The sequence below is a fragment of the Microbacterium sp. 4NA327F11 genome (assembly GCF_005503465.1).
GTDB lineage: Bacteria > Actinomycetota > Actinomycetes > Actinomycetales > Microbacteriaceae > Microbacterium > Microbacterium ginsengisoli.
In genome coordinates, this window is sequence record NZ_SCOB01000002.1 from 1 (window position 1) to 55,889 (window position 55,889).

The window sequence follows — 55,889 nt, forward strand, 5'->3', positions numbered from 1 at the left end:
AACTCAACAGTCGCCCCCGGAAAGCTCTCGAATGGGACACCCCGGCCGAGCGCTTCGCTGCTTTACTGGACAGCAAATAACTCAGACCGTTGCGACGATCGCTGGAATCCAAGCGAGCGAAGGCAAGCTCTACTGCTGTGCGATCAAAGACGTGTTCTCCAACCGCATCGTCGGCTACTCGATCTCGGACCGGATGACAGCGAAGCTCGCCGTCGACGCCGTCCGCAACGCCGTCACCCGCCGCGGCGAGGTCGCCGGCTGCATCCTGCACGCCGACAGAGGCAGTCAGTTCCGCAGCCGCGCCATGGCCCGCGAGCTACGCCGACACGACATGGTCGGATCGATGGGCCGCGTCGGCGCCGCTGGAGACAACGCGGCCATGGAGTCGTTCTGGTCGCTGCTTCAAACGAACGTGCTCAACCAGCAACGCTGGGCCACCAGGCAGGAGCTGCGACTCGCGATCGTCGTCTGGATCGAGCGGAAGTACCACCGTCAACGAGCCCAGGACACCCTCGGCGGGTTGACGCCCATCGAATTCGAAGCCAAGCTAACCGAGCCGCTCACACTCGCGGCCTAAACCGAATCTGCCACCGATTCCTGCTTCACGCCCAAGAGCTGTTCATCACCGTCCAGCGTGTGCTCAATGCTCGCAGCAACGCCGGCGACCGAGACCGCGTCCACTTCCACTACCTCCGAGGGCTCCTGTACTGCGGAGAATGCGCCCGCAACGGACACGAGAGCCGACTTGTCTACAGCCAGAACAAGGGCAACGGCGGCACCTACCAGTACTACGTCTGCGCAGGCAAAGCGCGAGGTCACTGCAACTCCAGGACCGTCCGCGTCGACCTTCTCGACCAACGCATCGAGGAAGCAGTCGCCGCGGAACAGCTGCTCGCCGGCTCAGCCGACGACATCCGCGCACGTGTCGACGTCGCACTCGACGAGCTGCTCGCCGCCGACCGCGAAACCAAGAAGGCCCTACGCCAACAAGTCCTCAAGCTCGAAGCTCAGGAAGAACGACTTCTCGATCTGGCAAGCGAAGGAGCCCTCGCGAGCGAGCAACTCAAGAAGCGACTTCAGTCCGTCGCCCTTCAACGACAGGCGGTAAGCGAACGACTCGCTCTGACGTCACAGCGCATCACTGAGGCCGCTAAGCAGGTGCGCCGATACGTCGACCTGCTCGAGCGATCCGAAGACATCTACCGCCGAGCACCCGACGACGTCCGCCGCGAACTCCTCCAAGCCTTCTTCACGAAACTCCTCATCGAAGACCGCGGAGAGGGCACCACAGGCCAAGGCATTCGGACAGCCACCAACGAGATGATCCACGCCACCGAAGCGCTCCTCCAGCACCCGCGAACCGCCCAGCCAAACGAAAAGGTGCCCCGCAAAACTGCGGGGCACCCGTCGGGTTACTCGACTACTTCACACATCTCATTTGGTTTGAATAAGACGTTAGTGGTGGACCTGAGGGGACTCGAACCCCTGACCCCCTGCATGCCATGCAGGTGCGCTACCAGCTGCGCCACAGGCCCATTTCTGGGTGTCACCCCTCGCGGGGCAACTCGATGAGCTTACTACATCGACGGCAAGGACACCGAATCGAGGCGGCTCATTCAGCGGATGCCGCGGGCACCGCTACCGACAGCACCGGACAGTCCTTCCACAGACGTTCGAGGCCGTAGAACATGCGCTCCTCCTCGTGGAAGACGTGCACGACGATGTCTCCGAAGTCGAGCAGGATCCACCGGGATTCCTCGCGGCCCTCGCGCCGCAGGCGCTTGATGCCGGCTTCGAGCAGTCGCTCCTCCACCTCGTCGGCGATCGCCGCCACGTTGCGCTCATTGCGTCCCGTGACGAGCAGGAAGGCATCGACAAGCGGCAGCGGCTCCGACACGTCGAGCGCGACCAGATCTTCTCCGCCCTTGGAGTCGGCGGCGGCAGCGGCGACCTGCAGGGCGTCGATCGTCGACGCAGACGCCGTCACGAGAGGGCCCCGGTCGCGAAGGCGGCAACGAGGGCGACGACGAGCGCCAGCGCCAGCGCACCGGCCGTGATCGAGAGCACGAGCAGAAGACGGTTGCCCTTCTCGGGCGCCGGCGGACGGATGATCTCGCCAGAACCGTTCTTCACCGTGCTGATGGCCGCACTCGCGGAGATCGGTGTCGGCGACGACGCGGCCGGCAGCTCGCCGTCGATGAGCACAGCGTCGACCTCGTGGCCATCGGCCGCGCCTTCAACGTGCCCACGTGAGCCGAATCCCTCGGGCAGCTCAAACGTGCCGGTGATCAGCACCTCACCCGTGCCCGTGATGGGCGCGACGAGTGAGCCCGTCAGGAGAGGGTTCTGATTGACGATGAGGGCATTGGATGTCGACGTCGATCCACTCGACTCCCCGCCGGCGATCAGCAGATCATCGAAAGACGCCGACGGCACGGAAGCGGGCCGCAGCTTGTCGAAGAGCCCCTCGCCGAGCGACGGATTCACCGTCACCTGTGACGCCTCGCGCGGAGGTGCGATGGGCACCTCCTCGACGAGCACGGCCGAGAGGGACTCTTCAGCGACCTCGACGGGCGTCGCCGACGCATCGGCGGCGAACACCGGAGCGGGGGATGCATCGCTCGCCACGGCGGGTGATGCCGGCTCGGGTGAGACCACCGGAATCGACGCCGTGCGGATCCGCTCCTGCTCGCGGGCCTGCCGGCGGGTGAGCGGGGACACACCGAGGTCGACGGAAGCGGCGGGACCGGGCGCCGGGCGCAGGTCGACGGGCTCCGCCGGCCGCGCGAGAGGAACAGCAGCGACAGGGCCGGCAGCGGGTGTGGCGACATCCGGTGTCTCGACCGCCTCTGCGGTCGCCTCGTCGACCACCGGGGTCGAACCGGTGTTGCGCAGGTCGCGCAACTGACGACGCGTCAGCGGCGGCGTGCCGGACTGATCAGGGGAACTCATGCCTTGCTCCGATAGAGGTGATGTTTCGCAATGTACTGGACGACCCCGTCGGGAACGAGGTACCACACCGGTTGTCCGCGTTCTACGCGCGCCCGGCAGTCCGTGGAGGAGATCGCGAGGGCGGGAACCTCGAGCAGACTCACGCCACGGGGCGGCAGGCCGTCGGCGCTGAGCACGTGACCGGGGCGCGACACCGCGACGAAGTGGGCGAGATCCCACAGCCCATCATTGTCCTTCCAACTGAGAATCTGCGCTATGGCGTCAGCTCCCGTGATGAAGAAGAGGTCGGCACCCGGGTAGTGCGACTGGATGTCCCGCAGCGTGTCGACCGTGTAGGTGGGACCGTCGCGATCGATATCGACGCGGCTCACGCGGAACTGCGGGTTCGCGGCCGTCGCGATCACCGTCATCAGATAGCGGTGCTCGCTCTCGGTCACCCGGGACTTCTGCCAGGGCGTGCCGGTGGGAACGAACACGACCTCATCGAGATCGAAGGATGCCGCCACCTCCGACGCGGCGACCAGGTGTCCGTGATGGATCGGGTCGAACGTGCCGCCCATGACGCCGATGCGCGGCGTCCGTGCTGCAGCCGTCATGCAGGGCCTTAGTGGCCGTGACCCGCCTGCTCGAGCTCCTTGGCGTGCGACTTCGCATAGGCCTCCGCCTTGTGCGCGTGACGGTTCGCCGTGTGGCGGTACGAGAGCGTGACAAGCCCGAGGAGAGCGAACACCGAGATGGCGATGATCGGGAACACGATCGTCTCGAGCATCACGTTGCCGTGGCTCTCTTCGGCCGCGGACACGAGGATGGTCGCGAAGGTCATGGGTACTCCGTTCGGGTGGGGGCGCGCGCGCCCGCTCAGTCTATGCCGTCAGGCACGCACCTGCCCGGCGCCCCGGGCGAGCCACTTCGTGCTGGTGAGTTCGGGAAGGCCCATCGGTCCGCGGGCGTGCAGCTTCTGTGTGGAGATGCCCACCTCGGCGCCGAAGCCGAACTCGCCCCCGTCGGTGAACCGGGTCGAGGCATTCACCATCACGACGGCCGAGTCGACCTCCGCGAGGAACCGTTCGGCATTGGCCTCGTCGGCCGTGAGGATCGACTCCGTGTGGTGGGTCGAATAGGTGCGGATGTGCGCGAGCGCGTCGTCGAGGTCGTCGACGACCTTCATGGCCACATCCAGGGTCAGGTATTCCGTCGCCCAGTCCGCCTCGGTCGCGGGCACGACGCCGGGTGCCAGGGCGCCGACGGTCTCGTCGCCGTGGATCGTGACACCCGCCGCAGCGAGGGCGGCCGCGACATCCGGGATCAGACGCTCCGCCGCATCGCGGTGCACGAGGATCGTCTCGACCGAGTTGCAGACGCTCGGGCGCTGCGCCTTCGCGTTGACCGCGATATCTGCCGCCCAATCCGCGCGCGCCGTCTCGTCGAGGAAGATGTGCACGACACCTGCCCCCGTTTCGATGACCGGCACCGTGGACTCTGTCACGACTGTCTCGATGAGCTGCGCACTCCCCCGCGGGACCAGCACGTCGATCAGACCACGAGCGTGCATGAGCTCGCGGGCACCGTCGCGGCCTTCGTCGTCGAGATTCTGGATCGCCTCGGGGTCGACGCCCTCTGCGGCGAGAGCCTCCCGCATGACGCGCACCAGCTCTGCGTTGCTCGCCGCGGCCGCCGTGCCCCCTCGGAGTACCACGGCGTTGCCCGACCGCAGCGCGAGCGCCGCGATATCGACGGTCACATTGGGGCGGGCCTCATAGATCGAGCCGACCACGCCCAGCGGGACGGACACCTTGGTGAGCGTCACCCCACCCGCGATCACGCGCTCATCGAGCACGCGTCCCACCGGATCGGGGAGAGCCGCGGCATCGCGTACGGCACCGGCGAGGGCGCCCACGCGGGCCTCATCGAGGCGCAGACGGTCGAGCAGACCGGGCGCGAGCCCGTCCCGCTCGCCCCGCGCGAGATCGTCGGCGTTGGCCGCGACGATCGCCGCGGCATCCGCCTCGATCGCGTCCGCGATCGCACGCAGTAACGATGCCTTCTTGTCGTCACCGAGCAGGCCGATCTGACGCGATGCGTCGCGAGCCAGAACCATCCGCTCGCGAGCGGTGGTGCGCACCAGGGTCATCCCGCCAGTGTATCCGCGCCGGTGCTCACCGGTCCCGTGAGCGGATGCCGCGGCGCCTGGTCATCTGGCACGAACCATGTGCCGACGTGCTCACCCCCGAGCGCCTCGCCGATGAGATCTGCGCTGGTCACGAGTACGCCCACTCCCGCGGCCGCGGCGAGCGTGGCGGCCGAGACCTTGGTCGCCGCTCCCCCGGTGCCGACGCTGTTGACGACGACCGAGCCGAACTCGTAGCCGGCGAGATCGTCTCCGAACGCGACGGTGTCGATCGGCGTCGCCCCGGGTTCACCGGGCGGGCGGGTGTACAGGCACTCGATGTCGCTCAACAGCACGAGCGCGTCCGCGCCGACGAGCCGCGCGACGAGCGCTGCGAGCCGGTCGTTGTCGCCGAAGCGGATCTCGTGGGTCGCGACCGTGTCGTTCTCGTTCACGATCGGAAGGATGCGCAGGCGCAGCAGGCGCTCCATCGCACGCCGAGCGTTCGACCGATGGGTCGCGTTCTCCAAGTCACCGGCAGTGAGCAGCACCTGCCCTGCGACGATGGCGAACGGGCGAAGGGCCGCCTGGTAGCGATAGATCAGCACGTTCTGTCCGACGGCCGCCGCCGCCTGTTGGGTGGCAAGGTCTGTCGGTCGCTCGTCGAGACGCAGATACGGCATGCCGGTGGCGATGGCCCCCGAGGAGACCAGGACCACCTCGGTGCCCCGCCCGTACGCTTCCGCCAAGGCGGCGACGATCGGCTCGATCTTGTGGGCGTTCTCGCCGCTGATCGAGGAGGATCCGACCTTCACGACCACGCGAGTCGCGCCGCGAAGCTCGGCGCGTGAGGTGACGGTCACTCGTCGTCCTCGTCGAACTCGTACGCGGACTCCGCGCGCGCGGCCGCCTTCGCATCCATCAGCTCGTGATACTGCTCACGGCGCTCGCGCGTCGTGCGACGCGTGCGATCATCCAGGCGCGGGTCTGTGCCTCGCGGCGCGGTCATGAGCTCGGCCGCCGAGGTGAGAGCAGGCTGCCAGTCGAAGACGATGCCGTCCCCCGGACCGATGACGACGGTGGCTCCGGGCGTCGCACCGACGCGGAACAGCTCGTCCTCGACGCCGAGCTTGGCCAGCCGGTCGGCGAGGAAGCCGACGGCCTCGTCATTCTGGAAGTCGGTCTGCTGCACCCACCGCACCGGCTTCTCGCCGAGGATGCGATAGATGTCGCCGTAGGTGCCTCCCTCGACGCGCACGGTGAAATCGGCCACCGCACCCTGCGGGCGGATGATCACGCGGACCGGCGTGGGCGCGGATGCCGCGACCTTCCGCTGCTCGGCGACGATCTCCGCCATCGCGAACGTGAGCTCGCGCAGCCCCTCGCGGCTGACCGTGGAGATCTCGAACACCCGATAGCCGCGCTGCTGGAGGTCACCGCGGACGAACTCGGCGAGTTCCTCCGCCTCGGGCACGTCCACCTTGTTGAGCGCGATGAGCTGCGGTCGCTCCAGGAGCGGCACCTGCCCTTCGGGCACCGGATAGGCACCCAGCTCGGCGAGGATGACATCGAGATCGCTCAGCGGGTCACGCCCCGGCTCGAGCGTGGCGCAGTCGAGCACGTGCACGAGCGCCGCGCAGCGCTCCACGTGGCGAAGGAACTCGAGGCCGAGTCCACGGCCGTCGCTGGCGCCCTCGATGAGCCCCGGGACATCCGCGATCGTGTAGCGGATGTCTCCCGCCTGCACGACGCCCAGATTGGGGTGCAGAGTCGTGAACGGATAGTCGGCGATCTTCGGGCGAGCCGCCGACACCGCCGCGATCAGGCTCGACTTCCCTGCCGAGGGGAAGCCCACGAGTGCCACGTCGGCGACGGTCTTCAGCTCGAGCCGGACATCGCCCTCCCAGCCGGGCGTGCCGAGAAGCGCGAAGCCCGGCGCCTTGCGCTTCGGGTTCGCGAGCGCCGCATTGCCGAGACCGCCGCGGCCACCGGGAGCGACCACGAGCCGCATGCCGGGCTCGATCAGATCGGCGATGAGCTCGCCGTCCTCCGTGGTGACGACGGTGCCCACCGGAACCGGCAGCTCGACGTCGTCGCCCTCGGCGCCCGAACGGTTGTCACCCATCCCGAACCCGCCGTTGCCGGCGGACCGGTGCGGTGAGTGGTGGTAGGACAGCAGGGTCGTGGTCTGCGGGTCAGCGACGAGCACGATGTCACCGCCGTCGCCGCCGTTGCCTCCGTCGGGACCGGCGAGCGGCTTGAACTTCTCACGACGCACCGACACACAGCCGTTGCCGCCCTTGCCGGCGCGCAGATGGAGCGTCACGGTGTCCACGAACGTGACCATGGCGGCATCCTCTCGATATGGGCCGGAAATGAGGCGAGGGGCGAGCCGAAGCCCGCCCCTCGCCGAGTCTTATGCGTCGACCCGGATCACTCCGCGGAAGCGACGATGTTGACGACCTTGCGGCCGCCCTTGGTGCCGAACTCGACGGCACCGGCCGACAGCGCGAACAGCGTGTCGTCGCCGCCACGGCCGACGTTCACGCCGGGGTGGAAGTGCGTGCCGCGCTGGCGGACGATGATCTCGCCGGCGTTGACGACCTGGCCGCCGAAGCGCTTCACGCCGAGGCGCTGCGCGTTCGAGTCACGACCGTTGCGGGTGGAGCTTGCGCCCTTTTTGTGTGCCATCTGAACGTCTCCCCTGGCTGCTTACTTGATGCCGGTGACCTTGACGCGCGTGAGGTCCTGACGGTGGCCCTGGCGCTTCTTGTAGCCGGTCTTGTTCTTGAACTTCTGAATCACGATCTTCGGGCCGCGCTCGTTGCCGAGCACCTCGGCCGTGACCGACACCTTCGCGAGCTTGTCGGCGTCAGTGGTCACGGCGTCGCCGTCGACCAGGAGCACCGCGGCGAGCTCGACCTTCTCGCCGACCTGCGCCTGAAGGCGGTCGAGAACGACGATCGAGCCGACCTGGACCTTCTCCTGGCGGCCGCCGGCGCGCACAACTGCGTAAACCACTTCACACCTATTTCTTCAGGGAGCTGACTGCTCCGTGTTGTCCATCCGTATCGCCCGTGAAGGGCGGGAAAGTCACGGTGCCACCGGACATCGAGTCCGCGCGCCGCTCCCGGGGTGCAGCGCATGACGCACCAAAGGGATACTTTACCGGATGCCGCGCCCTCCGGCAAAGCGAGACGGGGCCGTGTCGCGGCATCCGCTCGTAGACTTCCGGAGTGATCCTGATCGACGACCCCCGCTGGCCCGCACACGGACGCCTCTGGTCGCATCTCGTCAGCGACCACAGCCTCGAGGAGCTGCATACGTTCGCCCGCGCGAACGAGCTTCCGGCCCGCGCCTTCGATCTCGACCACTACGACGTTCCGGCCGAGGCCCACGAGCGTCTCGTCGCCGCCGGCGCGACCGCCGTCGACGGGCACACGCTCGTGCGCCGGCTCATCGCGTCCGGTCTGCGCGTACGCGCGCGCGACCGCGCTTAGCCCTGCGGCTGCTCGCCGACGACCGGCGTCGTCGTGAGCGTCGCCGTCGTCACACGGCGGCGCGCGCGACCCTGACCGGGGGCCTTCGGCTCAGGCAGCGCGTTGAGCACCGAGTCGAGGAGGATGTCCGCTTCGCTCTTCGAGGATCCCCCGTCGGAGCGCTTGCGACGACGCTTGGGACGCTCGGGCTGCTCAGCGCTATCCGCCGACGGCAACTCGATCTCCAGCGGTGCACCCGAATCGGTCAGCACGGGCGCGATGGTCGAGGCCGCGATCTTCGCGAGTGCCGACTTCGCACCCTCGGTGATCACGTGGGTGCCCCCACCCGCCGGAGCCGGCTGCTGCGGAGCAGCCGCGGCGTTCACGCCGTTCTGCCCCTGGCCGCCGCGATTGCGCCGCGTGCCGCCGTTCGTGGCGGGCGCCGCCGTGCGGTGCTTCACAACCGGGTCGTGGTGCACGATGACGCCGCGCCCGGCGCAGATCTCGCACGCCTCGCTGAAGGTCTCGAGCAGGCCGAGCCCCAGCTTCTTGCGGGTCATCTGCACGAGCCCGAGGGACGTGACCTCGGCGACCTGGTGCTTCGTCCGGTCGCGCGAGAGGCACTCGATGAGGCGCCGCAGCACGAGATCGCGGTTCGACTCGAGCACCATGTCGATGAAGTCGACGACGATGATGCCGCCGATGTCGCGCAGTCGCAGCTGACGCACGATCTCCTCGGCCGCCTCGAGATTGTTCTTCGTGACGGTCTCCTCGAGGTTCCCGCCCGAGCCGACGAACTTGCCCGTGTTGACGTCGACGACCGTCATGGCCTCGGTCCGGTCGATGACGAGCGAACCGCCCGAGGGAAGCCACACCTTTCGCTCGAGCGCCTTCTCGATCTGCTCGGTCACGCGGAACGTGTCGAACGGGTCGCGCTCGCCCTCGTAGCGCTCGACGCGCTCGAGAAGGTCGGGCGCCACCGCACGCAGGTAGCTCTCGATGGTCTGCTGGGCCTCGTCGCCCTGGATGAGCATCTTCGTGAAGTCCTCATTGAAGACGTCACGCACGATCTTGACGAGGAGGTCGGGCTCGGAGTGCAGCAGCGCCGGCGCCTGACCCGCCTGCGTCTGGGCGCTGATGTGCTCCCACTGCGAGGTCAGACGCTGCACATCGCGGGTGAGCTGCTCCTCGGTGGCGCCCTCGGCCGCGGTGCGCACGATCACACCCGACGACTCCGGCAACACCTCCTTGAGGATCTTCTTCAGACGGGCGCGCTCGGTGTCGGGGAGCTTGCGCGAGATGCCGTTCATCGCTCCACCCGGCACGTACACCAGGTAGCGACCAGGGAGTGAGATCTGGCTCGTGAGCCGGGCGCCCTTGTGGCCGACCGGGTCCTTCGTGACCTGCACGAGCACACGGTCGCCGCTCTTGAGGGCGAGCTCGATGCGACGCGGCTGGTTGCCGGTCTCGACACCATCCCAGTCGACCTCACCGGAGTAGAGCACAGCATTGCGGCCCCGGCCGATGTCGACGAACGCGGCCTCCATGCTCGGAAGCACGTTCTGCACGCGACCGAGGTAGACGTTGCCGATGAGCGAGGCGTCCTGGTTGCGGGCGACATAGTGCTCGACGAGCACGTCGTCCTCAAGGACGGCGATCTGGATGCGCCCGTTCTTCGACCGCACCACCATCACGCGGTCGACGGCCTCACGGCGCGCGAGGAACTCGGCCTCGGTGACGACCGGACGGCGACGGCCGGCCTCACGACCGTCGCGCCGACGCTGCTTCTTCGCCTCGAGACGTGTGGAGCCCTTGATGCGCTGCGGCTCGGTGATCAGCTCGACGGCGCGAGCCGGGCGGGTGTACTCACGCTCCTCGGTGGCCTCGCCACCCGTGCCGCGGCGACGATTGCGGCGACGGCTGGTGCTGGTGCCCGGCTGGACGGCGTCCGCCGGGGCGGGCGACTCGTCGATGTCGTCGAGCAGCGGCAGCAGTGCGACGGGCGGCGCGTAGAAGTGGAGAGCTGTCGAGACGGTCGACACGAAGGTCTCGGGCAGCAAGCCGAGCCCGACCGCGGTGAGCGGACCCTCCGGCTCCGCGACAGGCTCCGCCTCGGCCTCCGCCTCAGGCTCGGCGATCGGCTCAGGCTCGGCGACCGGCTCAGGCTCGGCGTCCGGCTCAGCTGCCTCGGTCTCCGTGGTCGCGACATCGGCGGTGGCATCGGCAGAGCCCGGCTCCGGGGCGCCGTCATCGCTCACAGCCCCGGTCACCGCCGAGTCCACGACCTGATCGGAAGCAAGAACGTCAGCCGCAGGCTGCACGGTGAAAGGGTCGGCGATCGCGGGGGTCGTGGCATCCGTCACGGCGTCGGCAACGTCAGCGGGGTTCGAGGGGATGTCGGCATCATCGGCCATCACAGGCTTGTCTCCCAGCCCGGCGACACCGCGCGTCGCCCGGCGATCTCATCTCTGGCGGCGGCGCACCCGGCGCTGCCGCAAACTCACTCGGTGTGCAGGAGGCTCGAGGCTCGTCCTGCGAGGGCGGTCATCGCCCGAAGTCTGCATCGATGTCGCGAGCGGCGCGGCCGCCGCGGCATCCGGTTCATTATCTCATCTTCCGTGTCGTCCGCGCGATGGGTGGATGCCGCGGCGCGTCGGCCCTCCCATTCTCACGGTCCCTGCGCCGGCGCGGCCATGCTGCGCACCGCGAGAATCCGGGCATGCCCGACCATGCATCCGCACCGCGCACACCCGCTTTGGGAATCTGGCTGATCGTCGCCGGCGTGGTCGGCTGGACGGCCGCCTTCGAACTCACGCTCGAGCGGCTGCACCTGCTCGCGAACCCGGCAGCCGCGGCATCCTGCGACTTCAGCGTCCTCGTCCAGTGCAAGGCCAACCTCGAATCGTGGCAGGGCAGTGCATTCGGCTTCCCCAACCCGATCCTCGGCCTCGCGGGCTGGGTGGCTCCGGTGATCATGGGCGTGGCAGTGCTCGCCCGGGTGCGCTTCCCCGGCTGGTTCTGGGGGCTGTTCTGGTTCGGCACCGCGAGCGCGTTCGGGCTCGTCACCTGGTTCATCAGCCAGAGCATCTTCCAGCTGCACACCCTGTGCCCGTGGTGCATGCTGACCTGGTCGATGGCGATCCCGACGTTCTACGCCGTGACCGTCCACGTGCTGCGCATCGGCGCAGTTCCCGTCACGGAGGGCACCCGGTCGCGCGCGGGACGCCTGATGGCGTGGGTGCCGCTCGCCACGATCCTCAGCTACGCGGTCGTGATCCTCCTCGCCCAGCTGCGATTGGACGCGATTCCCAACGTGCTCAGCACCTTCTTCGGCTGAGCTATCCACAGGCACCCCCGCGCCGCCGCCTCCGCTCGCTAGCGTGAGGGCGACGCGAGGAGGCAGCGATGTCGTACGAGACGGACAGCATGACCGCGCTGGATGCGGCTCGAGCCCGCATCGATGCCCAGATCGCGGCGGCCCGTCAGGCAGCGAATGCCGCGGCTCGCATCGAAGCCGACCTTCGCGCGCTGCGCGCCACTGCGACCTCACCCGGACGCGAGGTGTCCGTGACCGCCGGCGCGACGGGGGCGATCGATCGCATCGAGGTGCAGGACACCGCGCTCGACGTCGACGCCCGCTCGCTCTCCCGCCTCCTCACCGAGACCGCCGCGCAGGCACAGGGTCTCGCGGCCGCGCGGGCCGTCGAACGGCTCGCCGCTGTGGCGGACGTCGACTCCCTCACCGTGACGCGCACCGGTCCGGTACACGGTGACGGACCCGGTTCGGGCGCCTGATGATCATGCTCGACCGCCTCGTCGTCACCCCAGCCCGGCTCGCCGCCGCGGCGGCCCGCATCACGAGCGCGGGTCGCGCAATCGACGACGCCCTCACCCAACTCGAGAGCGACGCGACGGCGTTGCGAGGCTCCTGGTCGGGCGAAGCCCAGCAGGCGTTCGATGCGGCCCAACGACAATTGCGCGCCGGGCTGGCAGACCGCACCGACGCACTCGCTCGCATCGACGCCGCCCTCACCGCCCTCGCCGAGTCGTATTCCGCCACGGACCTGCAGGGTGCGCGATCTCTCGGCGCGACCTCGTGACCGCGGCGAATCAGCGCATCGTCCTCGACGGCGACGTGCTGCAGGCTCAGGAGACACTTCTGCGCGACGCGTCCGCCGAGCTGGGCCGGGCGGCGACGCGCACCGCGACGCCGCTCGGGCCGAGCGCGTTCGGTGCGCTCGCACAGGGGCTCCTCGTGCCCGCGACCACAGCGCTCGCGTCCCATACGCGTGACCTCCTGATCGTGGCGCACACCCTCAGCGACCGCATGGCCGACGGGGCGTCGCACGCGGGCACAGCCTTCGCCCGCGTCGAAGACGACGCGACCACGACCTTCACCGGGACGGAACCATGAGCGCGTCGTCGCTCGCCGCAGAGATGCGTGGCGGCGCCTGGGCCGGCGGCCTCCCGCGCGGCGCTCTGGGCGCAACAGCGTGCGCGGAGATCCCCGGCATCGCGGGCGTCGTGATCACCTACGTGCAACCGCTTCGGGACTGGGTCGACCAGCTGCTCGGTGACAGCGCCCAGGTCGGGGGTGTCGCCGCGCAGTGGGAGGACGCGGCTGCGTCGCTGACCGAACTCGCGCCGCGACTGCGCGGCGGCCGCACCGCCCTCACCGATCTCGACGGCCGCACCGTGCGCGCGTTGCGAGAACGACACGACGACCTCCTGGCGGTGACGAGGGATGCCGCGGAGTGGGCCGCGGCGACCGCGGCATCCCTCCGTCTCGCCTCCCGAATCGTGGATGCGACCCGAACCTACGTCTGCGAGGTGCTGACCCGCCTCGCGCGCTTCGCCGAGCAGCTGTTCTCGTTCTCCCTCAACCCGCTCGAGATCGCCCACCGCGTGACGGATTTCGCGCGCGCCGCCGCAGATCTTGTCGCCGCGACCGGACGGCTCGTGACCGAGCTCCTCGAGGCTCTCCACGCGCTCTCCGCGCTCATCCAGCGCCTCATTCCGATCATCGCCGAGGCTGCGGCGGCACTGAAAGAGGTCGTCGCCCGCATGCTGCCCGCCGTCGGACTCGCCACCGGCGGACTCGTCGGGATGCTATTCGGCGGAGCCGCGCAGAACTTCCTCCAGAAGTCTGCCGACGTCGAAGAGCTCGACCCCGACACGCTCGACCCGACGCGCCGACAAGCATGGGAGGACGCGCAGCGCGTCACCCGGCTCGACACCTTCGCCGACCTCGTCGCGGTGAATGGCACGACGGATCTGATGGGGGGCGCCGATACGACGGTGATCGACGTGAAGCGGGTCGTCGGGACCGACGGTTCGGAGCACTGGGTGGTCTCGCTTCCCTCCACGCAGGACTGGCAGTTCAGCGGCGACAAGGGGGCTATGAACGATCGCGACTCGAATATCGCGCTCATGCTCGACAACCCCCTGCTGAGATCCGCGTATGAGCGAGCCGCGCTCGAGGCGATGAGGGACGCCGGCATCCGGCCCGGCGATCAGGTGGTGCTGACAGGCTTCAGCCAGGGAGGCATCCTGGCGGCGAACCTCGCGGCCGATCCGACGTTCCCGTACCGCACGATCGGGGTCGTCACCAACGGATCGCCTGTTGACGGGTTCGCGGTTCCCGCCGATATCCCGGTCTACTCCTTCCAGCACGAGAGCGACCTGGTGCCGCGCCTCGACGGCAACGGCACCGGGCCCGTGCCTCCGAACGTGCACCGCATCACGCTGCCCGACACCGGGAACCCCCTGGCCGCGCACGACAACCAGTACTACCGGGACTCGATCGCCGCGTGGGAGCGGCTGTACGCCGCCCAGCACGGCGCTCCCCCGCCCGGACTCGACGCGCTCACCGGCGCGGTCGTCGACCACTCGATGTTCACGGCAGCAGAATGAGGATCATGTCCCCCCGACACGCGCTCCCCCGCACGATCGCGCTCGTCGCCACCGCCGTCGCACTCGTGACCGGCCTCGCCGGGTGCGTCGGCGCCCCGACGGCGGACGTGTCGTTCGAGCAGAAGATCCCCGCCGCGCTCGAAGGTGCCGGCCTCGGTCTCTCGGATGCGTGGGCGAGCCGCAGCACCGACGGGTTCACGGTGGTCCTCAACGTCGGCGCCGTGTCGACGGCCGCCGATGTCTCTGATGCGGAGCTTCGCCGCATCCTGCAGCTCATCGAGGCGAACAATACGCTGGGTGGTGACCGCCTCGATCTCACCGTACGCAGCTCGAGCGGCGACCGCATCGACCTCGAGCCGGCCGCTGTCACGCTCGGAGCGGACCCCAGCGCCTACCGCGGATCCGTGCCCACAGCGCTGTCGCTGTCGTGGGACGAGGTCACGCGGATGCTGCACTGACATCCGCTCCGCAACGTCGATGCCCGCCTCCTGACGGAGGCGGGCATCGACACATCGCGCGCCGGACGACTCAGCCGAACCAGATCTCCAACTCGCGGGCCGCCGACTCCGGGCTGTCGCTGCCGTGTACCAGGTTCTGCTGCACCTTCACACCCCAGTCGCGACCGAAGTCGCCGCGGATCGTCCCCGGAGCGGCCGTCGTGGGGTCGGTGGTTCCCGCGAGGGACCGGAACCCCTCGATCACACGGTTGCCGGCGAGGCGGATCGCGACCGACGGACCGGACATCATGAACTCGACAAGAGGCTCGTAGAACGGCTTGCCTTCGTGCTCGGCGTAATGCTGCTCGAGCCGGCCCCGTTCGGGCTCCACGAGTCGCAGATCGACGAGCGAGTACCCCTTCGCCTCGATCCGGGCGAGGATGGCTCCGGTCAGGCCGCGGGCGACACCGTCGGGCTTGACGAGGACGAGGGTTTCTTCGGTGGCCATAGTTCTCAGTCTCCGTTCTCGGCGCCCTCGACGAGCCGCGCGTTACGGCGATCGAGCTGGGCCCCCTTGATCGTCGCATATCCCCACATGGCGCCGAAAATGACCCCGACGATGAACAGGCCGAAAGCGAGGAAGCCACTCAGGAACACGAGCACCTGCAGCGCCCATCCGAGCCAGATTCCCCATCGGAAGCGCAACACGAGGGTCGTGAGCACCATGACGACGGCCACGACGACGCCCCCGACGATGCCCCACCAGGGGTCGACGCCGTCGGGGAGACCCTTGAGTCCGTAGACGGCGAGACCGCCGAGGAACACGACGATCGACTCGAATCCGAGGATGACCGCGCCCAGCGACTCCTCGGCACCGCGCCGACGGCGCTCGCGCGGGCTCACTGCTCCCACCCGGCCATCCAGTCCTCATCGCGCGCGAGCGCGATCGCCTCCCCCGCGAGCACGACGGAGCCCGCGATGACGACGGCGCGCCTCTCGCCCGCCGCGGCCCACGAACGGGCAGCCTCCGCCGCGTCGGCGAGGTCCGGATGCACCGACACCGGGAGGCCCGCGGCCTCGACCACATCGGCGACGGCGTCGGCGTCACGCGCACGATCGGAGTCGGGTGCGGTCGCGAAAACACGGGTCGCGACATCGACGAGCTCTCCGACGATGCCGGAAGCGTCCTTGTCGCCGAGCACGCCGAGCACGAGTGCCCATTCGTCGAAGTCGAAGGATGCCGCGAGCCCCGCCGCGAGTGCGTGCGCACCGTGCGGGTTGTGGGCGGCATCGACGACGACGGTCGGGTGCGTGCCGATCAGCTGAAGGCGGCCCGGCGAGGTCGCCTGCGCGAGCCCCTCGGCGACGACGTCACCGGTCAACGGCTGCGTGCCGCCGCCGACGAGCGATTCGACGGCCGCAATCGCCAGTGCGGCGTTCGCGGCCTGGTGGGCGCCGTAGAGCGGCAGGTACTCGTCGGCATAGGTGCCGGCGAGCCCGCGCACTGTGACGACCTGACCGCCGACTGCGAGGTTCGCCGACGTGACCGCGAACGCCTCGTCGGCGAAGGAGATCGTCGCGCCCTGACGCTCGGCGGCGGCGCGGAGCACGGCGGCGACGCCGGGGGTCTGCGCCGCCGACACGACGGCCGCGCCGGGCTTGATGATGCCGGCCTTGACCTCCGCGATCGCCTCGACGGTGCTGCCGAGCCGATCGGCGTGGTCGAGACCGACCGGCGCGATCACCGCCACGTCGCCGTCGGCGGTGTTGGTCGAGTCCCACGACCCGCCCATCCCGACCTCGATCACGGCGACGTCGACGGGCGCATCCGCGAAAGCCACGAACGCGAGCACGGTGAGCAGCTCGAAGAACGTCAGCCGTGCATCGCCCGCGGCCTGCAGCTCGGCGTCGACGAGGTCGACGAACGGGGCGATCTCCTCCCACGCGTCGGCCACCTGCACGTCGGCGATCGGCTCACCGTCGATCATGATGCGCTCGGTGAACCGCTCGAGATGGGGGCTGGTGAACAGGCCGGTGCGCAGACCGAGCGAACGCAGCAGGCTCTCTGCGATACGGCTCGTCGACGTCTTACCGTTCGTGCCGGTCACATGCACCACGCGGTACGTACGCTGCGGGTCATCGAGGTACTCGAGCACGCGGCGTGTGCGCTCGATGCGCGGCTGTACCCACTGCTCTCCCTGCCGCTGCAGCAGTGCTGCGTAGACCGCATCCGCGCGCGCTGTGTCGCGGGCGGTCACTCGGTCACCCCCGCGCGTGCGACCTCGACGCGGAAGGCGCCCGCGTTCGCGAAGGCGCCCGCCTCGAACGAGCCGGTGTGCTCGCCGTGGCCGGCGGCGTCGAACGTCGAACCGACGAGCACGTGTCCGTTCACGGTCGCGCTGACAGCGAGCGTCTCGTCGGCCACGCCCGCGAGAGCGAAGGCGGCCGCGACGGCGGCGGCGTCCGTGTCGTCGTCGAAGCGCAGCGAGAGCGAGATGCGGTCGCTGACGTCGAAGCCGGCGGCTTTGCGCATGTCCTGCACGGCACGTATCACGTCGCGCGCGAGACCTTCGGCCTCGAGCGCGGGTGTCGTGGCGGTGTCGAGCAACACGAATCCGCCGCTCGCGAGCACCGCGAGCGCCTCACCCTCCGGACGACCCGACGTCTCGACGGCGAGCTCGTACTCGCCCTCGACGAGCGAGAGTCCGCCCGCCGTGACGACGCCGTCGGCCACCGACCAGTCGCCCGCCTTGGCGGCCTGGATCGCCTGCTGCACCTGTTTGCCGAGTCGAGGCCCGGCCGCGCGGGCGTTCACCGTCAGGCGGTGAGAGATGCCGAAGGCGGCGGGGGTGTCGGCGGCGAGCTCGACGAGCTCGATTGCCTTCACGTTGAGCTCGTCCTGCAGGATCGTCTCGAACTGGGCGAGGGCCGCGGCATCCGTCACCACCACGGTCAGGCGTGGGAGCGGCAGGCGCACGCGCTTGCCCTCGCGTTTGCGCAGGGCGTTGGCGACGCTCGAGACCTCGCGCACGGTGTCCATCGCGGTGCGGATGTCGGCCGCCGCGGGGAACGCGGACGCGTCGGGCCAGTCGGTCAGGTGCACGCTGCGTCCGCCGGTGAGGCCCTGCCACACCCGCTCGGCGACGAGCGGCAGCAGGGGCGCCGCCACGCGCGTGAGCGTCTCAAGCACGGTGTAGAGCGTGTCGAACGCCTCCGTGCTGGTTGGATCGGAGACGTCGCCCCCGGTCCAGAACCGGTCGCGCGAGCGTCGGATATACCAGTTCGTCAGCGCCTCAGCGAACTCGCGCAGGCGCGAGGCCGCGGTGGTCGAGTCCAGACCCTCGAGATCGGATGCCACGTCCCGCACCAGGTCGCCGGTCAGGGCGAGGATGTACCGGTCGAGCACGTTCGTCGAGTCGGTGCGCCATGTCGCCGTGTAGGCCTGGCCCCCGGGCCCGCCGGCGGCGTTCGCGTAGGTCGCGAAGAAGTACCACGCGTTCCACAGCGGCAGCAGGAACTCGCGCACACCCGCGCGAATGCCCTCCTCCGTCACGACGAGGTTGCCGCCGCGCAGCACCGAGCTCGACATGAGGAACCAGCGCATCGCGTCGGAGCCGTCGCGGTCGAACACCTCGGAGACGTCCGGATAGTTGCGCAGCGACTTCGACATCTTCAGGCCGTCGTTGCCGAGCACGATGCCGTGGCACGACACGCCCGTGAACGCGGGGCGCCCGAACAGCGCGGTGGAGAGCACGTGCATGACGTAGAACCAGCCGCGCGTCTGCCCGATGTACTCGACGATGAAGTCGGCGGGAGCGTGCGCGTCGAACCACTCGCGGTTCTCGAACGGGTAGTGCACCTGCGCGTAGGGCATCGAGCCGGAGTCGAACCAGACGTCGAACACGTCCTCGATGCGACGCATCGTGCTGCGGCCGGTCGGGTCGTCGGGGTTCGGACGGGTGAGCTCGTCGATGTACGGCCGGTGCAGGTCGACCTGGCCCTCCGCGTCACGCGGGAGCGTGCCGAAGTCACGCTCCAGGTCCGCGAGCGACCCGTAGACGTCGACGCGCGGATAGGCGGGGTCGTCGCTCTTCCACACCGGGATCGGCGAACCCCAGTACCGGTTGCGGCTGACGGACCAGTCGCGCGCGCCCTCGAGCCACTTGCCGAACTGGCCGTGCTTCACGTTGCCCGGCACCCACGTGATCTGCTCGTTGCCGGCGATCAGGTCGTCCTTGATGTCGGTGACGCGGATGAACCAGCTCGACACGGCCTTGTAGATGAGAGGGTTGCGGCACCGCCAGCAGTGCGGGTAAGAGTGCTCGTAGCTCGCCTCGCGCAGCAGGCGACCCTCCTGCTTCAGCAGGCGGATGAGCGGACGGTTCGCGTCCATCCAGAGTTCGCCCGCGACATCCGTCACCTGCGGCAGGAAGCGGCCGCCGTCGTCGAGGCTCACGATCGTCGGGATGCCGGCGGCATCCCCGATGCGCTTGTCGTCCTCGCCGTACGCGGGAGCCTGGTGCACCACGCCCGTGCCGTCGCTCGTCGACACGTAGTCGTCCGCGAGGATGCGCCACGCGTTCTCGGTGCCGAACGCCTCGTCGGCGTAGTAGTCGAACAGGCGGTCGTAGTGCACGTCGGCGAGCTGGTGGCCGAGCACGGTGCGCTCGACGGCCTCGCGCGCGGCATCCGCGTTCTCGTAACCCAGGTCCTTCGCATAGCCGCCCAGAAGGTCGGCGGCGAGCAGATAGCGGTGCGCCGTCGCGGAGGACGCGTCGTCGGCGGTCGGGATGTCGGCGGCGCCCGCCGGCCCGCCGGGCACCACGACGTAGGTGATGTCCGGGCCGACGGCGAGGGCGAGGTTCGTGGGGAGGGTCCAGGGGGTGGTCGTCCACGCGAGCACGCGCACACCGGTGAGCCCGAGCGCCTCGGCCTTGGTGCCGACGAGCGGGAACGTGACGGTCACCGAGGGGTCCTGGCGCATCTTGTAGACGTCGTCGTCCATGCGAAGTTCGTGTGCCGACAGCGGCGTCTCGTCCCGCCAGCAGTACGGCAGCACGCGGTAGCCCTCGTACGCGAGACCCTTCTCGTAGAGGGTCGCGAAGGCCCACAGCACCGACTCCATGAAGGTCGCGTCGAGCGTCTTGTAGCCGTTCTCGAAGTCGACCCAGCGCGCCTGTCGGGTGACGTAGTCCTCCCACTCGTGCGTGTACTCGAGCACCGAGGCGCGGGCCTTCGCGTTGAAGGTCGCGATGCCCATGCGCTCGATCTCGTCCTTCTCGGTGATGCCGAGCTGCTTCATCGCCTCGAGCTCGGCGGGAAGGCCGTGCGTGTCCCAGCCGAACACGCGATCGACCTTCTTGCCGCGCATCGTCTGGAAGCGCGGGAAGAGGTCCTTCGCGTAGCCGGTCAGCAGGTGTCCGTAGTGGGGCAGGCCGTTCGCGAACGGGGGTCCGTCGTAGAACACCCACTCCTCGGCGCCCTCGCGCTGGGCGATCGACGCGCGGAAGGTGTCGTCGTGCGCCCAGAAGTCGAGCACCTCGCGCTCGATCTCGGGAAAGCGGGGGCTCGGGGCGACGTCGGCGGCGGGTCCGAAAGCGGACGGGCGGGGGTAGGTCATCGTCTCTCTCACAGGATTCGTGTGCTCCTGCCGGGACGACCCTGAGGCCGCGGTACCACCCCGCATTGACGGATGCTGCGGCATCCGTCCTCTTTCACTGCGGCTGTGACGGGCCTGCCCCGCGCGGGTCTAGTGGGCCGAAGCCGTTCTTCCGCGAGCTCCCCGGTGATGGCCGGATCGGTGCTGGTCGCACAAGTCTACCGGCGCTGTCCGCGACTGTCGCGCCCCGCGCGCGATACTGACCGCATGGATGCCGCGTCCCTCCCCGTGCCCGTCGACCCGGCCTCGGCGCCGGCGGCCACCGCGCCCGACGGCTCGGCGGTGCGTGTGCTCGCACGCGTGCCCGGGGTCAGCACCGCGCAGTTCACCCTCGAGGCCACCGCGGTGACGATCGCCCATCAGCATCGCACGGTGTCAGAGGTGTGGTTCGTGCAGGCGGGATCCGGACGTCTCTGGCGTTCGGTCGACGGGCACAGCGATGTCGTGGCGCTCGTGCCGGGCGTCTCCGTGGCGATCCCCGTCGGCACCGCGTTCCAGTTCGCGAGCGACGGCGACGGCCTCGTCATCCTCGGCGCGACCGCGCCCGCCTGGCCGGGCGACGACGAGGCCGTGCGCGTCGCCGGCCCGTGGGAGCCCACGCTCGGCTGAGCGCGTGCGCGGTGCCGCGGCATCCGCGCCTCGGTAGACTCATCGGGTCGTCCACACTCAGGCACGCTCACACAGTGCCGCATATATCGCTCGAGGAGTCCCCCATGGCCGAAGTTCCCGACAAGCCCGCACTCGAGGGCCTCGAAGCGAAGTGGGATGCCGCGTGGGAGACCGCGGGCACCTACCTGTTCGACCGTGACGCGGCCAAGACGAAGGGACGCGCGGGCGTCTACTCCGTCGACACTCCCCCGCCGACCGCCTCGGGCAGCCTGCACATCGGACACGTCTTCAGCTACACCCACACCGACCTCAAGGTGCGGTTCGAGCGGATGCGCGGCAAGACTGTGTTCTATCCGATCGGATGGGACGACAACGGCCTGCCGACCGAGCGCCGCGTGCAGAACTACTACGGCGTGCGCTGCGATCCGACGCTGCCCTATGACCCCGACTTCACGCCCCCGTTCGAGGGCGGCGACAACAAGTCGAGCAAGGCGGCCGACCAGATCCCGATCAGCCGACGCAACTTCATCGAGCTGTGCGAGCGGCTGACCGTCGAGGACGAGAAGACCTTCGAGTCGCTGTTCCGGCAGCTCGGTCTCAGCGTGGACTGGCGTCAGACCTACCGCACGATCTCCGACGAGACGATCCGCACGAACCAGCTCGCGTTCCTGCAGAACTACACCCGCGGCGAGGCCTACCAGGACCTCGCCCCGACGCTCTGGGACGTCGACTTCCGCTCGGCGATCGCGCAGGCCGAGCTCGAGGACCGCGAGCAGCCCGGCGCCTACCATCGCCTCGCCTTCCATCGCACCGACGGCGGCGGCGACATCCACATCGAGACGACCCGCCCCGAGCTTCTCGCCGCCTGCGTCGCGCTCGTCGCCCACCCCGATGACGACCGCTACCAGCCGTTCTTCGGCACCACCGTGACCACGCCCGTGTTCGGGGTCGAGGTTCCGGTGCTCGCGCACCCGCTCGCGCAGATCGACAAGGGCTCGGGCATCGCGATGGTCTGCACCTTCGGCGACGTGACCGACATCATCTGGTGGCGCGAGCTCAGCCTTCCGAACCGCACGATCATCGGCAAGGACGGCCGCATCGTCGCCGACGCCCCCGAGGCGCTGTCGACGGATGCCGCGCAGGCCGCTTTCGCGGAGCTCGCCGGCAAGACCGTGTTCAGCGCGAAGAAGCGCATCGTCGAGCTGCTGCAGGAATCGGGTGAGATCATCGGCGACCCGAAGCCGATCACCCACCCGGTGAAGTTCTTCGAGAAGGGCGACCGGCCCCTCGAGATCGTCTCGACCCGGCAGTGGTACCTGCGCAACGGCGCGAAGAACGTCGACCTGCGCGACGCGCTCATCGAGCGGGGACGCGGCATGACGTGGCATCCCGATTTCATGCGGGTGCGCTACGAGAACTGGGTCGGTGGTCTCACCGGCGACTGGCTCGTCTCGCGCCAGCGGTTCTTCGGGGTGCCGATTCCGGTCTGGTACGGCCTCGACGAGAACGGCGACCGCGACTACAGCCGCGTGATCACCCCCGACCTCGGTCAGCTGCCCGTCGATCCGACCATCGACGTGCCCGCCGGCTTCGACCCCTCGCAGCGCGGCGTGCCGGGCGGCTTCGACGGCGAGCAGGACATCTTCGACACCTGGGCGACGTCATCGCTCACCCCGCAGCTCGCCGGCGGCTGGGAGCGCGACGAGGAGCTCTGGGGCCTCGTCGCCCCGTTCGATCTGCGCCCGCAGGGTCAGGACATCATCCGCACCTGGCTCTTCTCGACGATGCTGCGGAGCGTCTTGCAGGACGGCCGGGCGCCTTGGTCGGATGCCGCGATCTCCGGCTTCATCGTCGACCCCGACCGCAAGAAGATGTCGAAGTCGAAGGGCAACGTCGTCACGCCCGCGGACATCCTCGACGCCCACGGCTCCGACGCCGTGCGCTACTGGGCCGCCTCGAGCCGCCTCGGCACCGATGCCGCGTTCGACCCGCAGAACCCGACGCAGGTGAAGATCGGCCGTCGCCTCGCGATCAAGCTGCTCAACGCGGCGAAGTTCGTGCTGACCTTCCCGGTGCCGGAGGGCGCCGCGGTGACGCACGACCTCGACCGCAGCATGCTCGCGACCCTCGACACGGTCGTCGCCGAGGCGACGCGCGCGTTCGAGGGCTACGACCACGCCCGGGCGCTCGAGCTGACCGAGTCGTTCTTCTGGACGTTCTGCGACGACTACCTCGAGCTCGTCAAGGAGCGCGCCTACGACCAGACCGACGTGGGTCAGGCGTCCGCCGCGCTCGCGCTGCGCCTCGCGCTGTCGACGCTCGTGCGACTGCTCGCGCCGGTGCTGTCGTTCGCGGCCGAGGAGACCTGGTCGTGGTTCGAGGAGGGGTCGGTGCATCACGCCGCGTGGCCCGCCCCGCTGGGGCTCGACGGCGACCCGCGCGTGCTCACGACCGTCGGTGACGCGCTCATCGGCGTGCGCCGCGCGAAGACCGAGGCCAAGGCCTCGCAGAAGACGCCGGTCACGCGTCTCGTGATCGCGGCGACCCCCGCACAGATCGCACTCCTGCGATCCGCCGAGGGGGACCTCCGCGCCGTCGGCCGCATCGCCGAGATCGACTACGTCGAGGGCGACGCGCTGACAGTCGAGTCGATCGAGCTCGAGACGGCGGACGCCTGATGCAGCTCGGCACGCGGTGGACGGCGGGCGACACGCCCCCGTCGGCCGTGCCCGCCGTGCTGCACGACGCGATCGCCTCGGTGGAGAGAGCGCTGCCCGCCGACCCCCTCGGTCAGCCGCGCGCTCGATGGACACTCACCTGGCTCGAGCGTCGGCCGATCGCCGAACTCGACACGGGAGTGATCGTGACGGTGGATGCCGCGGGCTCACCCGTGGTGCGTCACGACGCCGACGACGAGTTCGCCTGATCCGCCGCCGCGTAGGCGCGCGGTGTTCCCCGCACGAGCAGCCGTGAGGCGCTGAGGGCGACGACGAGCGTGAGGGCGCCCGCGATCGTGAACGGCAGCCGGAGTTCGGATCGCGCCACGAGCCCGCCGAGCAGCGTCGCCACCGGGAAGATGCCCCACGTGACGGTGCGGATGATGCCGAGCGCCCGGCCGAACAGGTGCGCGGGGATGAGGTGCTGCCGCAGCGCTCCCCACGGCACGTTCCACACCGACACCGCGAACGCCATGACCGCGTAGGACGCGATCGCGGTGACGACGTCGGGAGCCAGACCCACCGCGACGAGGGACACCGCGACGACGACATTCGCGAAAAGCAGCACCGGGCCGCGGCCGAGGAGACGCACCAGAGGCGCCGCGACGAACGACCCCACGAGAGCGCCGAGCCCGATCCCCGCCGTGACGAAGCCGATCGCGGCGGGCGTGACGTGCTGCACCTCGAGGAAGTAGAGGATCGTGGGCGCCTGGGCGAAGCTCAGGAGCGCTCCCACCGAGGACGTGAACAGCACCACCGCACGCAGGTAGCGGTGTTGCCAGAGGTAGCGCAGCGCGGGGCGGGCGCCGTGAACGGGCACGGATGCCGCGGCATCCGTCTGCTCGTCGGTCTGCCGCGAGACGGCCAGCGACGGCAGCAGCAGGGCCAGGGCGATCGGAACCAGATAGCCGATCGCGCCCACCCAGAGCGGCAGGGCGATGGACAGGCCGAACAGCAGACCTCCGATGGGCGTGGCGATGAAGTTGTCGATCGTCACCTGGGATGCCTGCAGCCAGCCGTTGGCGCTGTCGAACCGCTCGCGAGGGACGATCGCAGGAACGGCGGCGTTGACGGCGTTCTCGAACAGGGTCTCGCCGATGCCGAACGCAAGGGTGCCGATCAGCAGCGTCCACACCGAGATCGCGCCGGATGCCACGAGGGCCCCGAGCCACACCGCGGCACCGAGCCGCAGCGTATTGGCGACGGCCATGATGCGCCGCCGATCGAAGCGGTCGACGATGACGCCGGCAGGAATGCCGAACACGAGCCACGGCACGAACGCGAGAGCGCCGAGGATCGCGATGACGAACGGGTCGGTCGTCAGGGTGGTGGCGATGAGCGGCACCGCGGTGCGACCGACGCCGTCGGCGATGTTGCTGAAGGCGGTGGCTGTCCAGAGCGTGCGGAACGGGCGGCCGAGCGGCGGTGCCGCCGGCCTGATCGCTGTGGTGGTCATGACCGCGGCAGCAGTCCGAGCTGACGCGCTGCGGTGCCGGTGCTGCGCTGTGCGACGTAGGCGTCGAGACGCGCCGCCCGCTCATCGGCGCACGCGCGGCGGCGGTGGATGTCGTCGGCGGCTCGTTCGAGCAGGCGGGCGAGCACCCGCAGCAGCCGCTCATCGGCGGAGCGGGTGGTGGTGCGGGCTTCGGGGGGAGCCGTCAGGAGGGTCATCTCATCGTCCCTTCTCGGGGAGGGCGAACACATCGGCGTGCACCGTCACGGGCACGACACCCTCGCCGCGCTGGTCCTTGTATCGGTCGACGGCGCCGTCGATGACGGCCTGGAGCTGGGCGACCACGTCGGCCGCCTGCGCCGCCGTGAGGTGGATGGTCGCGGTCGTGATCATCGCGCTGTCGTCCCACACGCCGTTCTCGCGCAGGCTCGCCCCCACATAGTCCATGAGCTGCTGGTGACGCCGGTTGAGGAACTCCGTCAGCACGACCTGTGTCGCCGCGCGGCCCGCGGGGGTCTTCACCGCCTCGGGGCTGCCGATCTGCACGCCGCCGCGAGGCCGTTCCCACCAGCGCTCGCGCGCGGTTCCCTGACCTTCGACCTCTCGGATGAGGTCATGCTTCGCGAGTGCGCGCAGGTGATAGCTGGTGGCGCCGGAGGACTCCCCCGTCATCGCCGCGAGGGTGCTCGCCGTCTGCGGGCCGTATTGCGAGAGCAGATCGTAGATCTCGACCCGCAACGGGTGAGCGAGGGCCCGAAGTGCGCCGCCGTCGAGCACCCGCTGTTCGCGGGTCGTCGGGAGCGGGATCTCGTTCGTCATGTCGCAAAGATACCTTTGCACGTACTACTTTGCAAACGTTGCTTTGCATCGACGCATCCGGACACTCGGGCAGGGCGCTCGGCACACCACGCGACGTACGATCGAGGAATGGATCTCGGCATCACCGACCGCGTGGCCCTCGTCGTCGGCGGCACCGGCTACCTCGGGCGTCACATCGCCACGACCCTCGCCGCGGAGGGCGCCGTGGTCGTCACCGCCGGCCGATCGGGTGGCGATGTCACGATCGACGGCCAGGATGAGGCATCCGTCGTCGCCGGCGTCGACGAGGTGATCGCCGGGCACGGGCGGATCGACATCCTCGTGGTCACCGCCGCGCCCGCGGCGCAGACCCTCGACCCGGCGGACGCGTTCTCCCCCGCGGCCGTCGCGACCGCGGTCGATGCCAAGTCGCTCGTCTTCCTGCGGCTCGCGAACGCGGTACTCCCGCACATGCGCGCCCGCGGGTCCGGCCGCATCATCGGCATCGCCGGGCAGCTCGCCCGCTCGTCCACGAGCGTCGTCGCCTCGGTGCGCAACGCGGCGCTGATCCTCGCGGCGAAGGCCCTCGCCGACAGCGTGGCCGGCACCGGCGTCACCGTCAACGTCGTGAACCCCGGAAACGTGTTCGACGACGAGCACCCGGTGCCCGCGATCGGTCCCGGACCCTCGACTCCCGAGCAGATCGCCGCACTCGTCGCCTACCTCTCCTCGGAGCCCGCGGCCGCCGTCTCGGGCGCGTCGATCGCCACCGGACACACGTTCCGCGGCGTGTCGGCCCTCTGAACCGAGCGGATGCCGCGGCGTAGGCTGGCGGGATGAGCGCGACCTCCCGCCATCCCCTGCTCGACCGTTCCGTGCTGCCGTACGAGCTGCCGGACTACGCCGCGATCGCCGTCGCGGACTACCTGCCGGCGTTCGACGCGGGATTCGCGCAACAGCGCGCCGAGGTCGCCGCCATCACCGCGAACCCCGAGCCGCCGACCTTCGAGAACACGCTCGGGGCCCTCGAGCGCAGCGGCGATCTGCTCGGCCGCGTCTCCCGCACGTTTTACACGGTGAGCTCCGCCGACGGCACGCCGGAGGTCCAGGAGATCGAGGAGACCGTCGCCCCGCTGAGCTCGGCCCACTCCGACGCGATCACCCTCGATCCCGCGCTGTTCGCCCGTATCGCCGCGCTGTACGAGGCCCGCGACGAGCTCGACCTCACCCCCGAGCAGCGCTACCTCGTCGAACGGCGCTACACGGTGATGTCGCACGCTGGCGCGGCGCTCGACGACGACGCCAAGCAGACCCTCCGCGATCTCAACGCCCGCCTGTCGGTGCTGACCACCACGTTCGAGCGACACCTGCTGGCCGACACCAACGAGCTCGCCCTGCACGTGACGGATGCCGCAGACCTCGCCGGCCTCGCCGACAGCGACCTCGCCGCCGCGGCCCGGGCCGCCGCCGACCGCGGGCTCGACGGATATCTGGTGTCGCTGACGTTGTTCACCGGTCATCCGTACCTGTCACGGCTCACCTCCCGCCGCACGCGCGAGCGTCTGCTGGCCGCCTCCCGGTCGCGCGGTATCCGTGGCGGCGAGCACGACAACCGCGACGTGCTCCTCGAGATCGTGCGGCTGCGCGCGCAGCGTGCCGAGCTGCTCGGATACCCGTCGCACGCGGCCTACGTGACGTCCGACCAGACGGCCGGTTCCCCGGAGGCGGTGCGGGAGATGCTGTTCCGCCTCGCCGCTCCGGCCGCGCGCAACGCCCGCGTCGAGGCCGACGCGCTGCAGCAGATCGTGAACGAGACCGAGGCGGCTCCGTTCGAGATCGAGGCCCACGACTGGGCGTACTACACCGAGAAGGTGAGGGCCGCGACGCTCGACCTCGACACCGCCGCCCTGCGGCCGTGGTTCGAGGCGGAACGGGTACTCACCGAGGGCGTGTTCGCCGCGGCATCCGCCCTCTACGGTCTGGGCTTCGCCGAACGGACCGATCTCGCGGGCTACCACCCCGACGTGCGGGTGTTCGAGGTGTCGGATGCCGACGGCTCACCGTTCGGCCTGTTCGTCTTCGATCTCTACACGCGCGACACCAAGCGCGGCGGCGCGTGGATGAACTCGATCGTCACCGAGTCAGCGCTGCGCGGCACCGGACCGGTCGTGGTCAACAACCTCAACGTCGTGAAGCCGGCCGACGGCCCGACGCTGCTGACGCTCGACGAGGTCACGACGCTCTTCCACGAATTCGGGCACGCTCTGCATGGCCTCCTCGCGCGCGTCACCTATCCGTCGTTCGCGGGCACAGCCGTCTATCGTGACTTCGTCGAGTTCCCGAGCCAGGTCAACGAGATGTGGATCTACTGGCCCGAGGTGCTCGCGCGCTACGCGCGTCATCACGAGACGGGAGAGCCGCTGCCTGCCGATGTCGTCTCACGCCTCACGGGGTCGCAGGCGTTCAACGAGGGCTTCGCCACCAGCGAATACCTCGCGGCCGCCTGGCTCGACCAGGCTTGGCATTCCCTCTCGGCCGCAGAGGCGGCGGCGGTGACCGACGTGGCGGCGTTCGAACGGGCTGCCCTCGCCGAGATCGGTCTCGACAACCCGCTGGTGCCGACGCGCTACTCGTCGACCTACTTCGCCCACGTGTTCTCCGGCGGCTACAGCGCCGGCTACTACTCCTACATCTGGAGCGAGGTGCTCGACGCCGACACGGTCGAGTGGTTCACCGAGAACGGCGGACTCACGAGGGAGAACGGCGACCGGTTCCGCAGCAGGCTGCTCGGCGTCGGCGGCTCGAAGGATCCGCTCGAGGCGTACCGCGACTTCCGCGGGCGCGACGCCGAGGTGGCGCCGCTGCTCGCGCGGCGCGGACTCACCGGATGACGTCGAAGACCTGCTTCTGGATGCCATTGCCGTAGGCCTCGTGCTCGACCAGGGCGAGCTTGGTGAGGTCGCGGTCAGAGCCGCTGAAGAGTCGCAGGCCCGCACCCAGCAGCACCGGGAACACGAGCAGGTGGTAGCGGTCGACAAGGTCGGCGTCTTCGAGCGATGCAACGAGGGTCGCGCTGCCGTGCACGATGATGGGGGCGCCGTCACCCTGCTTGAGCGCAGCGACGTCGTCGAGCGAGCGCAGCACCGTGGCCGGCCATCGGTCGTCGCCGTCAGCGAGGGTCGTCGAGACGACGTAGCGCGGCATGGCGTTGTACCCGGCGAACTCCTGTGTCATCGTCGGCCAGACCGGAGCGAACGCCTCGTAGCTTCGACGGCCGAGGAGCATCGCTCCGGCCTCCTCCTGCTCGCGGCCCTTGAGCTCGTATGCAGCGGGGTCGAACGCCACTGACGAGAAGGTCCAGCCGGCGTTGCGGTAGCCCGCTTCGCCGCCGGGGGCCTCGACGACGCCGTCGACGGACACGAACGAGGTGACGATGAGCTGACGCATGCGGTCAGCCTACGGGGTGGATGCCCCGCCCCACCGCCCCGCGCTCAGGCTGTCTTGCGCTTCTGGCGCAACACGACGGTCGGGGCCGCACCCTCTTCGACGGCGGCGCGGGTGACGATCACCTTGGCCACGTCGTCGGAGGACGGGATCTCGAACATGATGGGGCCGAGCACATCCTCGAGGATCGCGCGAAGTCCGCGCGCGCCCGTCTTTCGCGAGACCGCCAGCTCGGCGACCGCCTCGAGCGCGTCGCGCTCGAATCCGAGCTCGACGTCGTCGAGCGCGAACATGCGCTGATACTGCTTCACGAGTGCGTTCTTCGGCTCGGTGAGGATCTCGATGAGCGCGTCGCGGTCGAGCGGGGACACCGAGGCGACCACGGGGAGACGGCCGATGAACTCCGGGATGAGCCCGAACTTGTGGAGGTCTTCGGGGAGCACCTCGCTGAAGTAGTCGGGGGCCTCGTCCTTGCGCTGCAGCGGGGCGCCGAAGCCCACACCGTGCTTGCCGATGCGCGAGGAGATGATGTCTTCGAGCCCCGCGAACGCGCCCGCCACGATGAACAGCACGTTCGTCGTGTCGATCTGGATGAACTCCTGGTGCGGATGCTTGCGCCCGCCCTGCGGCGGAACCGAGGCGACGGTGCCCTCGAGGATCTTCAGCAGCGCCTGCTGGACTCCCTCGCCCGAGACGTCGCGGGTGATCGAGGGGTTCTCGGCCTTGCGGGCGATCTTGTCGACCTCGTCGATGTAGATGATGCCCGTCTCGGCTCGCTTCGTGTCGAAGTCGGCGGCCTGCAGCAGCTTGAGGAGGATGTTCTCGACATCTTCTCCGACGTAGCCCGCCTCCGTGAGTGCGGTCGCATCGGCGACCGCGAACGGCACATTCAGCCGCTTCGCGAGCGTCTGCGCCAGGTAGGTCTTGCCGCAGCCCGTCGGCCCGAGCATGAGGATGTTGCTCTTGGCGATGTCGACCTCGTCGGCCTTCTGCTCGGCCGGGAGCAGGGACTGCTGGGCGCGCACGCGCTTGTAGTGGTTGTAGACCGCGACCGCCAGAGCGCGTTTCGCCGTCTCCTGGCCGACGACGTACTCCTCGAGGAACGCGAAGATCTCCCGCGGCTTCGGCAGGTCGAACTCGGCGACCTCGCCCGAGCCCTGCTCGGCCATGCGCTCTTCGATGATCTCGTTGCAGAGCTCGACGCACTCGTCGCAGATGTAGACGCCGGGGCCGGCGATCAGCTGCTGCACCTGCTTCTGGCTCTTTCCGCAGAACGAGCACTTGAAGAGGTCGGAACTCTCCCCGATGCGTGCCATGCTGCCCCTCCTGTTCGGCCTCGCGACGATGCGGTTCGAGCCTAACCGAGCAGGCCGACATCGTCGCGTATTGTCCCCCGGTTCGCGGCGCGCCGCGGCTGTGAGCACGAACGCCCCGCACCGGGGAGGTACGGGGCGTTCGCGGCATCCGCTCAGCTGGTGAGAGCCGCCGGGACGCGCTTGCGGGTCGTGAGCACCTGGTCGACCAGGCCGTACTCGAGCGCCTCCTGCGCGGAGAGGATCTTGTCGCGGTCAATGTCCTTGTGCACCTCTTCGATCGTGCGGTTGGTGTGGCGCGCCATGGTCTCCTCGAGCCAGGTGCGCATGCGCAGGATCTCGGCCGCCTGGATCTCGATGTCGGACGCCTGGCCGTGCCCCGACTCGCCGACGGCGGGCTGGTGCATCAGGATGCGGGCGTTCGGCAGGGCGAGACGCTTGCCGGGTGCGCCGGCCGCGAGCAGCACCGACGCCGCGGACGCGGCCTGGCCGAGCACGACCGTCTGGATCTGCGGCGACACGTACTGCATGGTGTCGTAGATCGCGGTCATGGCCGTGAACGAGCCGCCGGGCGAGTTGATGTACATGATGATGTCGCGGTCGGGGTCCTGGCTCTCGAGCACGAGGAGCTGGGCCATGACGTCATCGGCCGACGCGTCGTCGACCTGCACGCCGAGGAAGATCACGCGGTCTTCGAACAGCTTGTTGTAGGGGTCCTGGCGCTTGAAGCCGTAGGCGGTGCGCTCTTCGAACTGGGGAAGGATGTAGCGGCTGGACGGCATCGGGAAGCCCTGCGGCACGCCATGCATGGGGGTGTTCATTCGACTGCTCCTGAAAGTGTGTGCCGGTGGTCAGTTCTCGGTGCCGCCGCCGCCGATGACGTCGGTGGCCGATTCGCGGATGTGGTCGACGAACCCGTATTCCAGCGCCTCCTGCGCGGTGAACCACCGGTCGCGGTCACCGTCGGCGTTGACCTGCTCGACGGTCTTGCCGGTCTGGCTGGCGGTGATCTCGGCGAGGCGCTTCTTCATGTCGAGGATGAGCTGCGCCTGCGTCTGGATGTCGCTCGCGGTGCCGCCGAAGCCGCCGTGCGGCTGGTGGAGCAGCACACGGGCGTTCGGGGTGATGTAGCGCTTGCCCTTGGTGCCGGCGGTGAGCAGCAGCTGACCCATCGACGCGGCCATGCCGATGCCGACGGTGACGATGTCGTTCGGCACGAACTGCATCGTGTCGTAGATCGCCATGCCGGCCGTGATCGAGCCGCCGGGAGAGTTGATGTAGAGGTAGATGTCCTTCTGCGAGTCCTCGGCCGCGAGCAGCAGGATCTTGGCGCAGATTTCGTTGGCGTTCTCGTCGCGCACCTCTGAGCCGAGCCAGATGATGCGGTCCTTCAACAGCCTGTCGAAGACGCTTTGTGCGACAAGGGGTTCAGCCATGAGTGCTCCTGTTTCGGTTGCGTGAGAACGACACTACCGGCGGCGTTTCGGCGCCCCGCCCGTGTTCGCCGTCGGCAGATCAGGGCGTGGGATCGGCCAGTTCGCGGGCGTATCCGGTGACCGACCGGGTGTACTGGGGCAGGTGCGGCGCGAGGGCCTGGAGGGCGATGGATGCCGCGGCCCGCCCCCGTCCCGCGGACGCGAGCGCCAGCGCATAGAACGCCGCGGCGGCATCGTGGAGAGGCGTCCCCGCGCTGCGCGCGTATTCGGCCTCGAGCAGGGCGAGCGCCTCGTCGACGCGACCGAGGTTGCGGATCGTGCTCGCGTACTGGATCGTCGCGCGCGTGCGGCGCTCCTCATCGAGGCCGCCGGCGAGGGCGGCGCGGTAGAGCGGCTCCGCCTCCTCTTCGAGCCCGGCGGAGTCCCGCGCCCCGGCACGCTCGAACAGTGCGACGGGGTCATCCGCCCCTCGCTCGGACGCGAGGGCGTCGATCGCCGCGATGACGTCGGTCTCCGACAGGGTCGCGTCGTCCCACACCGCATCCACGCGGGCCTGCCAGTCGTCGTCTGTCATGCGCATGCTCCGGGTACGCGAGAGGGGCGGATGCCGCGGCATCCGCCCCTCTCGATCGTGTCTGCTTACTCGGCGGTCTTCTTGGCCGCGGGCTTGCGGGCAGGCTTCTTCTTGGGAGCCTCCTCGACCTCGGCGGCGGCGTCGGCGATCTCTTCGGCCTCGGCGACGACGTCCTCCTCGGCGGCGACCTCGTCGGCGACGGCGACGAAGCCGGACAGGTCGACGGGCTTGCCGTCGGTGTCGACCACGTTGACGCGGCCGAGAGCCACGGCGAGAGCCTTGTTGCGGGCGACCTCACCGATCATCAGCGGCAGCTGGCCGCCCTGCTGGAGTGCCTCGATGAAGTCCTGCGGGGCCATGCCGTACTGGGCGGCCGACTGCACGATGTACTGGGTCAGCTCGTCCTGCGAGACCTGCACCTCCTGCTGCTCGACCAGCTTGTCGAGCAGCACCTGGGTGCGGAACTGGCGCTCGCTCGACTCTGTCACCTCGGCGCGGTGCACGTCGTCCTCGAGACGGCCTTCGCCCTCGAGGTGATTGTGCACCTCCTCCTCGATGAGCTGGGGCGGAACCGGGATCTCGACCTGCTCGAGAAGCGTCTCGACGAGCTTGTCCCGCGCGGCGGCGCCCTGCGAGAAGGTCGACTGCTGGTCGACGCGGTCCTTCAGCGACTCGCGCAGCTCGGCGATGGTGTCGAACTCGCTCGCGATCTGCGCGAAGTCGTCGTCGGCGTCGGGAAGCTCGCGCTCCTTGACGGCGGTGACGGAGACGGAGACCTCGGCCTCCTCGCCGGCGTGGTCGCCGCCGACGAGCTTCGAGCGGAACGTGGTGTCCTCACCGGCGGTGAGCGACTCGATCGCCTCGTCGATGCCCTCGAGCAGCTCGCCCGAGCCGACCTCGTAGGAGACGCCCTTGGCCTCGTCGATCTTCGCGCCCGCGATGGTCGCGATCAGGTCGAGCTCGACGAAGTCGCCCGTCTTGGCGGGACGCTCGACGGTGACGAGCGTGCCGAAGCGCGAACGCAGGCGGTCCAGCTCCTCGTCGATCGCCGACTCGTCGGTGGCGACGGCGTCGACAGTGATGGTGATGCCCTCGTAGGCGGGGATCTCGACGTCGGGACGCACGTCGACCTCGACCTCGACCTTCAGCTCGCCGGAGAAGTCGGCGATCTCGGGGAGCTCGACGATGTCGGCGCTCGGACGGCCGATGACCTTCACGTCGTGGGCGCTGACGGCCTCACGGTAGAAGCCGTCGAGACCCTCGTTGACGGCGTGCTCGAGCACGGCGCCGCGACCGATGCGCTGGTCGATGATCGGGGCCGGGACCTTGCCCTTGCGGAAACCGGGGATCTGCACGTCCTGCGCGATGTGCTCGTACGCGTGCGCGATCGACGGCTTGAGCTCGTCGGGCGAAACCGTGATGTGGAGCTTCACGCGAGTGGGCGTGAGCTGCTCGACGGTGCTGGTGACCATGCCTTACATTTCTCCTCTGATGTGCGCGTGGCGCGCTGACCGAAGTCTCGTGGGATGGGCCGACGTGTCGGGGCGACAGGATTTGAACCTGCGACTTCCCGCTCCCAAAGCGGGCGCTCTACCAAGCTGAGCTACGCCCCGGGCGGGTGCGCACGCGGAGGTGCGCCGAAGGCCCCTGGAAGTCTAGCCGACACCCTGTCGATTCGCGGCGGCCGTGGCATCCATGTATAGACTCGTGCATGCTGCGGCTCCGGCCGCTGCGGGGGTGTAGCTCAATGGTAGAGTCTCAGTCTTCCAAACTGATTGCGCGGGTTCGATTCCCGTCACCCCCTCCATCAGTGGCCTGACCGGCCGTTCTCTCCGCCTCAGATCGGGGTCGCTCCGGTGTGCGTGCGACAGTGCTCGAGGTAGACGGCGGCGTTGCGCAGCAGTCCGGCCTTCTCGTCGTCGCTCAGTTCACGCCGCACCTTCGCCGGCACGCCGGCGACGAGCGAGCCGGGTGGCACGATCGTTCCGCCGAGCACCAGCGCTCCCCCGGCGACGAGCGATCCGGCACCGATCACCGCTCCCGACAGCACGACGGCGCCCATGCCGATGAGGCTGCCGTTCTCGATCGTGCAGCCGTGCACAACGGCGTTGTGGCCGACCGAGACGTCCTCACCGATGACGACCGGGGAGCCCGCGTCGACGTGCACCGAGACGTTGTCCTGCAGGTTGCTGCGATCCCCGACGGTGATCGGGGCGCTGTCAGCGCGCAGCACCGCGTTGTACCAGACGCTGGCCCGGTCACCGAGAGTCACCGCCCCGACGATCCGTGCGCCTGAGGCGACGAACGCCGTCTCTGCGAGGTGAGGGGCGCGCTCCGGGAGCGCGAGGACGGCGGCGTCGGCGGCAATGCTCATGCCGCGACTCTACGAGGACTTCGCCGCTATCGCCTTCTCGAGTGCCGCCTCGTATTCGGGCTTCAGCGTGTCGACCCAGGTGACCGTCAGATGGTCCTGGTCGCGGTAGACGTTCGCACCACCGATGACGGGCGAGCAGGTCGTCGCGGTGCAGTACACATCGGTGAAGTCCAGCAAGGTCACGAGGTTCTGACCGGATGCCGCGTCCCGCACCGGATCGTTCGGATCCAGCAGGTCGGCACGCGCTCCCGTGCACGCACTCTCGGACCGGGTGCGCAGGCACTTGTTCGGGTCGGTCTCCCACGCCGGATTGTCGACGGCGGTGATGACCGGGATGCCGCGCGATGTCAGGCTCTGCCACGCCTGTTGGTAGCCGGCGACCGCGGCGGCGTGCACCGAGGGATAGCTGCCCTTCGCATAGGGGGTGGAGGCGAGCGACGCCGTGTACACGGCTGCGAACGAGGACGACGAGAGATCCTTCGTCACCGCCTCACGCCACGCCGTACACGCGTCTCCGAACGCACCGGGCGTCGACAGCGGTGTCGTGCTCAACGGACACGCGCCCTTGAGGTACGTGACCAGATGCCACCCCTTCTCCTCCGCGATCCGCTTGAAGGTCGGCAGAAGTTGATAGGCGTGACTGTCGCCGACGAGCGCGACGCGCGGTGCGGACGGGTCCGTCGAGCCGAAGTCGCATACGGCCGGCACCGAGTCGGTCAGCTCGAGGAAGCACGAGGCATCCGCCGGCGCATCGGCGCCCGCGAAACCCGGGGCCGGCAGGATCGTGCCCAGGTTCGCCGTCGGGGAGCACGAGGCATCCAGCACCGACTGCGCCCCGAAGCACGACGGCGGATTGTCGCGCAGCTGGGCGAGAGCGGCGACGCCCTGGTTGTAGGCGGGGGCATTGATCGCCCAGCCACCGACCGCCACCGCACCGACGACGACCATCGCGGCGAGGGATGTCCACAGCGAGAACGCGCCCCGACGCACCGTCAGCACCTTCCACCGGCGCGCCGGGTCCTCGACGAAGCGCTTGGTGAGCCAGGCGAGGATCACGCAGATCGCCAGCAGCGCGAGGCGGTGGTAGATGGACAGCCCCCAGAACGGAACCGACGGGGCGATGATGATGAGCGGCCAGTGCCAGAGGTAGAGCGAGTAGGAGATGTCTCCGACGAACCGCATCGGACGGACGCCGAGGATGCGCGTCGGGTACCACCACCGTCGAGTGTTGGATGCCGCGATGATCGCCGCCGAGCCAAGAGCCGGAACGAGCGCGGCGTAGCCGGGGAACAGCGTCTGGCCGTCGAAGCGGAACGCCGCCCACCCGAGCGCGATCACCCCGCCCCAGCCGAGCACGAAGCTCACGACGGGTTGACGTACCTGCAGCGCGGGGACGAGCGCGATGAGGGCACCGAGCCCGAATTCCCACATGCGCCCGAACGTCACGAAGTAGGCCGGGGCCGGGTCGGCGAGGGTGAGAACGATGCCAAAGATCAACGAGGCGATCGTGACGAGCACGACCATGATCATCACCGAGCGGCGGGTGCGCACGAGCGCGCGACGGGTGCGGCCGCGCAGGAGCTTCACGCCGATCCACGCCGCAAGGAGGATGAGGAGCGGCCAGAGCACGTAGAACTGCTCTTCGAGGGACAACGACCAGTAGTGCTGAACGGTCGTCGGGTCGCTGGTGTGGTTGAGGTACTCCGCCGAGGTGGCCGCGAGATACCAGTTCTCGACGTAGAACGTCGAGGCCACGATCTCCTTCACCTCGCGCTGGATCGACGAGATGGGCGTCAGGTAGGGCGACGACACCACGATCGCGCAGAACAGCAGCACGAGCAGAGCCGCAGGGAGCAGCCGTCGGGCACGTCGAGCCCAGAACTCGCGCAGCTTCACCCGACCCGTCTGCTCGAGTTCGCGCATGAGGTGCCCGGTGATGAGGAACCCTGAGATCACGAAGAAGACGTCGACACCGATGTATCCGCCGGTGATACGCCCGGGCCAGAAGTGATAGAGCACGACCAGCGCGACCGCGATCGCCCGGAGGCCCTGCACGTGGGGGATGAAGCGTGTCGAGCGATCCTGCACCCCTTGACCGTAGTCGCTCGGGCGCCGAACGCCACGGCGAACCGCCCGCACTCTCACGCGAGGTGGGTGAGCCGCCCGTCGAGCAGTGTCGCGACGACCGGCATCTCTCGCAGCTCCCGCTCCCCTGCGGCGAGCGGATCCGACGCGACGAGCGCCAGATCGGCGACGGCGCCGGGGGCGATGACATCGGGGTACGCACTGCCCCGATGGGTGGATGCCGCGAGCGCGACCTGGGCCGACACTCGCTCGGGCGCCGCCCAGGGCTCACGATCGCCCCGCGTGCGGTAGACAGCCGCGGCGATCGCCGCCCACGGATCGAGGGGCGAGACCGGGGCATCCGACCCGAACGTGACGTTCGCGCCGGCCGCGACCAGCGCCCGCAGCGGGTAGGGCTGGGCGGTCTGGCCGGCCCAGAGCGCATCGGTGAGGTCGCGGTCGTCGAGCGCGTGCACCGGCTGCACGCTCGCGGTCACCCCCAGCCGCGCGAAGCGGGGGATGTCGGCGTGGGCGACGAGCTGGGCATGCTCGATCGACCCCCACGCGCCCGTCGCCGCGAACGCGTCGAGGGCGTGGCTGTTCGCGCGGTCGCCGATCGCATGGATCGCGCATGCAAGCCCCGCCCCCGCGGCACGGGACATCCACTCCTGCAACTGTTCGGGCTCGACCGTGAGGAGCCCCCTGTCGTCGCCGCCCGGGTACGGATGGGAGCACGCCGCCGTGCGGGTGCCGAGAGAGCCGTCGGTGATGACCTTGAGCGATCCGACCCGCGCGAGACCCGCGGCATCCACCGCATCTCCGGTCACAAGCCCCTCGGCGATCGCCCGCTCGAGCTGCGGAGGGTAGACGCCGAACTCGGTGCGCACCACGTCGAAGCCCGCCCGCGTACGGCGCTCCCACGCCTCGGCATTCCACGCCATGTCGAGGTCGACCCAGCCGACCACCCCGCGCCGCGCCGCCGCCTGGGCCGCCCGCAGCACGAGCGCGTCGGCACGCTCGGTCCCGGCCGCATTGAGGCGGCGCGAGATCTCGAACGCGGGCTCCTCCCGCAGCATCCCGTCGTCGGCCGTGAACCCCTCGCGCCGCAGCGCCGCGGAGTTCAGCCACACGCTGTGCACGTCGGCGTTGATGAGGTACGTCGGGATGTCGCCGGTCTCCGCATCGATCAGGGCGAGGGTCGGCCGATCGGCCCAGAACGCGTCACGGAAGCCGGACCCCACCCGCGTGCCATCGGGAAGCGGCGCCGAGGCGCCCATGCGCGCGGCCGCCTCCGCCGCGGACGCGGTGCCTTCGAGGTCGACGCGCTCGGCGGCGAGAGCCCACTGCACGACGTGCACGTGGTGATCCCACAGCCCCGGCACGAGCCAGGCGCCGTCGACGTCGATCGTCTCGCCGCGCGGGGCGAGCACGCCCGCCGGGGCGATGTCGGCGATCAGTCCGCCCTCGATCAGCACGTCGGCGGCGCCGGTGAACGGCAGCAGCTCGGCCCCCGGGCCCGCGATCCACACGCCCCGGATCGTGCCGACCGTCGCGCCGACCGCCGTCACGGACGCACCCGGGCCGCGTTCGCCCGGCGCATCTCCGCCGCGAGCGCAGGGTTCGCGTACGGCCCCGCGCCCTCGAGTTCGGCGATCACGTGCTCGACGGTCTCTACCGGGCGGTTCTGGCTCAGCTTGCGCTTGGCGACCACCCGCGTCGGGCTGAGGCGGAACCCGACCGTGCCGCGCTCGAGCCGCCGCACGAACTCTGGATCGTTCGGCGGCGCCCACATGAGCTTCGGATCGGGCAGCGGCGCCTCGAACCGCTGCACGAGACCGTCGAGCACGCGCAGATTCTCCTCGCCCGACAGGATCTCGGGCACGCCGGCGAGGTGCACGGCGGTGAAGTTCCACGTCGGTACCGCGGGCGAGCCGTCGTACCAGCCCGGCGAGATGTAGCCGTGCGGCCCCTGGAAGATCACGAGCAGCTCGCTGTCGCCGAGGCCGTGGATCGCATCGTCGGGCTTGCCGACGTGTCCGACGATCGTGAGGTCGTCGCGCTCCGGATCGAGCAGCACCGCGTAGTGCGAGGCGATGATGCCATCGGGCGTGTGGGAGACGAGGGTCGCCCACGGGTTGGCCTCGATCACACGGCGAAGCTCGGCGACATCCGTCATCGCGAAACTCGGATTCTGACGCATCCCGGTCCTCCTACGTCTGACAGCCCGGACACCAGTACAGCTTGCGCGCGCCCATCTCCTCCAGCACCACCGAGGTGCCGCAGCGCCGACACGGAAGCCCGGTGCGGTGGTACACCCAGTGCCGGTCGTCGCGGTTCGCGAGCGCCAGCCGGTAGGCCTCGGGATCGAGGTCGTCCATGGTCATCATCTGACCGGTCTCGACCCCCACCCGCAGTAGCCGCACCCAGTCGCGCCAGATCGCGCGGACCGTCTCCTCGGGCACGTCGCGACCGGGCGTGTGCGGGTCGAGACGGGCACGGAAGAGCAGCTCGGCCCGATACACGTTGCCGATGCCGCTGACGGTCGACTGGTCCATGAGCAGCAGACCGATGGGCGTCGGCTTGCGGCGCACGGCCGCGACGAAGCGATCTTCGCCCTCGTGCACGTCGTCGACGAGCGGGTCGGGTCCCAGCTTCGCGATCACCTGCGCGACCTCGTCGGCGGAGAGCACCTCGCACGCCGTCGGACCGCGCAGATCGGCGCACGTGACGTCGGTCAGCAGCCGCAGGCGCACCTGCCCGACGACTGGCGGCGGCCACGCGTCCTCCCCCGCCAGCCCCGTGGTCTGCTCGGACATCCGCACCCGGCTGCGGCGCGGGGCACCGATCGAGGTCAGCGAGTTCTCGCCCGTGGCATCCATGATCTGCTCGTCGGTGCCGCGCTGGTTCGTCTGCCCCATGCGTCCGTTCGCCGAGGCGATCGTCGCGTCGACGCTGATCTGACCGGCGAAGTCCCAGGCGCCGTACATGCCCAGATGCACCCGCAGCCAGAGCGCATCGTCGAACTCGAGGAACATCTGCTTGCCGACGGCCCGCACACGGGTGGCGAACCGGCCGTCGAGCAGGGCCGCACCCTCTGCGAAACGGCCCTGCGGGCTGGATGCCGCCACCCGCCGGCCGACCACGTTCACCGCGAACTGACGGGCGATGCGATGGACGGAGTGTCCTTCGGGCATCGGCCGATCAGCCCGCTTCCGGATCGAACGAGCTCGACGCGTCGGCAACGACGTCGGCGACGCCCTGGCCCGCGCGGGGATCGGGCAGCAGCGACCCGTCGCGCTCGAAGTCGGCGATCTGCGCGATGCGGCGCACGTGGCGCTCCTCGCCCGAGAACGGCGTCGCGATGAACGTGTCGATGAGCGAGACGACCTCGTCGTAGGTGTGCTGACGTGCACCGATCGAGATCACGTTCGCATCGTTGTGCTCGCGCGCCAGCTCGGCCGTCGCGGTGTTCCACACGAGGGCGGCACGGATGCCGTCGACCTTGTTCGCGGCGATCTGCTCGCCGTTGCCGGACCCGCCGAACACGATGCCGAGCGTGTCGACGCCCGCCGCCTGATCGCGCACGACCGCCTGCGCCGCACGAATGCAGAACGCCGGGTAGTCGTCGACGGGGTCGTAGCTGATCGGCCCGTGGTCGACGACGTCGTGACCGGAGTCGCGGAGGTGCTGCTGAAGCTGGACGGAGAAGTCGAGGCCGGCGTGGTCGGTCGCGATGTGGATGCGCATGAGGACGATCCTAGGGAGCGATGCCCGCGGCGGCGGGCTTGAATCCGGCGCGGACGTTCTCGCAGCACGCGGGGCGGCACACGTCGAACCACGGACCGAGATCGGTGCGGTGCGGCCGGTCGGCGGCCGCGGTGCCCTCGAGGCGCTCGACCACCAGGTCGACGAGACCCGCGACATAGGCCGGATCGACACCGGGCGTGCGAGTGCGGACCGCACGCAGGCCCGCCTCGGCCGCGGCATCCAGAGCCTCGGTGTCGAGGTCCCACTTGACCTCCATGTGGTCGCTCACGAAGCCGAGCGGCACGATCGCGACGGCCTCCACTCCCTGCGCGGGCAGCGACTCGATCACATCGCACACGTCGGGCTCGAGCCACGGCTGGGTGGGCGGTCCGGAACGCGACTGGAAGACGAGGTCCCACCTGACGGCCTGTGCCGACGGGATCGCGTGTGCGACATCTGCCATGACGACCTCGGCCACCGCGCGATGCTGCGCCGCGTACGCGCCACCCTCGCCGAAGTCGACGTCGCGCGGACCCGAACGCTCGGCATCCGCGGTCGGCACGGAGTGGGTCGAGAAGAGCACCCGGATCTTCTCGGGGGCAACCCCGTCGGCGAGGAAGCCCGCGATCGCCTCCCGCACCCCATCGACGAACGGTGCGACGAAGCCGGGGTGGTCGAAGAACTGGCGCACCTTGTCGATCGTCACAGTGCCCGCGAGGCCGGTCTCGGTGAGCACGCGCGCGAAGTCCTCGCGGTACTGACGACAGCTCGAGAACGAGCTGTATGCGCTCGTCGCCACCGCGATGAGCGTCGTGTGGCCGGCCTCGGCGGCAGCGATGACAGCCTCATCGAGATAAGGCGTCCAGTTGCGGTTGCCCCAGTAGACCGGCAGGCGGATGCCGCGCGCGGCGAGCTCCGCCTCGAGCGCCGCCTTCAACGCGCGGTTCTGCGCATTGATCGGACTGATGCCATCGAAGTGCCGGTAGTGATGAGCGACCTCTTCCAGCCTCTCGTCGGGGATGCCGCGTCCGCGCGTAACGTTGCGCAGGAACGGAATGACGTCGTCCTGGCCCTCGGGCCCGCCGAACCCCGCGAGCAGGATCCCGTCGTAGGCCACCGGCTCCTCGATGTGGGCGGCGCCGCCACCGGCGGCGGCGGAGGCGAAGGGCACGGATGTCTCGTCGGAGGTGATGCTCACGCGTCCATCCTCGCACCGCCATCCCGGTCATCGCTCGGTCCGCGTCAGTGCCGCGGCGTAGGGTGGAGGGGTTGTCGCCGACGCCACCCGCGTCAGGAGCGACGTCCCCCTCGACCCACGGGAGAACCGACGTGCCTGGAGAGAACCTCACCCGCATCGAAGCGCAGGAGCGCCGCGCAATCGTCGACACCACCGCCTACGCGGTCGTGCTCGACCTGACCACCGGGCCGGAGGTGTTCCGCTCGACGACGACCGTCACGTTCACGGCCACGGCCGGGGCATCCACCTTCATCGACCTCATCGCCCGCACGGTGCGCTCGGTCACCCTCAACGGACGCGCGCTCGACGCCGCGGCCGTGTTCGCTGACTCGCGCATCCAGCTCGACGGGCTCGAGGCCGAGAACACCCTCGTCGTCGATGCCGACGCGCTCTACACCAACACCGGCGAGGGACTGCATCGCTTCGTCGACCCCGTCGACGGCGAGGTGTACCTGTACTCCCAGTTCGAGGTGCCCGACTCGCGCCGCGTGTTCGCGGCCTTCGAGCAGCCCGACCTCAAGGCGACGTTCCAGTTCACCGTCACCGCGCCGGCGGCGTGGAAGGTCATCTCGAACTCCCCCACCCCCGAGCCGGTCGTCGACGGCGACGCCGCCACCTGGACGTTCGAGCCGACCCCGCGCATCTCCTCCTACATCACGGCGCTCATTGCGGGACCGTACGAGTCGACGTTCTCCGAGCTGACGAGCGCCTCCGGCCGCGTCATCCCGCTCGGCGTGTACGCCCGTAAGAGCCTGTGGGGATTCCTCGACGCCGACTACGTCTTCGAGAAGACCCGTCAGGGCTTCGCGTACTACGAGGAGAAGTTCGGCGTCCCCTACCCGTTCGCGAAGTACGACCAGCTGTTCGTGCCGGAGTTCAACGCGGGCGCGATGGAGAACGCGGGCGCGGTGACGTTCACCGAGACCTACGTCTTCCGCTCCAAGGTGACCGATGCCATCAAGGAGCGTCGCGTCGTCACGATCCTGCACGAGCTCGCCCACATGTGGTTCGGCGACCTCGTGACGATGAAGTGGTGGAACGACCTCTGGCTGAACGAGTCGTTCGCCGAGTGGGCCTCGACGATCGCGACCGCCGAGGCCACCGAATGGACCGAGGCCTGGACCACGTTCAACGCCATGGAGAAGACCTGGGCCTACCGTCAGGACCAGCTGCCCTCGACCCACCCCGTGTTCGCCGAGATCACCGACCTCGAGGACGTGCAGGTCAACTTCGACGGGATCACGTACGCCAAGGGCGGCTCGGTGCTCAAGCAGCTCGCCGCCTGGGTCGGTATCGATGCGTTCTTCGCGGGCGTCGGCGCGTACTTCCGGAAGCACCAGTGGTCGAACACGGAGCTGCGCGACCTGCTGGTCGAGCTCGAGGCCACCAGCGGCCGCGAGCTGACGGAATGGTCGAAGAAGTGGCTGGAGACCGCGGGCGTGAACACCCTCAGTCCCGTCATCGAGGAGGACGAGTCGGGAGTGATCACGCGCTTCGCGATCGCGCAGACCGCCCCCGCCGACTACCCGACCATCCGCCCCCACCGTCTGGGTGTGGGCTTCTACCAGCACCAGGGCGGCGCCCTCGTGCGCGTGCACCACGTCGAGCTCGACGTGGACGGCGACCTCACCGAGGTGCCCCAGCTCGCCGGTCTCGCCCGCCCCGACCTCGTGCTGCTCAACGACGAGGACCTCGCCTACGCGAAGATCCGCCTCGACGAGCGCTCGCTGAAGACCGCGATCGCCCACCTCGCCGACATCAGCGACCCGCTCGCCCGCTCCCTCGTGTGGGGCGCCGCCTGGGACCAGACGCGCGACGCGGAGGCCGCGGCATCCGACTACGTCGACCTCGTGCTCGGCAACATCGGCACCGAGACGGAGTCGACCACGATCCGCACGACGCTGGCGCAGCTGCTGCTCGCGGCGACCGCGTACGTCGCCCCCGCGACCCGTGAGGCCATCCGCGTGCGGGTCGCCGACACGCTGTGGGAGCTCGCGCAGGGCGCTGCCGCCGGCAGCGACAGCCAGCTGCAGTTCACCACCGCGTTCGCCTCCGCCGCAGCCACCCGCACCCAGCACGAGACCGTGCGGGCGCTGCGCGACGGCGTGATCGCGCTCGACGGCCTCGAGATCGATGCGGACCTCTCGTGGGCCCTCCTCGTCTCGCTCGCCGCGGGTGGGCTGGTCACCGCGGCTGACATCGACGACGCACTCGCCGCGGACAACACCGCAAAGGGTGCGGAGCTCGCCGCACAGGCCAAGGCGGCACTGCCCGACGCGGCGTCGAAGCAGCTCGCGTGGGACTCGCTCGTCGGCAAGGCCGACCTTCCGAACACGATCGTGCGCTCCGCCGCGCTCGGCTTCGTGCACCCGGCGGGTCGCGACCTGCTCGACGCGTTCGTCGCGCCCTACTTCGAGAACCTGCTGCCGATCTGGGGCTCGCGCACCTACAAGATCGCCGAGTACCTCATCGCGGGCCTCTACCCGGCGCCGCTCGCGAACGCCGCGCTGCGCGACGCGACGCAGGCCTGGCTCACGGCGAACGCCGACGCGCCCGCGGCGCTGCGCCGCCTCGTGAACGAGAACCTCGCGGGTGTCGAGCGGGCGCTGCGCGTGCAGGAACGCGACGCGGAGTGATCTGACAGACGGATGCCCCGGCCCACCCAGGTGCGGCCGGGGCATCCGTCGTTAGGCTGGACCTGATGTGGAATCTCGCCGACACTCCGGCCGCTGAGGGCGGCATCGACTGGGCGGGGCTGGGCACCGCCATCGTGACCTGGCTGATCGCCGCGGGCTGGAACCTGCTCGCCGTCGTCATCGTCGTGGTCGTCTCGATCGTGGTGGTGTGGGTGCTGCGACGGCTGATCCGCCGCATCGTCACGCGCATCGTCAACGGCGCGAAGGAGAAGGCGCACGTCGACGACACACAGGCGCTCGACCGGTCGCCGCTCGCGGCCGTGAGGCTCGTGCAGCGCACGCGCACGCTCGGGTCGATCCTGTCGAACATCGTGAACGTCACGGTCGTGATCATCGCGGCGCTGTTGATCGTCAACATCCTCGCGCCGACGGCCCTCGGGTCGCTCACTCTGCTGACCGCGGCGCTCGGTGCAGGCCTCGGTTTCGGCGCGCAGAACATCGTCAAGGATGTGCTCAACGGCATCTTCCTCGTCGCCGAGGATCAGGTGGGCATCGGCGACGTCGTCGACCTCGGGCTGGCGACCGGAGTCGTCGAGTACGTGAGCGTACGCATCACCCACGTGCGTGACGTGAACGGCACTCTCTGGTACGTGCGCAACGGCGAGATCACGCGCATCGGCAACATGTCGCAGGGCTGGTCTCGCGTGATCATCGACCTGGCCGTCCCTGTCGACGCCGACGTCGCGGAGGTCGAGAAGCACATGCTCGAGGCGGCCCGCGCGCTCGCGAAAGACCCGAAGTGGCGCACCCGCATCATCGAGCAGCCGGAGATCTGGGGTCTCGAGTCGATCACCGGCGACGCACTCGTCATCCGGCTCGTCATGAAGACGCGGTCGAACGCGAAGGACGACGTCGCGCGCGAGCTGCGGATGCGCCTCAAGCGCGCGGTCGACGAGATGGGCATCCGACTCCCGCAGCTCAACTCGATCATGCTGTCTGGGCTCGAAGGCGCCGGTCGTGTGCGCGGCGCCAACCCTCCCCGTACCCGGCCGAATCCGGTGGTCGAGCGGCCGGTCTGGAAGGCGAAGCGCACGGCCGCCGAGGCATCCGATGAGGCACCGGAGCCGAAGGGTCCGATCACGAAGCCGTCCCCGACGGATGCTGCGACGCGGCGCCCCGCCGAGAAGAAGCCGCGCATGCGCCCCGCTCCGAAGGACGAGAGCACGGGCGAGAAGGACGAGACACCATGAGCGAGCCCTCCCCCGACGCCCCGTCCCTGTACGAGCAGATGGGCGGACGACCGGCGTTCGCCCGGCTCGTCGACACGTTCTACCGCGGCGTCGCCGAAGACGACGTGCTGCGGCCGATGTACCCCGAAGAGGATCTGGAGCCCGCCAAGGAGCGTCTGCTGCTGTTCCTCGAGCAGTATTGGGGCGGACCGTCGACCTACAGCGAACAGCGCGGGCACCCCCGCCTGCGGATGCGGCACATGCCGTTCCACGTGAACGCGGACGCCCGCGACCGGTGGCTGGCCCACATGCGCGACGGCGTCGACGATCTCGACCTGCCGGCCCTGCTCGAGGCCACACTGTGGGACTATCTCCAACGGGCCGCGTTCGCGATGGTGAACACGTTCGAGCCCACCCCCGGAGCACCGACGAAGGAGTCGTGATGACCGCACCCGTGACCCCCTCTACCGATGTCCTCGTGATCGGATGGGGGCTCGCGGGACTCGTCGCGACCGCCGAGGCGGTGCGACGCGGCAAGCGGGTCGTGATCGTCGACCAGGAGCCGCGCACGAACCTCGGCGGACAGGCGTGGTGGTCGTTCGGGGGCCTGTTCCTCGTCGACTCGCCCGAACAGCGACGGCTGGGCATCCGAGACAGCCTCGAGCTCGCCCGCCAGGACTGGTTCGCGACGGCAGGCTTCGACCGCGACGACGACGCGTGGCCCCGACGATGGGCGGAGGCCTACCTCGACTTCGCCGCGGGCGAGAAGCGCGCGTGGCTGCACGATCTCGGCGTGCGCATCTTCCCCGTGGTCGGCTGGGCGGAGCGGGGCGGCTACACGGCGCTCGGCCCGGGCAATTCCGTACCCCGCTTCCACATCACGTGGGGCACGGGACCCGGCATCGTCGCCCCGTTCGAGCGCGCGGTGCTCGCCGCCGAGGCGGACGGCCTGGTGACGATCCTTCCCCGCCACCGCGTCGCCGAGCTGATCACCGAGTCGGGTGCGGTGGTCGGCGCGCGGGGCGACATCCTCACCGATTCGGATGCCGCGCGCGGCGTCGCCTCGACCCGCGAGGTCGCGGGCGCGTTCGAGGTGCGGGCGACGGCGACGATCGTGTCGTCCGGCGGCATCGGCGGCAATCACGACGCGGTGCGTCGCATGTGGCCCGACCGGCTCGGTACGCCGCCGTCGACGATGGTGACGGGCGTGCCCGCCTACGTCGACGGACGGATGATCGACACGGCCGGAGCCGCGGGGGCGCGCCTCATCAACCGCGACCGCATGTGGCACTACGTGGAGGGCATCCAGAACTGGAACCCGATCTGGCCGGGCCACGGCATCCGCATCCTGCCCGGTCCCTCGTCGATCTGGCTCGACGCGACCGGTCACCGGCTCCCCACGCCGCTCTTCCCGGGCTTCGACACGCTCGGCACGCTCGCTCACCTGCGAACGACCGGCCACGATCACTCCTGGTTCGTGCTCTCCCAGAAGATCATCGAGAAGGAATTCACGCTCTCGGGGAGCGAGCAGAACCCCGATCTGACGGGCAAGGACATCGGGCTGCTCGTGCGGTCGCGTCTCGGCAAGGGCGCCGCCGCACCCGTGCGGGCGTTCCTCGACCACGGTGCCGACTTCGTGGTGCGCGACACCCTCGACGACCTGCTGGCCGGCATGCGGGCCCTGCCCGGCGGCGACGCGCTGGATGCCGAGGCCGCACGCGCCGAGGTCATCGCGCGCGACCGCGAGCTGGCGAACCCGTTCACGAAGGACGCGCAGGTCGCGATGCTGCGCTCGGCGCGGTCGTTCCGCGGCGACCGGCTCATCCGCACCGCCACGCCGCACCCGATCCTCGATCCCCGGTCGGGTCCGCTCATCGCCGTGAAGCTGCACGTGCTCACCCGCAAGTCCCTCGGTGGCATCGAGACCGATCTCGACTCGCGCGCCCTGGGCGCGGACGGGACGCCGATTCCGGGCCTCTACGCCGCGGGTGAAGCTGCGGGGTTCGGCGGCGGCGGTGTGCACGGGTACCGTGCGCTCGAGGGCACGTTCGTCGGTGGATGCCTCTTCTCGGGGCGTGCCGCGGGGCGGGCGGCATCCCGCGCGGTGTGACGAGCCGTCAGCTACCGGTGCGGCGCACGGCGGTCATCGATGGCCGCCGCGGAACCCGCAGCAGCACGTGCCCGCGCGCCAGGCTCACCCGGCGCCAGCCGTCTGCCTGGAACACCACCGCCTGTTCGTCGCCCCCGATGAAACCGAGAGCGAAGGCCGCGAAGGCAACGCCCCGCGGCATCCCGTCTAGTTCGGCGTCCCCGACCGACCAGATCGTCGCGCGGGTCGAGCGTACGACGTCCTCCCCCGGGTTCTGGGGCAGCGCCTCGGCGACGGCGGTCATCCCGCCCTGGGCGATGCGCGCGACCGTTGACGCAGACACGGATGCGACCCGCTCCCACCCGCCCTGGGGCGGCGCGATGCCCGCCCACGCGGCGCGCACGGCGGACGCCGGCAGTGAGACCTCGGTGTCGACGGATGCCGCGGCGAGCCCGGTCGCCTCGACCACCAGGTCACACTCCAACTCGGCGTCCACCGGGAGGATGCGCAGGGCCAGCACCGTCGGGGCCGCGTCGAGCAGGGTGCGCGGTGCCAGCACCGCCGTCGACATCACGAGGCGTCCCCCGGCAGCCTGCAGACGCACGGCCGCGTCGGTGTCGAGGGTCGCCGCGCGACGCGCGAAGGTGAGGGCGTCCGCCGCGGCATGGGCGTCCGGGAAGACGAGGCGGGGAGACATCCGCTCTAAACTACCAAGCGGCCCGCGGAGGCCTCGGGAGGAGCGGCATGTCCGAGAGCGAAGCGATCGCACGGTGGCGTGAGGACCCGGTGGCGGGGCTGCTGGGGGTCTTCGACCTCACCGACACGGGCGCGCGCACGACCGAGGACATCTTCACGGCGTCGTCGCACTTCATGCCGAGTGGTCGCATCTTCGGCGGTCAGGTGCTCGCGCAGTCGATGCTCGCCGCCTCCCGCACGGTCGGGGATGACCGTGTCATCCACTCGATGCACGGCTACTTCCTCCGGCCCGGAGACGCGTCGCAGGACATCACGCTCTCGGTCGACCGCATCCACGACGGCCGGTCGTTCTCGACCCGCCGCACCCAGGCGTACCAGGGCGGCGCCCCGATCCTCTCGATGATCGCGTCGTTCCAGGTGCCGGATGACGGGCTCGAGCACGCGGCGTCCTTCGACGGGAACGTGCCGTCCCCCGAGGAGCTCGGTGACCAGGAGACAGCGCTCACGCGCGTGACATCGTTCAGCGGGCTGCGCCTGACCGATCGCCCCATCGAGCTGCGTTACGTCGAGGGGCCCGTCTACCTGCGGGTCGACGGCGCGCACGTGCCGCACCAGGCGGTGTGGGCGCGACTGCGGCGGCCGATCGGCGACGATCCGCTGCTGCACCGGGCGGCGCTCGCGTATCTCAGCGACCTGAGCATCCAAGAGTCGATCCTGCGTGCGCACGGCATCGCGTGGGCGACGCCGGGGATGAAGGTCGCGAGTCTCGACCACGCCATGTGGTGGCATCGTGACGGACGTGTCGACGACTGGGTGCTCTACGCGCAGGAGTCACCGAACGCCCGCGGCGGACGGGGGCTCGCGACGGGCCGCATCTACACCCGCGACGGCGACCTGCTCGCCTCGACGGCGCAGGAGGTCATGGTGCGGCTTCCCGTCAGCGACGATGCGCGTAGCTGATCGAGGGTCCGGCGTACGGCTCCCACGCGGCACGGAGGGTCTCGGGCAGCCGCACCGGTCGCCCGCCGACCGGGTCGACGAGCACGATCACCGCGGATGACTTGGCATAGAGCTTCTGCTCGCCGCCCGTCGCGGGACTGAACACCTCGTAGCAGACCTCGACGCTCGATCCGCCGACCGTGCCGAACCAGAGCTGCACATCGAGCGGGTTGCGCTGATAGGGCACGGGCAGCAGGTACTCGATCTCCTGCCGCGCGATGAGCGTCATCGGTCCGCCGTCCTCGACGGATGCCGGCAGCACCGCGGTGGGTGGGGCATCTTCCCCGTCTCCGGGCAGCCAGAAGGCACGCACGCGCGCCTCCTCGAGGAGCTTGAGCATCGCCGTGTTGTTGACGTGGTTGTACGCGTCGAGGTCTCCCCATCGCAGATGGATGGGGATGTGGACGCGCCGATGCGCGGCCCCGGACGGCTCGTCAGTCACGCGTGAGCTTGCGGTAGGTGGAGCGGTGGGGGTTGGCCGCATCGGCGCCGAGCCGCTCGATCTTGTTCTGCTCGTAGGCCTCGAAGTTGCCCTCGAACCAGTACCACCGGTCGGGGTCCTCATCGGTGCCCTCGTAGGCGAGGATGTGCGTCGCGATGCGGTCGAGGAACCACCGGTCGTGGGTGATCACGACGGCGCATCCCGGGAACTCGAGCAGTGCGTTCTCGAGCGACTGCAGCGTCTCGACGTCGAGGTCGTTCGTCGGCTCGTCGAGCAGCAGCAGGTTGCCGCCCTGCTTGAGGGTGAGCGCGAGGTTCAGGCGGTTGCGCTCACCACCGGAGAGCACGCCGGACTTCTTCTGCTGGTCGGGCCCCTTGAAGCCGAACTTCGAGACGTAGGCGCGTGACGGGATCTCGGTCTTGCCGACGGTGATGATGTCGAGTCCGTCGGAGACGACCTCCCAGAGCGTCTTCTCCGGGTCGATGCCCGCACGGGACTGGTCGACGTAGCTGATCTTGACCGTCTCGCCGATCTTCAGATCTCCGCCGTCGAGCGGCTCGAGACCGACGATCGTCTTGAACAGCGTCGTCTTTCCGACGCCGTTCGGGCCGATGACGCCGACGATGCCGTTCGGCGGGAGACTGAAGCTCAGTCCGTCGATGAGTGACCGGCCGTCGAAGCCCTTCTGGAGCTTCTTCGCCTCGATGACGACACTGCCGAGGCGCGGCCCCGGCGGGATCTGGATCTCCTCGAAGTCGAGCTTGCGGGTGCGCTCGGCCTCCGCGGCCATCTCCTCATAGCGGGCGAGGCGGGCCTTCGACTTCGCCTGGCGGCCCTTCGCGTTCGAGCGGACCCAGTCGAGCTCTTCGGCCAGGCGCTTGGCGAGCTTGGCATCCTTCTTGCCCTGCACGTCGAGTCGTTCGGCCTTCTTCTCGAGGTAGGTCGAGTAGTTGCCCTCGTAGCCGATGAGCCGGCCGCGGTCGACTTCGGCGATCCACTCTGCGACGTTGTCGAGGAAGTACCGGTCGTGGGTGATCGCGATCACCGCACCGGGGTACTTCTGAAGGTGCTGCTCGAGCCAGAGCACGCTCTCGGCGTCGAGGTGGTTGGTGGGCTCATCGAGCAGGAGCAGGTCGGGTTTCTGGAGCAGCAGCTTCGTCAGCGCGACGCGTCGCTTCTCACCGCCCGAGAGAGGAGCGATCGCCGCATCTCCGGGCGGGGTGCGCAATGCATCCATCGCCTGCTCGAGCTGCGAGTCGAGGTCCCACGCGTCGGCCGCGTCGATCTCCTCCTGCAGGACGCCCATCTCGGCGAGCAGAGCGTCGAAGTCGGCGTCGGGGTCTGCCATGAGGCCGGAGATCTCGTTGAAGCGGTCGAGCTTCGCCTTGATGGCGATGCCGTCCTGGATGTTCTCGAGCACCGTTTTGCTCTCGTCGAGCTCGGGCTCCTGCATGAGGATGCCGACGGTGAACCCGGGGCTGAGCTTCGCGTCGCCGTTCGAGGGGTGGTCAAGACCGGCCATGATCTTGAGGATCGTCGACTTGCCGGCACCGTTGGGACCGACCATGCCGATCTTCGCGCCGGGGAGGAACGCCATCGTGACGTCGTCGAGGATGAGCTTCTCGCCGACGGCCTTGCGGGCGCGGACCATCTGGTAGATGTATTCTGCCACCGGTTCTCCAAACACTTCTAGCGCCACTGTCGCAGCTCGAGTAGTGCCGCGGATCACTTCGCAGGCGCAAAACAACCAACACGAGTCTCAGGTCCAAGCGTACCGGCAGATCGGGGCTCACCTCGATCCGAGGTGCCGAACAGTCCAGACCGATGTCCTACGCAGGTCATAGCATCGCGAGTATGGCGGCCTCTTGGACAGTTCCAGATTTCACACGACGACAGGTGCGAAGGGCTGGGGCAACGCTCCGAGACCCGCAGGCAACCGCCTCCGACCGTGCCAACGCATTCGCGATGGCCGACAACTGGCGATCGTCACATGCATTCCCACTTAATACATTTCAGATGAGCCTTCGCCGAAAGGCAGCATCGATCAATCCAACGGCAATTGTGGCCCAGCGCATCAAGCGACTACCGTCGATCGTCGCCAAACTTAGACGTTTCGACTCCATGAGTCTCGACCGTATGCAGGATCTCGGTGGATGCCGTGCGGTCATGCGTGACATTGCAGAGGTACACGCCGTACGCGACAGGTTCATATTGTCAGCGCACAAGCATTCTCTCAGCGGCCAGAAGGACTATATATCCGAACCATCTCGCTCCGGCTACCGCGGCATGCATCTCGTCTACCAATACCGGAGTGACCGAATGGAGACGTGGAACGGTTTGTCGATCGAGATTCAGATTCGCTCGCAACTTCAACACGCATGGGCGACCGCGGTAGAGACAGTTGGACTATTCACGTCGCAGGCACTTAAGTCCAGCCAGGGAGACGCCGAATGGCTCAACTTCTTCCGAACAATGAGTTCCGAAATTGCAATATTGGAAGATTCACCGGTGGTTCCCGATACGAGCACGGATCCTCGCGTGATTCGCGAAATGCTGCGTCGGCACGACCAGTCTCTCGATGTCCTCAGCAGGCTCGAAACTTACGCGGCAACGTTGCAGTTCACTGAGTCCGAACTCAGCGACGCTCGTTTCATTCTGCTCTCGTTGGATGTACGGGGAAAGCGAGTAACAGCCACCGGGTATAGATCGCAAGAGGCTGCTACCGAAGCCTACGCCCGACGCGAAGAAGCTTCAACAAATGATACCGACGTCGTTCTCGTTTCAGTAAACAGAATTGCGAGCCTCAGGAATGCATATCCAAACTACTTTCTGGACACCGCTCGATTTGCGGATTTGTTGAGTTCGGCGCTTGCGAGATGACGCAGGTCGCGAGTTGTGACCGGTTCGAATCTGAATCCCCCCGGAACATTTAACCTTGAGTGCAGTGTCGGAAGACGAACCCGCAGGATAACCAACCTGACATTCAGACTACATATCCACGGAAGCCGGCCTTCACGGCAGAGCGGGATGATTTCACGCACTTTGAGCCGCGAACCTCGTGCCACTCAACTTGCGATTGACAACAGACCAGTTCTGTAGGTTTCAGGTGTGGCCGGATGTATTCAGCCATAGCCGCCCCAGTCTACGGGGGCGAGAGTCGCCGCGTCGGACGGTGCTGACGGGCTACCAGTTGATCGGACGGGTCTGTCCGATCAGGCAGCCGCCGGAAACGAGGCCCGGGGCGACCTCTGTCACCGGACTCGCGATGGTCGGGCCCACCTGTCCGATCAGACATTCGTCGCCGAGACGAACGGAGAACTGCAGGCTCTCGACCGCGCGTCCGATCGTGGTCTCATCGTTCGTGACCTGCATGTCGGCCTTCGAGAAGCCGTCGGCGACCAACGCGTCGATGTAAGCCCTGCCGTGAACCTGATCCGGACCGCTCCATACGCTCGCCACCGTCTGGGCGAAGACCGGCAGGTTCTGCTGAGCCGTGCCTCCCGGGACGAACGCCACTGGTCCCGAAGCCGTCGGGGTGGACGTCGGCGTCGCCGACGACACCGCGACGGACGGAGTCGGAGATGGAGCCGGTGTGGAGGTGCACCCCGCGAGAAGAGTGAGCACCCCCGCCGCGCAACCGGCGGCGATCAGTTGCACGGAGGAGCTGAACCGGGTCACAGCGGGAGTCTAACCGGGGCCGAACTCAGAACGGCGTCGCGACGTTGTCGCCGACAGGCTCTCGACTCGGAGCCCCGGCGCTCTCGTCGCCCGGCAGGGCCCAGGAGGACTCGGAGTCATCCGGCGCGCCCTCGACGGCCGCGGCGACATGGTCGCGCATGAAACTGGTCGTACCCCAGCGCAGGTCGTGGCCGATCGCATCGGCTTCGATCTCCGGTGACACGCCCTTTCGCGTGCCATTGTCCCATTCCCGCAGGCGCAGCCGCCCGTGGACGATGACGCGGTCACCCTTCTGCAGCGACCCGTGGGCATGATCTCCCAGCGCGCGGAACGCCGACACCGTGTACCAGTTCGTGTCGCCGTCGATCCACGCCTGCCGCTGTCGGTCGTAGCGCCGATCGGTTGCCGCCACCCGCAGCGTGGTGACAGTGAGGCCATCGGCGACCGTACGGCGTTCGGGGATGCCGGCCACGTTTCCGATGACGGTGATGTGCTCAGACATGAGGTGCTCCTTCCCGGTGCGGAGACCGTCCCCGCACCGGTCGCGACGCCCGGGTGCCCGCCGGACGTCGCGACCGGGACCAGCCTCATACGGGGACGGGCGCGGCATCCGCCTGACCCCGAGGCCAGGGGGAACCGCGCCCGTTGTGTGCGCTGGGGAGGAAGCCGCGTTCAGGCCTCGACATACTCCGCGAAGCGCGCGCGTACCTTGTTCACCTTCGGAACGGCGACCGCCAGGCAGTAGCCCTGCGTCGGGTTCTTCGCGAAGAAGTCCTGGTGGTAGTCCTCCGCGGGGTAGAACTCCCCGAGCGGCTCGATCGTCGTGACGATCCCGCCGTCCCACCACTCCGACGCCCGATCACGAGCCGCCTCGAACAGCTCGCGCTGCGCGTCGTCGGCGGGGAACATCGCACTGCGATACTGCGTGCCGATGTCGTTGCCCTGCCGATTGAGCTGACGAGGGTCGTGCATCGTGAAAAACGCATCCAGGATCACGTCGGCGGGCACCACATCGGGGTCGAACGTGACGGCCACAGCCTCGGCGTGTCCCGTGGCTCCCGTGCACACCTGCTCATACGTCGGATGGGGCCGCCGCCCGCCGGTGTAACCGGAGACGACCGAGCTCACGCCCCGCAGCGAGCGATATGCCGCGTCGAGGCACCAGAAGCAACCGCCGGCCAACACGAATGTCTGCATCATCTCTCCACTCTCTCGCACCCGAGGGTGCCATCGCATACAACAGCACCCTCGTCTCCCCTGTTCCCGGCGCCGATGTCCGTGGTCGAAGCTATGTTCGAACAACGGAGGCATCATGACGACGACACCACGACAGGATGACGGCATCGCGCGCGCCGCGGCAGACCTCTGGCGCGTGCTGCGTGCGGACGGCACGATTGCGGGGCACGTGCGCCGCGTGCGTGACGGGCACGACGACCTCTGGGTGACCCTGCGCTATCGGGCCGGCGCCGGGTTCGTCGAGATGGGCCGCTTCCGCGACCGTGCCGTGGCTATGGATGTCGCTCGTGCCGGTTGAGAGGTCAGATCACCGCATCGAGTCGGTCCATGCCCATCACCGGCGACATCGCGCGTACGTCGCGCCAGCACTGCGCCAGCACTCCCACCGCGCGCTCGAGCACGTCGACGGTGGCGGTGAACGGCACGCGCAGATATGTGTCGTGTCCGCCGTCCACCGAGAATCGCGGGCCGGGCGAGAGAAGCATCCCGCGCGCACGGGCCGCCAGCACCACGTTGCCGCTCAGCGGTGCACCGAGGTCGATCCAGAGCGCCACTCCGCCCTTCACATCGG

The 55,889-nt window shown here is 69.1% G+C and carries 58 protein-coding genes, 3 tRNA genes and 1 pseudogene (1 of these 62 running past the window's edge); 22 read left to right on the top strand and 40 right to left on the bottom strand.

What is annotated here, in order from left to right; translation table 11 throughout:
- Together FFS51_RS01535 and FFS51_RS15000 are read left to right on the top strand one after the other, a co-directional pair.
- On the top strand, positions 1-577 hold a 577-nt coding region (locus FFS51_RS01535), incomplete at its 5' end, for a DDE-type integrase/transposase/recombinase (RefSeq protein WP_212742765.1).
- Between the two features lie 59 nt (positions 578-636).
- A pseudogene (locus tag FFS51_RS15000) lies at positions 637-816 on the top strand (hypothetical protein); the annotation flags it as partial.
- Between the two features lie 312 nt (positions 817-1,128).
- Here the strand turns inward: FFS51_RS15000 and FFS51_RS01545 are convergent.
- The 11 genes from FFS51_RS01545 to rplU all read right to left on the bottom strand — a co-directional run bounded on the left by FFS51_RS01545 (position 1,129) and on the right by rplU (position 8,080).
- Positions 1,129-1,353, bottom strand: coding sequence for a hypothetical protein (locus FFS51_RS01545; RefSeq protein WP_137877293.1), 225 nt, complete (start codon positions 1,351-1,353; stop codon positions 1,129-1,131).
- A gap of 106 nt (positions 1,354-1,459) precedes the next feature.
- Positions 1,460-1,535 (bottom strand) — tRNA-Ala (locus FFS51_RS01550).
- Between the two features lie 77 nt (positions 1,536-1,612).
- On the bottom strand, positions 1,613-1,987 hold the full coding sequence (gene rsfS, locus FFS51_RS01555; protein WP_045248352.1) for a ribosome silencing factor: 375 nt from the start codon (positions 1,985-1,987) through the stop codon (positions 1,613-1,615).
- A complete protein-coding gene (locus tag FFS51_RS01560) occupies positions 1,984-2,952 on the bottom strand; it encodes a hypothetical protein (RefSeq protein ID WP_137877294.1) in 969 nt (322 codons plus the stop codon). Before FFS51_RS01560 ends, rsfS begins: the two co-directional genes overlap by 4 nt.
- Positions 2,949-3,548 (bottom strand): nicotinate-nucleotide adenylyltransferase, encoded by a 600-nt coding sequence (nadD, locus tag FFS51_RS01565; protein WP_045248354.1) that lies wholly within the window; start codon positions 3,546-3,548, stop codon positions 2,949-2,951. The genes FFS51_RS01560 and nadD overlap by 4 nt, the downstream gene beginning before the upstream one ends.
- Before the next feature lie 8 nt (positions 3,549-3,556).
- Complete coding sequence (locus FFS51_RS01570; protein ID WP_045248355.1) at positions 3,557-3,775, bottom strand: hypothetical protein; 219 nt, start codon at positions 3,773-3,775, stop codon at positions 3,557-3,559.
- Positions 3,776-3,823: 48 nt separating this feature from the next.
- Entirely contained in the window at positions 3,824-5,083 is a 1,260-nt protein-coding gene (locus FFS51_RS01575; RefSeq protein WP_137877295.1) for a glutamate-5-semialdehyde dehydrogenase, read from the bottom strand.
- Entirely contained in the window at positions 5,080-5,922 is an 843-nt protein-coding gene (gene proB / locus FFS51_RS01580) for a glutamate 5-kinase (RefSeq protein ID WP_045248357.1), read from the bottom strand. Before proB ends, FFS51_RS01575 begins: the two co-directional genes overlap by 4 nt.
- Positions 5,919-7,406, bottom strand: coding sequence for a GTPase ObgE (gene obgE / locus FFS51_RS01585; protein WP_137877296.1), 1,488 nt, complete (start codon positions 7,404-7,406; stop codon positions 5,919-5,921). Before obgE ends, proB begins: the two co-directional genes overlap by 4 nt.
- An 86-nt stretch (positions 7,407-7,492) precedes the next feature.
- Positions 7,493-7,750 carry a 50S ribosomal protein L27 gene (rpmA, locus tag FFS51_RS01590; protein ID WP_045248359.1) on the bottom strand — a complete coding sequence of 86 codons (258 nt, stop codon included), beginning with the start codon at positions 7,748-7,750 and terminating at the stop codon, positions 7,493-7,495.
- A gap of 21 nt (positions 7,751-7,771) precedes the next feature.
- Complete coding sequence (gene rplU, locus FFS51_RS01595; protein ID WP_045248360.1) at positions 7,772-8,080, bottom strand: 50S ribosomal protein L21; 309 nt, start codon at positions 8,078-8,080, stop codon at positions 7,772-7,774.
- 215 nt (positions 8,081-8,295) lie between these two features.
- Here rplU and FFS51_RS01600 point away from each other — a divergent pair, with 215 nt between their 5' ends.
- Complete coding sequence (locus tag FFS51_RS01600; protein WP_056208708.1) at positions 8,296-8,559, top strand: DUF4031 domain-containing protein; 264 nt, start codon at positions 8,296-8,298, stop codon at positions 8,557-8,559.
- On the opposite strand, the gene FFS51_RS01605 is transcribed toward FFS51_RS01600, so the two are convergent.
- Positions 8,556-10,952, bottom strand: a complete 2,397-nt coding sequence (locus FFS51_RS01605; protein WP_249352620.1) for an Rne/Rng family ribonuclease — start codon at positions 10,950-10,952, stop codon at positions 8,556-8,558. The two genes, FFS51_RS01600 and FFS51_RS01605, sit on opposite strands and share 4 nt — an antisense overlap.
- A gap of 305 nt (positions 10,953-11,257) precedes the next feature.
- Here FFS51_RS01605 and FFS51_RS01610 point away from each other — a divergent pair, with 305 nt between their 5' ends.
- The 6 genes from FFS51_RS01610 to FFS51_RS01635 all read left to right on the top strand — a co-directional run bounded on the left by FFS51_RS01610 (position 11,258) and on the right by FFS51_RS01635 (position 14,909).
- A complete protein-coding gene (locus tag FFS51_RS01610; RefSeq protein WP_137877297.1) occupies positions 11,258-11,875 on the top strand; it encodes a vitamin K epoxide reductase family protein in 618 nt (205 codons plus the stop codon).
- Between the two features lie 68 nt (positions 11,876-11,943).
- Positions 11,944-12,333: a YbaB/EbfC family nucleoid-associated protein gene (locus tag FFS51_RS01615; RefSeq protein WP_137877298.1), complete on the top strand. Its 390-nt coding sequence runs from the start codon at positions 11,944-11,946 to the stop codon at positions 12,331-12,333.
- 5 nt (positions 12,334-12,338) lie between these two features.
- Positions 12,339-12,638, top strand: coding sequence for a WXG100 family type VII secretion target (locus tag FFS51_RS01620; protein WP_171006070.1), 300 nt, complete (start codon positions 12,339-12,341; stop codon positions 12,636-12,638).
- A complete protein-coding gene (locus tag FFS51_RS01625; RefSeq protein ID WP_137877300.1) occupies positions 12,635-12,952 on the top strand; it encodes a hypothetical protein in 318 nt (105 codons plus the stop codon). Before FFS51_RS01620 ends, FFS51_RS01625 begins: the two co-directional genes overlap by 4 nt.
- Positions 12,949-14,451 (top strand): lipase family protein, encoded by a 1,503-nt coding sequence (locus tag FFS51_RS01630; protein WP_137877301.1) that lies wholly within the window; start codon positions 12,949-12,951, stop codon positions 14,449-14,451. The genes FFS51_RS01625 and FFS51_RS01630 overlap by 4 nt, the downstream gene beginning before the upstream one ends.
- Before the next feature lie 5 nt (positions 14,452-14,456).
- Positions 14,457-14,909: a hypothetical protein gene (locus FFS51_RS01635; RefSeq protein WP_045248366.1), complete on the top strand. Its 453-nt coding sequence runs from the start codon at positions 14,457-14,459 to the stop codon at positions 14,907-14,909.
- A gap of 70 nt (positions 14,910-14,979) precedes the next feature.
- Here FFS51_RS01635 and ndk read toward each other — a convergent pair whose 3' ends face one another.
- Genes ndk through ileS form a run of 4 tightly spaced genes read right to left on the bottom strand, consistent with a single transcriptional unit; the run spans position 14,980 to position 20,508 of the window.
- Entirely contained in the window at positions 14,980-15,396 is a 417-nt protein-coding gene (ndk, locus tag FFS51_RS01640; RefSeq protein WP_045248367.1) for a nucleoside-diphosphate kinase, read from the bottom strand.
- Between the two features lie 5 nt (positions 15,397-15,401).
- Entirely contained in the window at positions 15,402-15,800 is a 399-nt protein-coding gene (locus tag FFS51_RS01645) for a DUF4233 domain-containing protein (protein ID WP_137877302.1), read from the bottom strand.
- Positions 15,788-17,146, bottom strand: coding sequence for a bifunctional folylpolyglutamate synthase/dihydrofolate synthase (locus tag FFS51_RS01650; protein ID WP_137877303.1), 1,359 nt, complete (start codon positions 17,144-17,146; stop codon positions 15,788-15,790). The genes FFS51_RS01645 and FFS51_RS01650 overlap by 13 nt, the downstream gene beginning before the upstream one ends.
- Complete coding sequence (gene ileS, locus FFS51_RS01655; protein WP_137877304.1) at positions 17,143-20,508, bottom strand: isoleucine--tRNA ligase; 3,366 nt, start codon at positions 20,506-20,508, stop codon at positions 17,143-17,145. Before ileS ends, FFS51_RS01650 begins: the two co-directional genes overlap by 4 nt.
- Before the next feature lie 246 nt (positions 20,509-20,754).
- Here ileS and FFS51_RS01660 point away from each other — a divergent pair, with 246 nt between their 5' ends.
- The 3 genes from FFS51_RS01660 (at position 20,755) to FFS51_RS01670 (ending at position 24,082) form a co-directional block, all read left to right on the top strand.
- Positions 20,755-21,156 (top strand): cupin domain-containing protein, encoded by a 402-nt coding sequence (locus FFS51_RS01660; protein WP_137877305.1) that lies wholly within the window; start codon positions 20,755-20,757, stop codon positions 21,154-21,156.
- A 104-nt stretch (positions 21,157-21,260) separates the two neighbouring features.
- Positions 21,261-23,834 (top strand): valine--tRNA ligase, encoded by a 2,574-nt coding sequence (valS, locus tag FFS51_RS01665; protein WP_137877306.1) that lies wholly within the window; start codon positions 21,261-21,263, stop codon positions 23,832-23,834.
- Entirely contained in the window at positions 23,834-24,082 is a 249-nt protein-coding gene (locus FFS51_RS01670; protein WP_137877307.1) for a hypothetical protein, read from the top strand. The genes valS and FFS51_RS01670 overlap by 1 nt, the downstream gene beginning before the upstream one ends.
- Here FFS51_RS01670 and FFS51_RS01675 read toward each other — a convergent pair.
- Genes FFS51_RS01675 through FFS51_RS01685 form a run of 3 tightly spaced genes read right to left on the bottom strand, consistent with a single transcriptional unit; the run spans position 24,055 to position 26,145 of the window.
- On the bottom strand, positions 24,055-25,329 hold the full coding sequence (locus tag FFS51_RS01675) for an MFS transporter (protein WP_137877308.1): 1,275 nt from the start codon (positions 25,327-25,329) through the stop codon (positions 24,055-24,057). The genes FFS51_RS01670 and FFS51_RS01675 overlap by 28 nt on opposite strands.
- Positions 25,326-25,544, bottom strand: coding sequence for a hypothetical protein (locus FFS51_RS01680; RefSeq protein WP_045248374.1), 219 nt, complete (start codon positions 25,542-25,544; stop codon positions 25,326-25,328). The genes FFS51_RS01675 and FFS51_RS01680 overlap by 4 nt, the downstream gene beginning before the upstream one ends.
- A gap of 1 nt (position 25,545) precedes the next feature.
- Positions 25,546-26,145 carry a winged helix-turn-helix domain-containing protein gene (locus FFS51_RS01685; protein WP_137877309.1) on the bottom strand — a complete coding sequence of 200 codons (600 nt, stop codon included), beginning with the start codon at positions 26,143-26,145 and terminating at the stop codon, positions 25,546-25,548.
- Between the two features lie 108 nt (positions 26,146-26,253).
- On the opposite strand from FFS51_RS01685, the gene FFS51_RS01690 reads away from it, so the two are divergent.
- Both FFS51_RS01690 and FFS51_RS01695 read left to right on the top strand, forming a co-directional pair.
- Positions 26,254-26,928 carry an SDR family NAD(P)-dependent oxidoreductase gene (locus tag FFS51_RS01690; RefSeq protein ID WP_137877310.1) on the top strand — a complete coding sequence of 225 codons (675 nt, stop codon included), beginning with the start codon at positions 26,254-26,256 and terminating at the stop codon, positions 26,926-26,928.
- 32 nt (positions 26,929-26,960) lie between these two features.
- Positions 26,961-29,015, top strand: coding sequence for a M3 family metallopeptidase (locus FFS51_RS01695; RefSeq protein ID WP_137877311.1), 2,055 nt, complete (start codon positions 26,961-26,963; stop codon positions 29,013-29,015).
- On the opposite strand, the gene FFS51_RS01700 is transcribed toward FFS51_RS01695, so the two are convergent.
- The 7 genes from FFS51_RS01700 to FFS51_RS01730 all read right to left on the bottom strand — a co-directional run bounded on the left by FFS51_RS01700 (position 29,005) and on the right by FFS51_RS01730 (position 34,504).
- On the bottom strand, positions 29,005-29,571 hold the full coding sequence (locus tag FFS51_RS01700; RefSeq protein WP_045248378.1) for a dihydrofolate reductase family protein: 567 nt from the start codon (positions 29,569-29,571) through the stop codon (positions 29,005-29,007). The two genes, FFS51_RS01695 and FFS51_RS01700, sit on opposite strands and share 11 nt — an antisense overlap.
- A 44-nt stretch (positions 29,572-29,615) precedes the next feature.
- On the bottom strand, positions 29,616-30,884 hold the full coding sequence (gene clpX / locus FFS51_RS01705; RefSeq protein WP_137877312.1) for an ATP-dependent Clp protease ATP-binding subunit ClpX: 1,269 nt from the start codon (positions 30,882-30,884) through the stop codon (positions 29,616-29,618).
- 152 nt (positions 30,885-31,036) lie between these two features.
- Complete coding sequence (locus tag FFS51_RS01710) at positions 31,037-31,702, bottom strand: ATP-dependent Clp protease proteolytic subunit (protein ID WP_056208662.1); 666 nt, start codon at positions 31,700-31,702, stop codon at positions 31,037-31,039.
- Between the two features lie 30 nt (positions 31,703-31,732).
- Positions 31,733-32,317 carry an ATP-dependent Clp protease proteolytic subunit gene (locus FFS51_RS01715; RefSeq protein ID WP_056208659.1) on the bottom strand — a complete coding sequence of 195 codons (585 nt, stop codon included), beginning with the start codon at positions 32,315-32,317 and terminating at the stop codon, positions 31,733-31,735.
- 79 nt (positions 32,318-32,396) lie between these two features.
- The gene (locus FFS51_RS01720; protein WP_137877313.1) at positions 32,397-32,891 is read right to left on the bottom strand and encodes a tetratricopeptide repeat protein; all 495 of its coding nucleotides are present in this window, start codon (positions 32,889-32,891) and stop codon (positions 32,397-32,399) included.
- Between the two features lie 65 nt (positions 32,892-32,956).
- Positions 32,957-34,363, bottom strand: coding sequence for a trigger factor (gene tig / locus FFS51_RS01725; protein WP_137877314.1), 1,407 nt, complete (start codon positions 34,361-34,363; stop codon positions 32,957-32,959).
- 67 nt (positions 34,364-34,430) lie between these two features.
- Positions 34,431-34,504 (bottom strand) — tRNA-Pro (locus FFS51_RS01730).
- A 120-nt stretch (positions 34,505-34,624) separates the two neighbouring features.
- Between FFS51_RS01730 and FFS51_RS01735 the strand changes: the two genes are divergently transcribed.
- Positions 34,625-34,698, top strand: a tRNA-Gly gene (locus FFS51_RS01735).
- Positions 34,699-34,728: 30 nt separating this feature from the next.
- Here the strand turns inward: FFS51_RS01735 and FFS51_RS01740 are convergent.
- Genes FFS51_RS01740 through FFS51_RS01770 form a run of 7 tightly spaced genes read right to left on the bottom strand, consistent with a single transcriptional unit; the run spans position 34,729 to position 42,268 of the window.
- On the bottom strand, positions 34,729-35,265 hold the full coding sequence (locus FFS51_RS01740) for a gamma carbonic anhydrase family protein (protein WP_137877315.1): 537 nt from the start codon (positions 35,263-35,265) through the stop codon (positions 34,729-34,731).
- A 9-nt stretch (positions 35,266-35,274) separates the two neighbouring features.
- A complete protein-coding gene (locus tag FFS51_RS01745; RefSeq protein ID WP_249352621.1) occupies positions 35,275-37,353 on the bottom strand; it encodes an acyltransferase family protein in 2,079 nt (692 codons plus the stop codon).
- 53 nt (positions 37,354-37,406) lie between these two features.
- Positions 37,407-38,897 (bottom strand): amidohydrolase, encoded by a 1,491-nt coding sequence (locus FFS51_RS01750; protein ID WP_137877317.1) that lies wholly within the window; start codon positions 38,895-38,897, stop codon positions 37,407-37,409.
- Positions 38,894-39,529, bottom strand: a complete 636-nt coding sequence (locus tag FFS51_RS01755; protein WP_137877318.1) for an FMN-binding negative transcriptional regulator — start codon at positions 39,527-39,529, stop codon at positions 38,894-38,896. The genes FFS51_RS01750 and FFS51_RS01755 overlap by 4 nt, the downstream gene beginning before the upstream one ends.
- A gap of 10 nt (positions 39,530-39,539) precedes the next feature.
- Positions 39,540-40,523: an Fpg/Nei family DNA glycosylase gene (locus FFS51_RS01760; protein ID WP_137877319.1), complete on the bottom strand. Its 984-nt coding sequence runs from the start codon at positions 40,521-40,523 to the stop codon at positions 39,540-39,542.
- A 7-nt stretch (positions 40,524-40,530) separates the two neighbouring features.
- Entirely contained in the window at positions 40,531-41,076 is a 546-nt protein-coding gene (locus FFS51_RS01765) for a ribose-5-phosphate isomerase (RefSeq protein WP_056208635.1), read from the bottom strand.
- Positions 41,077-41,086: 10 nt separating this feature from the next.
- Positions 41,087-42,268, bottom strand: a complete 1,182-nt coding sequence (locus tag FFS51_RS01770) for a ferrochelatase (RefSeq protein ID WP_137877434.1) — start codon at positions 42,266-42,268, stop codon at positions 41,087-41,089.
- Positions 42,269-42,405: 137 nt separating this feature from the next.
- Between FFS51_RS01770 and pepN the strand changes: the two genes are divergently transcribed.
- The 4 genes from pepN to FFS51_RS01790 all read left to right on the top strand — a co-directional run bounded on the left by pepN (position 42,406) and on the right by FFS51_RS01790 (position 48,288).
- The gene (pepN, locus tag FFS51_RS01775) at positions 42,406-44,949 is read left to right on the top strand and encodes an aminopeptidase N (protein WP_137877320.1); all 2,544 of its coding nucleotides are present in this window, start codon (positions 42,406-42,408) and stop codon (positions 44,947-44,949) included.
- Positions 44,950-45,014: 65 nt separating this feature from the next.
- Entirely contained in the window at positions 45,015-46,199 is a 1,185-nt protein-coding gene (locus FFS51_RS01780) for a mechanosensitive ion channel family protein (RefSeq protein ID WP_137877321.1), read from the top strand.
- Positions 46,196-46,621, top strand: coding sequence for a globin (locus FFS51_RS01785; protein ID WP_137877322.1), 426 nt, complete (start codon positions 46,196-46,198; stop codon positions 46,619-46,621). Before FFS51_RS01780 ends, FFS51_RS01785 begins: the two co-directional genes overlap by 4 nt.
- On the top strand, positions 46,621-48,288 hold the full coding sequence (locus tag FFS51_RS01790) for an FAD-binding dehydrogenase (RefSeq protein ID WP_137877323.1): 1,668 nt from the start codon (positions 46,621-46,623) through the stop codon (positions 48,286-48,288). The genes FFS51_RS01785 and FFS51_RS01790 overlap by 1 nt, the downstream gene beginning before the upstream one ends.
- Positions 48,289-48,295: 7 nt before the next feature.
- On the opposite strand, the gene FFS51_RS01795 is transcribed toward FFS51_RS01790, so the two are convergent.
- Entirely contained in the window at positions 48,296-48,964 is a 669-nt protein-coding gene (locus tag FFS51_RS01795) for a DUF8185 domain-containing protein (protein ID WP_137877324.1), read from the bottom strand.
- Positions 48,965-49,011: 47 nt separating this feature from the next.
- Here FFS51_RS01795 and FFS51_RS01800 point away from each other — a divergent pair, with 47 nt between their 5' ends.
- The gene (locus FFS51_RS01800) at positions 49,012-49,923 is read left to right on the top strand and encodes an acyl-CoA thioesterase (RefSeq protein WP_137877325.1); all 912 of its coding nucleotides are present in this window, start codon (positions 49,012-49,014) and stop codon (positions 49,921-49,923) included.
- On the opposite strand, the gene FFS51_RS01805 is transcribed toward FFS51_RS01800, so the two are convergent.
- A complete protein-coding gene (locus FFS51_RS01805) occupies positions 49,901-50,404 on the bottom strand; it encodes an acyl-CoA thioesterase (RefSeq protein WP_249352622.1) in 504 nt (167 codons plus the stop codon). The genes FFS51_RS01800 and FFS51_RS01805 overlap by 23 nt on opposite strands.
- Positions 50,397-52,076, bottom strand: coding sequence for an energy-dependent translational throttle protein EttA (gene ettA, locus FFS51_RS01810; protein ID WP_056518600.1), 1,680 nt, complete (start codon positions 52,074-52,076; stop codon positions 50,397-50,399). Before ettA ends, FFS51_RS01805 begins: the two co-directional genes overlap by 8 nt.
- 293 nt (positions 52,077-52,369) lie before the next feature.
- On the opposite strand from ettA, the gene FFS51_RS01815 reads away from it, so the two are divergent.
- Positions 52,370-53,284: a RelA/SpoT domain-containing protein gene (locus tag FFS51_RS01815; protein WP_171006071.1), complete on the top strand. Its 915-nt coding sequence runs from the start codon at positions 52,370-52,372 to the stop codon at positions 53,282-53,284.
- A gap of 303 nt (positions 53,285-53,587) precedes the next feature.
- Here the strand turns inward: FFS51_RS01815 and FFS51_RS14610 are convergent, their stop codons facing one another.
- The 3 genes from FFS51_RS14610 to msrA all read right to left on the bottom strand — a co-directional run bounded on the left by FFS51_RS14610 (position 53,588) and on the right by msrA (position 55,279).
- On the bottom strand, positions 53,588-54,082 hold the full coding sequence (locus FFS51_RS14610) for a DUF6993 domain-containing protein (protein ID WP_249352623.1): 495 nt from the start codon (positions 54,080-54,082) through the stop codon (positions 53,588-53,590).
- Positions 54,083-54,107: 25 nt separating this feature from the next.
- Complete coding sequence (gene ssb / locus FFS51_RS01825; protein WP_171006072.1) at positions 54,108-54,584, bottom strand: single-stranded DNA-binding protein; 477 nt, start codon at positions 54,582-54,584, stop codon at positions 54,108-54,110.
- Between the two features lie 170 nt (positions 54,585-54,754).
- Positions 54,755-55,279 (bottom strand): peptide-methionine (S)-S-oxide reductase MsrA, encoded by a 525-nt coding sequence (gene msrA, locus FFS51_RS01830; RefSeq protein WP_045248551.1) that lies wholly within the window; start codon positions 55,277-55,279, stop codon positions 54,755-54,757.
- Positions 55,280-55,394: 115 nt separating this feature from the next.
- Here msrA and FFS51_RS01835 point away from each other — a divergent pair, with 115 nt between their 5' ends.
- Positions 55,395-55,616: a hypothetical protein gene (locus FFS51_RS01835; RefSeq protein WP_056208599.1), complete on the top strand. Its 222-nt coding sequence runs from the start codon at positions 55,395-55,397 to the stop codon at positions 55,614-55,616.
- Between the two features lie 4 nt (positions 55,617-55,620).
- Here the strand turns inward: FFS51_RS01835 and yczR are convergent, their stop codons facing one another.
- Positions 55,621-55,889, bottom strand: the final stretch of a protein-coding gene (gene yczR, locus FFS51_RS01840) for a MocR-like transcription factor YczR (RefSeq protein WP_137877329.1). 1,165 nt of this gene lie beyond the right edge of the window; 269 of the gene's 1,434 nt are visible here — the last part of the coding sequence; its start codon lies off the right edge, out of view — the gene reads right to left on this strand; it ends in the stop codon at positions 55,621-55,623.

Coding starts and splice junctions, on each gene's coding strand:
- FFS51_RS01560 (WP_137877294.1), bottom strand. CDS start 2,952: ATGAGTTCCCCTGATCAGTCCGGCACGCCGCCGCTGACGCGTCGTCAG.
- nadD (WP_045248354.1), bottom strand. CDS start 3,548: ATGACGGCTGCAGCACGGACGCCGCGCATCGGCGTCATGGGCGGCACG.
- FFS51_RS01570 (WP_045248355.1), bottom strand. CDS start 3,775: ATGACCTTCGCGACCATCCTCGTGTCCGCGGCCGAAGAGAGCCACGGC.
- FFS51_RS01575 (WP_137877295.1), bottom strand. CDS start 5,083: ATGACCCTGGTGCGCACCACCGCTCGCGAGCGGATGGTTCTGGCTCGC.
- obgE (WP_137877296.1), bottom strand. CDS start 7,406: ATGGTCACGTTCGTGGACACCGTGACGCTCCATCTGCGCGCCGGCAAG.
- rpmA (WP_045248359.1), bottom strand. CDS start 7,750: ATGGCACACAAAAAGGGCGCAAGCTCCACCCGCAACGGTCGTGACTCG.
- FFS51_RS01605 (WP_249352620.1), bottom strand. CDS start 10,952: ATGGCCGATGATGCCGACATCCCCTCGAACCCCGCTGACGTTGCCGAC.
- FFS51_RS01610 (WP_137877297.1), top strand. CDS start 11,258: ATGCCCGACCATGCATCCGCACCGCGCACACCCGCTTTGGGAATCTGG.
- FFS51_RS01615 (WP_137877298.1), top strand. CDS start 11,944: ATGTCGTACGAGACGGACAGCATGACCGCGCTGGATGCGGCTCGAGCC.
- FFS51_RS01620 (WP_171006070.1), top strand. CDS start 12,339: ATGCTCGACCGCCTCGTCGTCACCCCAGCCCGGCTCGCCGCCGCGGCG.
- FFS51_RS01630 (WP_137877301.1), top strand. CDS start 12,949: ATGAGCGCGTCGTCGCTCGCCGCAGAGATGCGTGGCGGCGCCTGGGCC.
- FFS51_RS01635 (WP_045248366.1), top strand. CDS start 14,457: ATGTCCCCCCGACACGCGCTCCCCCGCACGATCGCGCTCGTCGCCACC.
- ndk (WP_045248367.1), bottom strand. CDS start 15,396: ATGGCCACCGAAGAAACCCTCGTCCTCGTCAAGCCCGACGGTGTCGCC.
- ileS (WP_137877304.1), bottom strand. CDS start 20,508: ATGACCTACCCCCGCCCGTCCGCTTTCGGACCCGCCGCCGACGTCGCC.
- FFS51_RS01660 (WP_137877305.1), top strand. CDS start 20,755: ATGGATGCCGCGTCCCTCCCCGTGCCCGTCGACCCGGCCTCGGCGCCG.
- valS (WP_137877306.1), top strand. CDS start 21,261: ATGGCCGAAGTTCCCGACAAGCCCGCACTCGAGGGCCTCGAAGCGAAG.
- FFS51_RS01670 (WP_137877307.1), top strand. CDS start 23,834: ATGCAGCTCGGCACGCGGTGGACGGCGGGCGACACGCCCCCGTCGGCC.
- FFS51_RS01675 (WP_137877308.1), bottom strand. CDS start 25,329: ATGACCACCACAGCGATCAGGCCGGCGGCACCGCCGCTCGGCCGCCCG.
- FFS51_RS01680 (WP_045248374.1), bottom strand. CDS start 25,544: ATGACCCTCCTGACGGCTCCCCCCGAAGCCCGCACCACCACCCGCTCC.
- FFS51_RS01685 (WP_137877309.1), bottom strand. CDS start 26,145: ATGACGAACGAGATCCCGCTCCCGACGACCCGCGAACAGCGGGTGCTC.
- FFS51_RS01690 (WP_137877310.1), top strand. CDS start 26,254: ATGGATCTCGGCATCACCGACCGCGTGGCCCTCGTCGTCGGCGGCACC.
- FFS51_RS01695 (WP_137877311.1), top strand. CDS start 26,961: ATGAGCGCGACCTCCCGCCATCCCCTGCTCGACCGTTCCGTGCTGCCG.
- FFS51_RS01700 (WP_045248378.1), bottom strand. CDS start 29,571: ATGCGTCAGCTCATCGTCACCTCGTTCGTGTCCGTCGACGGCGTCGTC.
- clpX (WP_137877312.1), bottom strand. CDS start 30,884: ATGGCACGCATCGGGGAGAGTTCCGACCTCTTCAAGTGCTCGTTCTGC.
- FFS51_RS01710 (WP_056208662.1), bottom strand. CDS start 31,702: ATGAACACCCCCATGCATGGCGTGCCGCAGGGCTTCCCGATGCCGTCC.
- FFS51_RS01715 (WP_056208659.1), bottom strand. CDS start 32,317: ATGGCTGAACCCCTTGTCGCACAAAGCGTCTTCGACAGGCTGTTGAAG.
- FFS51_RS01720 (WP_137877313.1), bottom strand. CDS start 32,891: ATGACAGACGACGACTGGCAGGCCCGCGTGGATGCGGTGTGGGACGAC.
- tig (WP_137877314.1), bottom strand. CDS start 34,363: ATGGTCACCAGCACCGTCGAGCAGCTCACGCCCACTCGCGTGAAGCTC.
- FFS51_RS01740 (WP_137877315.1), bottom strand. CDS start 35,265: ATGAGCATTGCCGCCGACGCCGCCGTCCTCGCGCTCCCGGAGCGCGCC.
- FFS51_RS01755 (WP_137877318.1), bottom strand. CDS start 39,529: ATGCGTCAGAATCCGAGTTTCGCGATGACGGATGTCGCCGAGCTTCGC.
- FFS51_RS01760 (WP_137877319.1), bottom strand. CDS start 40,523: ATGCCCGAAGGACACTCCGTCCATCGCATCGCCCGTCAGTTCGCGGTG.
- FFS51_RS01765 (WP_056208635.1), bottom strand. CDS start 41,076: ATGCGCATCCACATCGCGACCGACCACGCCGGCCTCGACTTCTCCGTC.
- FFS51_RS01780 (WP_137877321.1), top strand. CDS start 45,015: ATGTGGAATCTCGCCGACACTCCGGCCGCTGAGGGCGGCATCGACTGG.
- FFS51_RS01785 (WP_137877322.1), top strand. CDS start 46,196: ATGAGCGAGCCCTCCCCCGACGCCCCGTCCCTGTACGAGCAGATGGGC.
- FFS51_RS01790 (WP_137877323.1), top strand. CDS start 46,621: ATGACCGCACCCGTGACCCCCTCTACCGATGTCCTCGTGATCGGATGG.
- FFS51_RS01795 (WP_137877324.1), bottom strand. CDS start 48,964: ATGTCTCCCCGCCTCGTCTTCCCGGACGCCCATGCCGCGGCGGACGCC.
- FFS51_RS01800 (WP_137877325.1), top strand. CDS start 49,012: ATGTCCGAGAGCGAAGCGATCGCACGGTGGCGTGAGGACCCGGTGGCG.
- FFS51_RS01815 (WP_171006071.1), top strand. CDS start 52,370: ATGGCCGACAACTGGCGATCGTCACATGCATTCCCACTTAATACATTT.
- ssb (WP_171006072.1), bottom strand. CDS start 54,584: ATGTCTGAGCACATCACCGTCATCGGAAACGTGGCCGGCATCCCCGAA.
- msrA (WP_045248551.1), bottom strand. CDS start 55,279: ATGCAGACATTCGTGTTGGCCGGCGGTTGCTTCTGGTGCCTCGACGCG.
- FFS51_RS01835 (WP_056208599.1), top strand. CDS start 55,395: ATGACGACGACACCACGACAGGATGACGGCATCGCGCGCGCCGCGGCA.